This window comes from Paenarthrobacter sp. (genome assembly GCF_031180005.1).
Taxonomy (GTDB): domain Bacteria; phylum Actinomycetota; class Actinomycetes; order Actinomycetales; family Micrococcaceae; genus Arthrobacter.
The window spans coordinates 1-43,565 of sequence record NZ_JAPSHI010000029.1; the positions used below are offsets into that span (position 1 = coordinate 1).

49 protein-coding genes, 1 tRNA gene and 1 riboswitch are annotated in these 43,565 nt (G+C 60.8%); of the genes, 17 read left to right on the forward strand and 33 right to left on the reverse strand.

Annotation, left to right across the window (positions count from 1 at the left end):
* From RIF72_RS16955 to RIF72_RS17000, 11 genes are all read left to right on the forward strand, one after another.
* On the forward strand, nucleotides 1-566 hold a 566-nt coding region (locus RIF72_RS16955), incomplete at its 5' end, for a hypothetical protein (RefSeq protein ID WP_309076007.1).
* Nucleotides 566-1,429: a hypothetical protein gene (locus RIF72_RS16960; RefSeq protein WP_309076008.1), complete on the forward strand. Its 864-nt coding sequence runs from the start codon at nucleotides 566-568 to the stop codon at nucleotides 1,427-1,429. The genes RIF72_RS16955 and RIF72_RS16960, both read left to right, overlap by 1 nt.
* Before the next feature lie 303 nt (nucleotides 1,430-1,732).
* Nucleotides 1,733-3,028: a hypothetical protein gene (locus RIF72_RS16965; RefSeq protein WP_309076009.1), complete on the forward strand. Its 1,296-nt coding sequence runs from the start codon at nucleotides 1,733-1,735 to the stop codon at nucleotides 3,026-3,028.
* Nucleotides 3,029-3,037: 9 nt separating this feature from the next.
* Entirely contained in the window at nucleotides 3,038-3,997 is a 960-nt protein-coding gene (locus tag RIF72_RS16970) for a hypothetical protein (RefSeq protein WP_309076010.1), read from the forward strand.
* On the forward strand, nucleotides 3,997-4,575 hold the full coding sequence (locus RIF72_RS16975; protein ID WP_309076011.1) for a hypothetical protein: 579 nt from the start codon (nucleotides 3,997-3,999) through the stop codon (nucleotides 4,573-4,575). The genes RIF72_RS16970 and RIF72_RS16975 overlap by 1 nt, the downstream gene beginning before the upstream one ends.
* A 169-nt stretch (nucleotides 4,576-4,744) precedes the next feature.
* Entirely contained in the window at nucleotides 4,745-5,134 is a 390-nt protein-coding gene (locus RIF72_RS16980; protein WP_309076012.1) for a hypothetical protein, read from the forward strand.
* A complete protein-coding gene (locus tag RIF72_RS16985; protein ID WP_309076013.1) occupies nucleotides 5,127-5,423 on the forward strand; it encodes a hypothetical protein in 297 nt (98 codons plus the stop codon). The genes RIF72_RS16980 and RIF72_RS16985 overlap by 8 nt, the downstream gene beginning before the upstream one ends.
* An 8-nt stretch (nucleotides 5,424-5,431) precedes the next feature.
* Nucleotides 5,432-6,316 (forward strand): M23 family metallopeptidase, encoded by an 885-nt coding sequence (locus tag RIF72_RS16990; protein ID WP_309076014.1) that lies wholly within the window; start codon nucleotides 5,432-5,434, stop codon nucleotides 6,314-6,316.
* On the forward strand, nucleotides 6,316-6,564 hold the full coding sequence (locus tag RIF72_RS20155) for a holin (RefSeq protein ID WP_375164244.1): 249 nt from the start codon (nucleotides 6,316-6,318) through the stop codon (nucleotides 6,562-6,564). The genes RIF72_RS16990 and RIF72_RS20155 overlap by 1 nt, the downstream gene beginning before the upstream one ends.
* Nucleotides 6,565-6,635: 71 nt before the next feature.
* Nucleotides 6,636-6,908: a hypothetical protein gene (locus RIF72_RS16995; protein ID WP_309076015.1), complete on the forward strand. Its 273-nt coding sequence runs from the start codon at nucleotides 6,636-6,638 to the stop codon at nucleotides 6,906-6,908.
* A gap of 4 nt (nucleotides 6,909-6,912) precedes the next feature.
* Nucleotides 6,913-8,520: an SGNH/GDSL hydrolase family protein gene (locus RIF72_RS17000; protein WP_309076016.1), complete on the forward strand. Its 1,608-nt coding sequence runs from the start codon at nucleotides 6,913-6,915 to the stop codon at nucleotides 8,518-8,520.
* On the opposite strand, the gene RIF72_RS17005 is transcribed toward RIF72_RS17000, so the two are convergent.
* Both RIF72_RS17005 and RIF72_RS17010 read right to left on the reverse strand, forming a co-directional pair.
* Nucleotides 8,517-9,116, reverse strand: coding sequence for an SGNH/GDSL hydrolase family protein (locus RIF72_RS17005; protein WP_309076017.1), 600 nt, complete (start codon nucleotides 9,114-9,116; stop codon nucleotides 8,517-8,519). The genes RIF72_RS17000 and RIF72_RS17005 overlap by 4 nt on opposite strands.
* A gap of 359 nt (nucleotides 9,117-9,475) precedes the next feature.
* The gene (locus RIF72_RS17010; RefSeq protein ID WP_309076018.1) at nucleotides 9,476-9,676 is read right to left on the reverse strand and encodes a hypothetical protein; all 201 of its coding nucleotides are present in this window, start codon (nucleotides 9,674-9,676) and stop codon (nucleotides 9,476-9,478) included.
* A 709-nt stretch (nucleotides 9,677-10,385) separates the two neighbouring features.
* On the opposite strand from RIF72_RS17010, the gene RIF72_RS17015 reads away from it, so the two are divergent.
* On the forward strand, nucleotides 10,386-10,595 hold the full coding sequence (locus RIF72_RS17015) for a hypothetical protein (RefSeq protein WP_309076019.1): 210 nt from the start codon (nucleotides 10,386-10,388) through the stop codon (nucleotides 10,593-10,595).
* Here the strand turns inward: RIF72_RS17015 and RIF72_RS17020 are convergent.
* Both RIF72_RS17020 and RIF72_RS17025 read right to left on the reverse strand, forming a co-directional pair.
* Complete coding sequence (locus RIF72_RS17020; protein ID WP_309076020.1) at nucleotides 10,592-11,710, reverse strand: tyrosine-type recombinase/integrase; 1,119 nt, start codon at nucleotides 11,708-11,710, stop codon at nucleotides 10,592-10,594. The two genes, RIF72_RS17015 and RIF72_RS17020, sit on opposite strands and share 4 nt — an antisense overlap.
* 116 nt (nucleotides 11,711-11,826) lie before the next feature.
* Nucleotides 11,827-11,908, reverse strand: a tRNA-Leu gene (locus RIF72_RS17025).
* A gap of 198 nt (nucleotides 11,909-12,106) precedes the next feature.
* Here RIF72_RS17025 and RIF72_RS17030 point away from each other — a divergent pair.
* On the forward strand, nucleotides 12,107-12,712 hold the full coding sequence (locus tag RIF72_RS17030) for an ANTAR domain-containing response regulator (RefSeq protein WP_011774540.1): 606 nt from the start codon (nucleotides 12,107-12,109) through the stop codon (nucleotides 12,710-12,712).
* Nucleotides 12,713-12,839: 127 nt separating this feature from the next.
* On the opposite strand, the gene pyk is transcribed toward RIF72_RS17030, so the two are convergent.
* The 11 genes from pyk to hisI all read right to left on the reverse strand — a co-directional run bounded on the left by pyk (nucleotide 12,840) and on the right by hisI (nucleotide 28,026).
* Complete coding sequence (gene pyk, locus RIF72_RS17035) at nucleotides 12,840-14,333, reverse strand: pyruvate kinase (RefSeq protein ID WP_309076022.1); 1,494 nt, start codon at nucleotides 14,331-14,333, stop codon at nucleotides 12,840-12,842.
* A gap of 54 nt (nucleotides 14,334-14,387) precedes the next feature.
* Complete coding sequence (locus RIF72_RS17040; RefSeq protein ID WP_309076023.1) at nucleotides 14,388-15,845, reverse strand: glutamate synthase subunit beta; 1,458 nt, start codon at nucleotides 15,843-15,845, stop codon at nucleotides 14,388-14,390.
* Nucleotides 15,838-20,451 (reverse strand): glutamate synthase large subunit, encoded by a 4,614-nt coding sequence (gltB, locus tag RIF72_RS17045; protein ID WP_309076024.1) that lies wholly within the window; start codon nucleotides 20,449-20,451, stop codon nucleotides 15,838-15,840. Before gltB ends, RIF72_RS17040 begins: the two co-directional genes overlap by 8 nt.
* A gap of 259 nt (nucleotides 20,452-20,710) precedes the next feature.
* Nucleotides 20,711-21,865: a prolipoprotein diacylglyceryl transferase gene (lgt, locus tag RIF72_RS17050; protein WP_309076025.1), complete on the reverse strand. Its 1,155-nt coding sequence runs from the start codon at nucleotides 21,863-21,865 to the stop codon at nucleotides 20,711-20,713.
* Between the two features lie 21 nt (nucleotides 21,866-21,886).
* Nucleotides 21,887-22,699: a tryptophan synthase subunit alpha gene (gene trpA / locus RIF72_RS17055; protein ID WP_309076026.1), complete on the reverse strand. Its 813-nt coding sequence runs from the start codon at nucleotides 22,697-22,699 to the stop codon at nucleotides 21,887-21,889.
* Entirely contained in the window at nucleotides 22,699-24,075 is a 1,377-nt protein-coding gene (trpB, locus tag RIF72_RS17060) for a tryptophan synthase subunit beta (protein ID WP_309076027.1), read from the reverse strand. Before trpB ends, trpA begins: the two co-directional genes overlap by 1 nt.
* 114 nt (nucleotides 24,076-24,189) lie before the next feature.
* Nucleotides 24,190-25,008, reverse strand: coding sequence for an indole-3-glycerol phosphate synthase TrpC (trpC, locus tag RIF72_RS17065; RefSeq protein WP_309076028.1), 819 nt, complete (start codon nucleotides 25,006-25,008; stop codon nucleotides 24,190-24,192).
* Between the two features lie 2 nt (nucleotides 25,009-25,010).
* Nucleotides 25,011-25,283 carry an HGxxPAAW family protein gene (locus RIF72_RS17070; RefSeq protein ID WP_011774532.1) on the reverse strand — a complete coding sequence of 91 codons (273 nt, stop codon included), beginning with the start codon at nucleotides 25,281-25,283 and terminating at the stop codon, nucleotides 25,011-25,013.
* 82 nt (nucleotides 25,284-25,365) lie between these two features.
* Nucleotides 25,366-25,971: a Trp biosynthesis-associated membrane protein gene (locus RIF72_RS17075; RefSeq protein ID WP_309076029.1), complete on the reverse strand. Its 606-nt coding sequence runs from the start codon at nucleotides 25,969-25,971 to the stop codon at nucleotides 25,366-25,368.
* Nucleotides 25,968-27,551: an anthranilate synthase component I gene (locus RIF72_RS17080; RefSeq protein ID WP_309076030.1), complete on the reverse strand. Its 1,584-nt coding sequence runs from the start codon at nucleotides 27,549-27,551 to the stop codon at nucleotides 25,968-25,970. The genes RIF72_RS17075 and RIF72_RS17080 overlap by 4 nt, the downstream gene beginning before the upstream one ends.
* Nucleotides 27,552-27,609: 58 nt before the next feature.
* A complete protein-coding gene (gene hisI, locus RIF72_RS17085; RefSeq protein ID WP_309076031.1) occupies nucleotides 27,610-28,026 on the reverse strand; it encodes a phosphoribosyl-AMP cyclohydrolase in 417 nt (138 codons plus the stop codon).
* A gap of 89 nt (nucleotides 28,027-28,115) precedes the next feature.
* Here hisI and RIF72_RS17090 point away from each other — a divergent pair, with 89 nt between their 5' ends.
* Nucleotides 28,116-28,760 (forward strand): TIGR03085 family metal-binding protein, encoded by a 645-nt coding sequence (locus RIF72_RS17090; protein ID WP_014921431.1) that lies wholly within the window; start codon nucleotides 28,116-28,118, stop codon nucleotides 28,758-28,760.
* A 73-nt stretch (nucleotides 28,761-28,833) separates the two neighbouring features.
* On the opposite strand, the gene hisF is transcribed toward RIF72_RS17090, so the two are convergent.
* The 16 genes from hisF to RIF72_RS17170 all read right to left on the reverse strand — a co-directional run bounded on the left by hisF (nucleotide 28,834) and on the right by RIF72_RS17170 (nucleotide 41,173).
* On the reverse strand, nucleotides 28,834-29,610 hold the full coding sequence (hisF, locus tag RIF72_RS17095) for an imidazole glycerol phosphate synthase subunit HisF (RefSeq protein WP_091466787.1): 777 nt from the start codon (nucleotides 29,608-29,610) through the stop codon (nucleotides 28,834-28,836).
* 43 nt (nucleotides 29,611-29,653) lie between these two features.
* On the reverse strand, nucleotides 29,654-30,514 hold the full coding sequence (gene hisG / locus RIF72_RS17100) for an ATP phosphoribosyltransferase (protein WP_011774526.1): 861 nt from the start codon (nucleotides 30,512-30,514) through the stop codon (nucleotides 29,654-29,656).
* 84 nt (nucleotides 30,515-30,598) lie between these two features.
* Nucleotides 30,599-30,862, reverse strand: a complete 264-nt coding sequence (locus tag RIF72_RS17105; protein ID WP_018778638.1) for a phosphoribosyl-ATP diphosphatase — start codon at nucleotides 30,860-30,862, stop codon at nucleotides 30,599-30,601.
* A 107-nt stretch (nucleotides 30,863-30,969) separates the two neighbouring features.
* On the reverse strand, nucleotides 30,970-31,455 hold the full coding sequence (gene ribH, locus RIF72_RS17110) for a 6,7-dimethyl-8-ribityllumazine synthase (RefSeq protein WP_105690917.1): 486 nt from the start codon (nucleotides 31,453-31,455) through the stop codon (nucleotides 30,970-30,972).
* Between the two features lie 17 nt (nucleotides 31,456-31,472).
* Nucleotides 31,473-32,174 carry a GTP cyclohydrolase II gene (gene ribA, locus RIF72_RS17115; RefSeq protein WP_309076032.1) on the reverse strand — a complete coding sequence of 234 codons (702 nt, stop codon included), beginning with the start codon at nucleotides 32,172-32,174 and terminating at the stop codon, nucleotides 31,473-31,475.
* Nucleotides 32,171-32,866 carry a 3,4-dihydroxy-2-butanone-4-phosphate synthase gene (gene ribB / locus RIF72_RS17120; RefSeq protein ID WP_309076033.1) on the reverse strand — a complete coding sequence of 232 codons (696 nt, stop codon included), beginning with the start codon at nucleotides 32,864-32,866 and terminating at the stop codon, nucleotides 32,171-32,173. The genes ribA and ribB overlap by 4 nt, the downstream gene beginning before the upstream one ends.
* Nucleotides 32,863-33,492 (reverse strand): riboflavin synthase, encoded by a 630-nt coding sequence (locus tag RIF72_RS17125; protein WP_309076034.1) that lies wholly within the window; start codon nucleotides 33,490-33,492, stop codon nucleotides 32,863-32,865. The genes ribB and RIF72_RS17125 overlap by 4 nt, the downstream gene beginning before the upstream one ends.
* A complete protein-coding gene (gene ribD / locus RIF72_RS17130; RefSeq protein WP_309076035.1) occupies nucleotides 33,492-34,631 on the reverse strand; it encodes a bifunctional diaminohydroxyphosphoribosylaminopyrimidine deaminase/5-amino-6-(5-phosphoribosylamino)uracil reductase RibD in 1,140 nt (379 codons plus the stop codon). Before ribD ends, RIF72_RS17125 begins: the two co-directional genes overlap by 1 nt.
* The gene (gene pnuC / locus RIF72_RS17135; protein ID WP_309076036.1) at nucleotides 34,628-35,329 is read right to left on the reverse strand and encodes a nicotinamide riboside transporter PnuC; all 702 of its coding nucleotides are present in this window, start codon (nucleotides 35,327-35,329) and stop codon (nucleotides 34,628-34,630) included. Before pnuC ends, ribD begins: the two co-directional genes overlap by 4 nt.
* A 90-nt stretch (nucleotides 35,330-35,419) precedes the next feature.
* Nucleotides 35,420-35,575: riboswitch (FMN riboswitch) on the reverse strand.
* Between the two features lie 78 nt (nucleotides 35,576-35,653).
* Complete coding sequence (rpe, locus tag RIF72_RS17140) at nucleotides 35,654-36,328, reverse strand: ribulose-phosphate 3-epimerase (protein ID WP_309076037.1); 675 nt, start codon at nucleotides 36,326-36,328, stop codon at nucleotides 35,654-35,656.
* Between the two features lie 58 nt (nucleotides 36,329-36,386).
* On the reverse strand, nucleotides 36,387-37,955 hold the full coding sequence (locus RIF72_RS17145; protein ID WP_309076038.1) for a transcription antitermination factor NusB: 1,569 nt from the start codon (nucleotides 37,953-37,955) through the stop codon (nucleotides 36,387-36,389).
* Entirely contained in the window at nucleotides 37,952-38,872 is a 921-nt protein-coding gene (fmt, locus tag RIF72_RS17150) for a methionyl-tRNA formyltransferase (RefSeq protein WP_309076039.1), read from the reverse strand. Before fmt ends, RIF72_RS17145 begins: the two co-directional genes overlap by 4 nt.
* The gene (gene def / locus RIF72_RS17155; protein WP_309076040.1) at nucleotides 38,869-39,441 is read right to left on the reverse strand and encodes a peptide deformylase; all 573 of its coding nucleotides are present in this window, start codon (nucleotides 39,439-39,441) and stop codon (nucleotides 38,869-38,871) included. Before def ends, fmt begins: the two co-directional genes overlap by 4 nt.
* Before the next feature lie 50 nt (nucleotides 39,442-39,491).
* Entirely contained in the window at nucleotides 39,492-40,385 is an 894-nt protein-coding gene (locus tag RIF72_RS17160; protein WP_309076041.1) for a cytochrome, read from the reverse strand.
* A 12-nt stretch (nucleotides 40,386-40,397) separates the two neighbouring features.
* Complete coding sequence (locus tag RIF72_RS17165) at nucleotides 40,398-40,577, reverse strand: hypothetical protein (RefSeq protein ID WP_309076042.1); 180 nt, start codon at nucleotides 40,575-40,577, stop codon at nucleotides 40,398-40,400.
* 398 nt (nucleotides 40,578-40,975) lie between these two features.
* The gene (locus tag RIF72_RS17170; protein ID WP_309076043.1) at nucleotides 40,976-41,173 is read right to left on the reverse strand and encodes a hypothetical protein; all 198 of its coding nucleotides are present in this window, start codon (nucleotides 41,171-41,173) and stop codon (nucleotides 40,976-40,978) included.
* 108 nt (nucleotides 41,174-41,281) lie between these two features.
* Here RIF72_RS17170 and RIF72_RS17175 point away from each other — a divergent pair, with 108 nt between their 5' ends.
* From RIF72_RS17175 to RIF72_RS17185, 3 genes are all read left to right on the forward strand, one after another.
* Nucleotides 41,282-41,695 carry a hypothetical protein gene (locus RIF72_RS17175; RefSeq protein WP_309076044.1) on the forward strand — a complete coding sequence of 138 codons (414 nt, stop codon included), beginning with the start codon at nucleotides 41,282-41,284 and terminating at the stop codon, nucleotides 41,693-41,695.
* A gap of 13 nt (nucleotides 41,696-41,708) precedes the next feature.
* Nucleotides 41,709-42,041 carry a helix-turn-helix transcriptional regulator gene (locus RIF72_RS17180; protein WP_309076045.1) on the forward strand — a complete coding sequence of 111 codons (333 nt, stop codon included), beginning with the start codon at nucleotides 41,709-41,711 and terminating at the stop codon, nucleotides 42,039-42,041.
* A gap of 224 nt (nucleotides 42,042-42,265) precedes the next feature.
* Complete coding sequence (locus RIF72_RS17185) at nucleotides 42,266-42,706, forward strand: hypothetical protein (protein ID WP_309076046.1); 441 nt, start codon at nucleotides 42,266-42,268, stop codon at nucleotides 42,704-42,706.
* Between the two features lie 163 nt (nucleotides 42,707-42,869).
* Here the strand turns inward: RIF72_RS17185 and RIF72_RS20160 are convergent, their stop codons facing one another.
* Together RIF72_RS20160 and RIF72_RS17190 are read right to left on the reverse strand one after the other, a co-directional pair.
* Complete coding sequence (locus RIF72_RS20160) at nucleotides 42,870-43,049, reverse strand: hypothetical protein (RefSeq protein WP_375164245.1); 180 nt, start codon at nucleotides 43,047-43,049, stop codon at nucleotides 42,870-42,872.
* Nucleotides 43,003-43,431 carry a hypothetical protein gene (locus RIF72_RS17190; protein ID WP_309076047.1) on the reverse strand — a complete coding sequence of 143 codons (429 nt, stop codon included), beginning with the start codon at nucleotides 43,429-43,431 and terminating at the stop codon, nucleotides 43,003-43,005. The genes RIF72_RS20160 and RIF72_RS17190 overlap by 47 nt, the downstream gene beginning before the upstream one ends.
* Between the last annotated feature and the right edge of the window lie 134 nt (nucleotides 43,432-43,565).

Consider the following 43,565-nt stretch of genomic DNA (forward strand, 5'->3'; position numbering starts at 1 on the left):
GTTTGGAGGCTGTGCAGGCTAAGGCTAGGGAGTTGGATGGTACGCAGTCCACGGTGACGATCACGACGGTTGAGCGGATCCAAAGGAACTACGAATCTTCTAATGGCGCGGGCGCTGTTGGGGGTCAACAGCAAATTGCTGGTGGCGCTTCTGGTGGTCGTGTTGCTGACATTCTGGGTTTTTGGGGTGGCGGCAGGTTGCCGTATGCGCGCCCGTCTGACATGACGAAGGACAACCTGATTGGTTACGTGAACGGTGGTAGGCCGATTGCGTTGCAGGGTCAGGAGTGGGTGACGAATGGTAAGCGCAGCGACGAGTATGACACTGAGCTTCAAATGATCCACAACGGTACGTTGCCGAAGTTCAAGGAGTATTCGGCCCAGTCGCTTGGCTATGCGCCGGCTGCTGTTGGCGGTTCTTCTGGTCCCGTGCAGATGACGGGAACTCTGGTCATGGATTCAGGTCAGGTGTTGGGGACGTTCCGGGGTATCGCTACTGATGTGTCTCGTTCGGAGATTGGCGCTGCTGATTCGGCTTCTAGGTTCACAAGGACGGGTGGTCGGTGATGGCTGTTGCTGTTGTGGTTGAGCCGTTGTTGTCAGCGCCGTGTGACCGGGCTGGGATCACTATTACTGGTCTGGGGATTGGGGCCTCGGTTGTGTCGGTGTGGCGTACTGCGGATGGGGAGCGTGCGCCTGTCCGTGGTTACCGCCGCGTGGCAATGAATGATGCTGCGTATGTGGTGGATTTTGATGCGCCGTTGGGTCGTCCGGTGTCGTATGAGGTTGAGGTTGTTTCTGGTCCGGGTGGTGCGTCTCGTACTGTTTCGGATCCGGTGACGATTGATTCTGTGGCTGGTGTGTTGATGGATCCTTTGGTTCCTCAGACTGCTGTGCCTGTGGTTGGTGCGCGTGATAGTGACGGCGCCGTCTATTTGAAGTCGCCTGCGTTGTCTCAGTTGGAGTATCGGGCTGAGGTGTCGATTTTTAATGTGATGGGTTCGGATAAGCCGTTGGCGTTGTTTGGGCAGCGGATGGCTGAGTCTGGTTTGGATACTTCGTTGGCTACTCGTTCGGCTGAGGAAAACGCGCGGCTCAAGAAACTACTCCGCTCGACTGGGCAGTTGTTGTTCAAGCCGTTGCCGTCGTGGGGTGAGTTCGAGTTGAACGGGACGTTGTTCCTGGCTAATGCTTCGGCTAAGCAGTTGCCTATTGATGTGTCGTGGGGTGGTGAGTTGACGTGGTGGGATTTGCAGTCTGATGTGGTTGCTGCTCCGACGATCCGTGTTTTGACGGCTGAGTTCACGTATGGCGATGTGGCTTTGTTGTTTTCGACGTATCAGGCGAAACAGGACGCAGTGGTGGCTGCGGCTGCTGCTGCGGGTGAGTCGCCAACGTATTTGTTTGATTTGAAACGTCCGCTTGGGTGATTTCTGCCGCGAGCCGCAAGAGGCCCGGAAACTTTGCCCTGCATTCTGGGCAACTCAGAATGTGCGGCGCGTCGTTCACGAGGTCAAAGGGATCACTCATCTTCACGTGATCGCCCACAACGGGCCATGTAACGTACCAGCCTGTTGCCGCCTGCTCAGCCGCGTAACTCGCAGCAAGGTAAGCGTCTAGTTCGCGTTTCATGGTGCGTTTCTTGATCGCGTAGACGCGTAGTTTTCGGGCCGTGCGAGTGCTGATCATTCCCCAATTTTAACAGTTGGCTTGCCAATTTAATAGGAGTCCCCGTGCGTCTGATTGATGAGTTGTCGTTGGATGCGTTGGAGGGTTCTAGGCCTGCTGATTCGTTGACGGTTTGGGCTTGGCGTGGTGACAGTCTTGTGGTTGCTGAGCCGTTGGAAGTTATCGACTGGTCATTCTCTGACATCGCCGCCGAAAACCGAAAGGTCGCTCAGGAAGTCAGCCTTACGGTTGCGGATCCTGATGGCACGTTGGGTGCGTGGCGGTTGGATGACCCGTTGGCTGTGACCGGTGCTAGGTTGCAGATCATTTACCGTGTGGGTGGTGCGGGTGCAGTGAACTATGGCATGTACCGGCTCACGTCGAACGAGCCTGATGAGGTTACCGAGTTCCGTGTGATTGACGAGTACGGGTATGTGGAACCTGATGGGCCGTTGGAGCCTCATAAGCGTTGGAAGTCTGTGACCCGTAGTGTGGTGAAGCTTGAGGCTGTTGACCTGACTGTTGAGCCGGATCGTGACCGGTTTGAGGCTCCTGAGTCTCCGAAGATGGGCGCGACTGTCCTGTCTGAGGTGAAGCGGCTGTTGAACCCGTATTTCCCTGTGGTGGTTGATCCTGGCGTTCCTGACATTGGGGTTTCAAGGCAGCTTGTGTTTGATCGTGAGCGTCTTGAGGCTGTGCAGGATTTACTGGGCCGTGTGTCTGCCCGGTACAGGATGGGCGGCGATGGTGAGTGTCATTTGTACCCTCGCGCAACAAACCCTGTGTGGCGTGTTGGCCCGTCTGAGGGTCTTGTCAGGGTGCAGCGTAAGCAGTCGTTTGATGGGTTGTATAACCGTTGGGTTGTTGAGGGTAAGGAAGAGGGCAGCGGGAATCCTGTTCGTTCTTCGGTGAGTATTGATTCTGGGCCGTTGAAGTATGGTGGCCCGCATGGTCGTGTGCCGTTCTTCTATTCGTCCGAGATGATCACTAGTACGGCTGCGGCTGTGTTGTATGCGATTGAGTTGCGTGCACAGTTCATTGCGTCGTTGGCTTTGGAGTTGTCGGTTGAGTGTGTGCCGCGTCCTGAGTTGCAGGCTGGTGACCGTATCGAGGTTGGTTGCCCGTTCGATGGCAGGCTTGCGTGGATACCGGGCGAAATCACTTCCATCAAACGTGCCGGCACAACAGTCCCAGGCTCAACCAGTCTGACCGTGGCGTGTGCTTACGGTGACGTGATCGCCGCACTCGAACGCACCGACTGGGCCAAACACCTTACCGGCGAACTACCGCCACTCACTTGGGACCGGATGCCCTCAACCTGGGGCGCCGGTCCTTCCATGTCTTGGGATGATTTGCCGTAGGAGGCGCACGTGGCTTTGGATAGTACGCTCGCGTCGATCCCTGCTGATGGTTTTTCGTTGAAGCTGGGTACGGCTTGGTATGACGGTTCGCGTTGGTGGGCTGTGGTTGGTGGTAACCCTTTGGGCGCTCGTTGGGCTGACCCTACCCAGGCTGTGCAGGGCATGAATGTTTTGGTGGGGATTATTAATGAGGGCCGTGGTCAGTCTTCGGCGGTTGTTCTTTCTGGTGTTACTGAGCAGCCCCGCCCGTCTAGTGGGCAGATCACGGCTGTCGGTGTTGATGAACTCTTGTTTGCTGGGGATGATGGCGGGGTTTACGCGACTAAGCGTTACCTTGGCGCGGTGTCGGATTATGCGGTTCTGGATCCGGTGCAACTGATTTGGACGATGGGTAACCCGACTGTGTTGGGGATCATCGGTGAGGTTGCTGTGCCACCGCCTGCGCCGCCTCCCCCACCACCGCCTGTGATCAGCACTGGTACTGAGGTGTTGACGGCTACGGCTTCGGACACGTTTGGTGTTGGTGGTTGGGGTCGTTGGGCTGGTGGCGGCGAGAAGGTTTATTCGGGTTCGTATGGCGGTTACACGCTTACGGGCTCGTTTTTTTATGGTGCGCCGCGTCCGGCGTTGCAGGGGAAGACGGTGACGGCGATTCGTTTCCGTGTTCCGCAGCGGTTGGCTGTTGGTAACTACAACTCCGCGGCGACGATCCATTTGTATGCGCATACGTCGCAGGCCCGCCCCGGTGGTGACGTTGCCCGCGTCGCTGGCCCGTTCGACATCTCGGTTACCGCTGGTCAAGGCCCGTCATGGGTGAACATCTCTTCCGCCCATCCCGACTTTGTTGGTATTGCGAACACCCTTGCCGCTGGTGGCGGTATTAGTTTCGCGGGCGACCCATACACCGGCTGGACAAGCCGACTCACAGACCCACTCGCTGGGCAAATCGAACTTGATTGGAGCGCCTAGTGCAGACCTTGCCTAACGGTGTAGAAGTCCCCACAAACAGTGACCCGTACAACCTGACTGATGATTTGGCGAACGCGTTCAACGACGTTCCCGGCGCGGTGCGGGTGTCATCTGAGGCTCAGCGTAACGCGTTGCCGAAGTACACGGGTTTGCGTGTTCAACGCCTGGACCTTGAAGGGCACCCGTTCGACATTTGGGATGGCACTGTGTGGCTGCCTAAAGCCCCCGTGGCGTTGTCGTTTAGTGGTAATTACCGGCAGGCGGGTACGTGGTTCCTTGACGCTCTCAGGCCCGCGTCGGTGTCACGTATCGGCAGGCGCGTTTCACTGTCGGGTGCTCTTGCGAACAACGTACCCATCACATACCTCGCTAACACTGAGTATGTTTTGGCGACGTTCCCCGTTGAATACGCGCCGAAGACTTACAGCGAACCGTTCGTGATCCTCACCAACGCATACCAAGTCAACGTGTGGGTCACCCCGGCAGGGCAAATCAAAATCTACTTCCTCGTCAACGTCCCAACCCAGTCCGTTGGTGCGCTCGTGTTCCCGCTCTCAATGATGTCCTGGAACTCCTGACCTAAGCGTGTGGCCCCCAGCTCATCACAGCAAGGGGCCACACTTCCCACACGTCTCAAGCCTATGAAGGAGGCTCGCCCGGATGGGTGACACAAACTCTACGCCCATTGGGGGGCCACCCGTGAAAGCCAGTTCTTATAGACGTGTCGTGATTGGCAGGAATATCACGTTGACTTCTGGGGCGGTGTACGCCCTAAGCCGCGCCTTGTACTATGCGACGGTTGCGCCTGAGTCGTTGTCTGAGGCGCAGAACATCATCACCACTGACGGGCGCCTGTTGGGTGCTTGGGCTGCGGTGTGGGGCATGACCGCTGTTCTCTGTGTGGCTGACATGATCAACCGGCACACCCGCTACGGGCTGTCTGCTGTTGTTGGTTTGGCCCTGTCATGGGGCCTCGGTTACGCGATCATGTGGGGCGTCACAGGATTCACCCAATTCACCTTAATTTCCGCCGCGATTGGTTGGCTCACCCCAGCCGGCCTCGTGTTCGGGTTCCTCATCAAAGTCACCGCACTCCAAGACATGCTCAGGCAGAAACCGGCAGTGTCGAATGGGTGACATTAACTGGGCGGTCGCGTCCCCCTGGATCGTCGGCGTGATCGGTCTTGCTGGTATGTGGTTGACCGCGAAGATCCAGCACAAGGGCCGTCCCGAGAACGCTTTGATTGATCAGCTCCAAGAGGAAATGACTGCGATGCGTGGTGACATTTCGGCTCTTAAGACTGAGCAGAACAAGGCTCGTCGCCGCGAGATGATCCGCGATAACTACATCAACCGCCTACGTGATCACATCAACGCCGGTAATCCGCCGCCGCCCCCCGAATGGCCCGAAGGCCTCTACGACTAGGAGTCATCATGAGATGGCCTGTTGATGCGCCTGTTTCTCAGGCGTTTGGTTCTAACCCGACGAACAATATACGTCCGGGAAGTGTTGATTATTGGATCATTCAGCAGTTCGGTAATTATCAGCCGAACGGGCATACGGGTGTTGATTTCCCTGTGCGGGTTGGTACGCCTGTTGGTGCGGCTGCTTCTGGCACTGTGCTGCATGAGGGTTGGATGGGCGGCACGTATGCGGATAACCCGTGGTGGATCGCCCCCGCGTTCGCTGGTATTTGCGTGGTCATTGATCACGGATCGTTCATCGGCATCTACGGGCACATGTCCAGCACCTCAGTGAACGTAGGCGACTACGTTACCGAGGGCGAAGTAATCGGCCTGTCAGGTAACACGGGCGGATCAACCGGCCCGCACCTTCACTTCGAGGTTCTGCCTGATGGGTGGGACTTCAACAACGGCATGTTTGGCCGCGTCAATCCTGCCCAGTTCATTTCAGCCGGCGCCTCGATGGGGCCATCCGGAAACACCACCCCCGCACCTAAACCTGACCCCGTGGAAGAAGACGACATGTTCAACGACGATGACCGCAAGCTGCTCAAGGCTGTGAAAGAAGCTCTCATTGATGGGGGCAAGTCCATGCTGTACGGAGCTTCCATCCAGAAGCTCATTGACGACATCCCCCGCAGGACTGCGTTCTTCCCGGTGATCCGTGATGGTGAGAAGGTCGCCTGGATTCAGGACACCGCTAATGGTGTGACGATGCTTGAGGATTTGCAGGACAAGGTTCTGCCGGCGATGGCTGAGGCGTTGAAGCTTGACCCGGATGCTGTGCGTGCGGCGTTTGAGGAAGCTGTGAAGGGTTCGAAACTGACTGTGACTATCGGCGGTGAGGATAACTGATGCTGTCCGCTGAGTTTTGGTTGGCTGCTGGTGAGCGTGCGGTTAAGACGTTCGCTCAGGTTCTTCTGGGGTTCATGACGACTGGGGCTATTGGGATCACGCATTTGCCGTGGCCTGAGATGTTGTCTGTTGCTGCTACGGCCGCGTTGGCTTCGGTGCTGACTTCGGTGGTGTCTGGTTACAGGGATGGTAACCCGTCAGCTACGAACGTTGAGACGACTGACACGCCGGGTCGGCACGTAGCCTAATCCCACCCCCTTTCGTGGCAGGACCATACCAGCAACGGTATGGTTCTGCCCTTTTGTTTTAGGAGGCCCGTGTGGCTGAAACCACCCCGTTGGGGTTCGTCAAACCGTCCGGGTCTGACCTGTTCAAACAAGGCGACAACGCCATCAGCACCAACGCGCAAAAGGACGAAGACCTGCACGCGGCTACGTTGGGGCGTCTTGGTGTGGCTGAGGCGAAGATAAACGCCGGAGCTGGAGGCGTGGGTCTCTCAGAAGATCCCCTTTCGCCGGGGCTGTATTACTTCGCCGGCCCCACGTTCGCCGCTGACCCTGTTAATCCTGGCCTCTACCTGATCGGAACCTAAACAAATGGTGAACCGCCTTGTTTCTGTTGGTGATGACTTCACCATCCCGCCCGCCGTCAAAGTCGCTGACGCTAACCTCCCCGCACGCCTCGCAGATGCGGCACTTAATGCCACTATTGCCGGGGCCATTGAGGCCGAATCGACTGGCCCTGGCGGCACGATTGCGACGGCCATCCAGGATGCGATTGACGCGACCCCGGCCAAAGCGATCATCTCTCCGCTCTCGTCAGTCGAGACGCCGTCTGAAATCCTCGCCCGGTTCTTGGACTACAAGGGAAGCGGGTTCATCCGTGCCGCCATTGCGGGTGACTCTGTTGTAAACGATGGCGGAGACCCACCCCGAAAGATTTTGCAAAGGCTCGGAGAGCTCACCCCGACTGGCGTGGGAATGACTGACAAGCAGTGGTCAACATCTACCAACGCTTACGGCTCCAACATCGTTGTGAAGGCAGCGACCGCAACGCCATCAACGGGCGGAACGGTCCTGACTGATAACTTCAACCGGACGGCGGCTGAGCTTGTAGGCTCCACTACCTCTGCTGGGCAGGTCTGGGGTGGCACGGCTGGCTCTTGGTCCGCCAACGGAACCGTGGCCACTCCTGCTGGGGTAGGAGCGCTTTCGTTCAATGCCGGGAGCAAGGATGTCACCCTCACCGCTGCTGTCAGCCTCGTCACCACAAACACCGGGGCGCAGACACTTTTGCAGGTCTGCGCGTCCAGCACGGCCGCGTCGCTGGGTGACAACATGGTGTTTGCTCAGCTTGCTGTCAGCACGACAGGTGCGCCAAACTTTGGCGTTTACAAGCGAATCGGTGGCGTCAACACTCAGATCGGCTCCACAAGCTATGCCACAGGCCTGACAACCAACACGGCCACAGCTCAAAACGCCACGGTCAAGCTGCAGATCGCCATCCAGCAAGTCACCGCGACGATCACAGTCAACGGAACCGATACCGTCATCTCTGGCACCATTGCCGAAGGTGACGTGCCCCTGATCGGCATGATGTCAGGAGTCAAGGCTGGCGCCCCTGACGGGCGCATCAAACTGGACGACTTCATCATCGATACTCCGTTCACGCCTGGCACCACTAATGGGGTTGAATTCTGGAATGCGGCAGTGCCCGGCACAAGCATCGATTACCAGACGGCACGCGTGGCAACCATGTACCCGGCCGGAACCACGTTCGACTTCCTATTCATGTGCGGCGGCCACAACAACGGGACGCAGACAGCTGAGGACTTCATCGCGGACGTCGATGAGTTCGTGACAGCGTTCAAGGCGCTCCATCCGAACACGCCTATCATCATCAGCTCGGAGAATCCGCAGTTCGCTCCGTCGCTGACCATTGTGGCTCACGCTCGGCGGCAGGCAGCCCTCCGCGCTTATGCCATGGAGAACGGGCATGAATACTTGCCCGCCTTCGAAGCATTCTCCAACGAGGCCAACGGTGGCGTGGGGTACGTGCAGTCGGACGGCATCCACCCCACAGTGTCGGTGCCGACGATCAGTCTGAACTGGTCTGGCGCAACGCTGTGGGCCGCTGTTTGGTTGAACATCATCAATGCCCGCCGGCGTGTGGGAACGGTGGCGCCGATTACCGGCCTGCCCTAGCCGAGAGCGGAGATGACAGCGTCCACCCAGAGTTGCTGACCTGCAGCGTTTGGGTGGACGCCTGTCCCGTCTGCCATCAGCACCGTGTTGATGTCTTGTACGGAGTCGAACGCGGCACGCACGTCAATGAGCGGGACACCATTTCCGGCAGCCCAGACCTTGAGCGCAGCTTGATTATTGTTGGTCTGAAGAGTTCGCGGCTCACCAGCTGCGTTCTGCAGAATGGCGAGAGTCGGAACTTTGCCGCCCCACTGGGTGTTGACGGCATTCATGGTCGCAAACATGTTGGGACCTATCGCGGTAGGTGCCCCGTTGTGGCCAAAGCTGAGGATCACAAAGTCCGGCTTGGTGGGCTGCATAACCTTGATGCGCGTTGAAGGGTAGTCAGCCTTCGCGCCAGGCTGAGACGCGTTCCAGATCTCAATAGACCGGCCCGCAGCGCCCGGGTAGTAAGTCTGGTTCGGTGACCAATTCTCGGCATTCTGATCCCACAGATGGACGGTGACAGAAGCGAAGGACGCAAGGTGCTTGGCCCAAAGGTCAACCCATTCACCCTTCGCGTTGCCAGTCGAGTCACCGAGGACGCTGATTGTCACGGCAGGGTTTGTAGCAAGCGCGGCCTTGATCGTTGCAATATCGAATCCCACTGGGACCGGGGCCGCCGTTGGAGTTGCACTCGCTGCGGCGCTGACAGATGACCCAAGGGGCCTGTCCTTGTTGGCGTCGTAGTAGTCCTGAACTTGCTGCGAAACGGGTGGAGGCGTAGCTGCGCAACCAACTGAAAGAGCAAGAGCACCGGCCGTGATGGCAGCAGTGAGTAGGCGAGTAAATCGCAAGGGTCCCCCAAAGGCAAGTCAAACGGATTTGAGGTAATCATATGGCCTCGTGCGCGGACCTTATGCATCCACTCAAATCATTGCAAGTCAACCAACGCGAGCCAACCGCTCCTGCCTTGCTAGTTGTCCAGGGCTACCTCAGAATCACCCCAGCGGTGCGTCTGCCCGCAGAGAGGGCACCGTGAGCTGTTCCCCTCAAGCTGCGAACTGATAAAACTCTCCGGCACAGCCGTAATACCCGTCGGGAAGAACTTGTCAGTCACAGGGCAGCGGACAATGACATCAACAAGCTGATCCTCGAATTCCGTGCTATCTTCCATTGCTTTTCTCCATCGCAAGTAGTGGTTCCGAATGCTTCAGTCTAGGGGTCAGATAAAGACCGGTTACCTTCCCCTAGTATTTGTGACACAAGTAAGCCCCCACCCTTCGCGGGGTGGGGGCCTTTTGTTGTCTTAGTCCACAACCAGTTCGGGCATCTCACCCAACGCCTTGGCTGCGTGTTCGGCGCCGCGGAATCTACCGCAACATGCCCCAACATACCTAACTATCAAGTAGAATGGAAGAATAAAAGGAACCCCCGCGAAGCTGTAACTTCCGGGGGTAAGGTAACCACTAACACGGAGTGACTACATGACTAAGCGTACCTGCTCGACACCCAATTGCGCCAAGCCTCACTACGGGCGAGGCTGGTGCAAGTTCCACTATCAGCGCGCCTACAACAGCGGAACCCTCAGTTCGCAGCCTAGGACGCTAGCAAGGCCCACCGATTCACTAGATGCTCGTCTTCGAAATATAGGATGGACCATCACTGAATCCGGCTGCTGGGAATGGAACGGGTCGCTCGACAACTACGGCTATGGGCAAATGTCAGTCAACCGCGGGCGCCCATGGAAGGCGTACCGAATCGCTTACGAAGCCTGGGTCAAAGTTCCAGGGGATAACGTTGACATCTGCCATACGTGCGATAACCCGCCTTGCATCAACCCATCTCATCTATTCGAGGGCTCGCGCGCGGTCAACGTAGCTGACATGGTGAGCAAGAAGCGGCACCGCAACGGAGAACTCAAGGAAAACCACAAGCTCACAGACGATCAGGTTGAAGACCTAAAAGCCATGAAGGCATCGGGGACATTCACCAACAAAGAGGTGGCTAACGCCTTCGGGGTTTCTGCTTCGCTGGTCAGCTTGATAGTCAACGGACATCGCCGCAAAGAGGCAACCTTCAAGAGGGCGGCTTAGCCTTCCAGCATCTTACCCATAACGTCTGCGCCCTTCGCCATGCCTTCGTGCATGAGGTGGGCGTAGACGCGCTCTGTGGTCGCTGTTGAGGCGTGACCCAAGCGGCGGGCCACCTCGTACAAACTGAGCCCGCCTTGCAGCCCCCACGACGCTGACGTGTGCCGCAGATCGTGGATGCGTGGCGTCTTAGTGAACCGCGGATCCTCCTTGCGTGCTGACTCAACCGCAGCAGTCCAGGCATCCCACAAATACCGTTGCGCGATGCGCCCGCCAGTCTTCGTGCGGAACAGCAGAGTATCCCCGCGCTGCCCTTCCACTGCCGGCATGAGCGCCTGAACGCAGGTAGGCGGGAGTGACACCGTTCGTTTAGATGAACGGGTCTTAGGGGCGCCCACATAGTAGCCGTTTGACGCGTCCCGCTTCCATGACTTACTGATACGGACAGTCGCCGGCATCCCTGCCGCGTTCAAGTCTGCGACCGTCACCGCCGTGGCCTCACCAAACCTCGCACCGGACATCACAAGGAACAACGCTAGGGGTTTGTATAGCGGGTTCAGGTGTTTGTAAATGAGTTGCCATTCATCCCACGTAAGGAACTGCTCGTGGTCTTCCGCGTGCTCTGTCGTCGGCAGGGTCACGCCACGGCACGGATTGTCCGGTCGGTAGCCGAGGCGCATAGCAGTTTCCATTGCCGCGGAGATGAGGCCGTGCACGTTGCGGATCGTCTTGGGAGCTAGCTTCTTCTCCTGCATGGAACGAACCCATGACGTGAGGTGCCGAAGGTCGAGGTCTTTGACAGATATCCCGCCAAGGTGCGGCATGATGTGTTCCGCGAGCATGTGCCGGTAGTTGCGGATCGTCTGCGGGGTGGGCTTCACCAGCAGGTCAACATGCTCAGCAACAACAGCGCCGACAGTGCGTGCGCCTTTGAGGTAGGCGAAGACGATAGCGTCCGCGATGTCCTCATTGTTGCTGTTCATCTCAAGCGCGGCCCTGAACATTTCAGCTTCGGCCATCGCATCAAATGAGCGACCGCACTGCTTGCCGTTCTCCCGCCAGGAGACTTGATGGTATTCGGAGCCGTCAACGCGTTTGCGGGTGCGGATAGATGCCAAGGAACGTCCCCTTAAATTTTTGTGGATCAGTTCCAGTTTAATGCTTTACGTCAACAAAGGCGAGGTTTGCGTCAACATGGGCATGAAAAAACCCCTATTTCTAGGGGTTAATCATGTGCCCGAGGTGGGACTCGAACCCACACACCTTTCGATACTGCATTTTGAGTGCAGCGCGTCTGCCAATTCCGCCACTCGGGCGCGGATTACCGGGAAGTTAAATCTCGCTGACTGCTCTCATTTCTGTGAGCAACGCGATCCTTTCCCAGCACGCGAAACTACTCTACATGCAGATAGGCTGATTCAAAGAACCGGGCGCGCTGATGCAACAAAAACCAGCCATCAAAGAGTCCACACTAAGATGGACATGAACCCGCCGAACCTTTTCAAGGAGATCCCGTGACCGAACAGACGGAGTCCACGTCCACAGCCCAGCCGGCCCGACGAGTTGTCGTAGCCGAGGATGAGACCCTCATCCGCCTGGACATTATCGAGATTTTGAAGGGCGAGGGGTACGACGTCGTCGGCGAGGCAGACAACGGCGAGAAGGCCGTGCAGCTGGCCGAGGAACTCAAGCCTGACCTTGTCCTCATGGATGTGAAGATGCCTGTCATGGACGGCATTTCGGCGGCTGAGAAGATCGTCAAGGCACGCATTGCCCCTGTTGTGCTGTTGACCGCTTTCAGCCAGAAGGAACTGGTGGAACGCGCACGGGACGCCGGTGCCATGGCGTACGTCGTCAAGCCTTTCTCCCCCGCAGACCTGATCCCGGCCATCGAGATCGCCCTTTCCCGTCATGAGGAGATCAAGGCGCTCGAGAACGAGGTTTCCGATCTTCAGGAGCAGTTCGCCACGCGCAAGCTTGTGGAGCGCGCCAAGAGCCTCCTGACCACCAAGATGGGCCTCACGGAGCCGGAAGCTTTCCGCTGGATCCAGAAGACCTCCATGGACCGCCGCCTCAGCATGCGTGAGGTTGCAGAAACCATCATCAACCAGGTCAACTAACGCAAAGCAACACACGACGGCGGCCGCTCACCTCACGCGAGGTGGGCGGCCGCCGTCGTACTCCCCAAAAAACAAAGTGGGCCCCGCCAAACGGCGGGACCCACTTCGCAAAACAAAAACTAAAGAACTAGCTCTTGGCCTTGGACTTCTTTTCCGGCCACGGGCCAACAGGTTCCTTACGTGAACCGTCGTCGGTCTTGGAGGTGTCGGCGAGGTCGCCTACCTTGTGGACCTTCAGCGAGTTCGTGGAACCGGCCTGTCCTGGAGGGGAACCGGCAGCGATGACAACCAGGTCGCCTTCATCCACGAGATCCATTTCCAGCAGGCTCTTGTCAACCTGTGCAGTCATCTCGTCGGTGTGGCCCACGGAGGGAACCAGCACCGGCTGGATGCCCCAGGTGAGGGCCAGTTGGTTCCAGACGTGCTCCACCGGAGTGAACGCAAAGACCGGCTTGACCGGGCGCAGGCGCGAGAGGCGTCGTGCCGAGTCGCCGGACTGGGTGAACGTACAGATGTACTTTGCGTCCAGCTGGTCGGCGATCTCGACGGCGGCACGGGTGATGGCGCCACCGCGGGTCTTGGGTTTGGTTCCCAGCGGGGGGACGCGCTCAAGGCCGTGGACTTCGGTGGACTCGATGATCCGGGCCATGACCTTGACGGTTTCGATGGGGTACTGGCCCACGGAGGTTTCGCCGGAGAGCATGACTGCATCGGCGCCGTCGAGAACTGCGTTGGCGCAGTCGGATGCCTCGGCGCGCGTCGGGCGCGGGTTGTCGATCATGGATTCGAGGACCTGGGTTGCCACGATGACCGGCTTGGCCCAACGACGTGCCAGTTCAATGGCGCGCTTCTGGACGATCGGCACCTCTTCGAGCGGCAGTTCAACACCGAGGTCGCCACGGGCAACCATGATGGCGTCGAAGGCGTCGATGATTTCGTGGAGCTGCTCCACGGCCTGCGGCTTTTCGATCTTGGCGATCACCGGAACACGGCGGCCTTCTTCATCCATGATCTCGTGGACCCGCTTGATGTCAGATGCATCACGCACGAACGAGAGGGCAATGAGGTCAGCGCCGCGCTTGAGGGCCCAACGGAGGTCGTCCTCGTCCTTTTCGCTCAGGGCGGGGACGTTGACGGCAACACCGGGCAAGTTGATGCCCTTGTTGTTGGAGACCTTGCCGCCGACAGTCACAGTGGCAACAACTTTGACGTCGTCAACTTCGATGGCGCGCAGCGCCACCTTGCCGTCGTCAATGAGCAGGGCGTCGCCCACGTTGACGTCTTCGGTGAGGCTCTTCAGCGTGGTGGAGCAGATGTCCTTGGTGCCGGGGACGTCTTCGGTGGTGATGGTGAACGTGTCACCGACGGCCAGCTCGTGCGGGCCGTCAACAAATCGACCCAAGCGGATCTTGGGTCCCTGAAGGTCCGCCATGATGGCCACGGGCTTGCCGAGCTGGGAGGCAGCCTTGCGGACGTTTTCGTAGGTGGTGTCATGCACGGAGTAGTCGCCGTGGCTCATGTTCATGCGAGCAACGTCAACGCCGGCCTCCAGCACCGCGAGGGTGTTCTCGAAGCTGGAGATTGCCGGGCCGAAAGTTGCCACAATTTTTGCGCGTCTCATATACCTACCCTAAGTAGTTCATGCTGATTGAGTAAAAGGTTGTTCCTGCCGGCGCTATAAGACCGCTATCGCCCGGTCGGTGGGGGCGACCGGTGCCGGGAGAATGGTGCTTCCCATCAGGAACTTGTCCACTGCGGCCGCACATGCACGGCCTTCCGCAATGGCCCACACAATCAGTGACTGGCCACGTCCGGCATCGCCGGCAACAAACACGCCCTCGGTGTTCGTCATGTAGTAGCCGTCGCGGGCAACGTTGCCCCGACCGTCGAACTCTGCGCTGACCTGCTCCGTGATTCCTGCCGGCTCGGCGCCGGTAAAGCCAAGGCTCAGGAAGACAAGGTCAGCTGGGATGATCCGTTCTGTACCGGCCTTGGGCAGGCGTTTGCCGTCCACGAACTCGGTTTCAGCAACTTTGACGCCCGTGAGTTTGCCGTTTTCTCCAACGAACTCAACGGTGGATGCAAGGTAGGTACGCTCGCCGCCTTCTTCGTGGGCGCTGGCGACCTCGAAGAGGGTGGGGAACATCGGCCACGGCTGGTGACCTGCACGTTCCGACGGCGGCTGCTTGCCGATCGCGAGCGTGGTCACCGAAGCGGCCTGGTGGCGGTGGGCGGTGCCGATGCAGTCAGCACCGGTATCGCCACCACCAAGGATGACAACGTGCTTGCCGCGCGCATCGATGTGGTTCTCAGGGTTCTCCCCCGCCACCTTGCGGTTGGACGGAACAAGGTAATCCATGGCGAAGTGGACACCCTCGAGGTCACGGCCCGGGATGGGCAGGTCGCGCGGGACGGTGGCACCGGTGGCGACAACAACGGCGTCGTAGCGGCGTCGCAGCTGCTCCCAGGTGACGTCGGAACCGACAGCGACGCCGGTCCGGAAGCGCGTGCCTTCGGCCTTCATCTGCTCCAGGCGACGATCAACCTGTTCCTTCTCCATCTTGAAGTCGGGGATACCGTAGCGGAGCAGGCCGCCTATCTTGTCGTCGCGCTCGTACACAGCAACAGTGTGGCCAACTCGCGTCAACTGCTGTGCCACAGCCAAGCCGGCAGGGCCGGAACCCACCACAGCCACCGTCTTGCCAGTGAGGCGAGTGGGCGGAAGGGGCTGGACCCAGTCGTTGTCGAAGGCCTGGTCGATGATCGAAACCTCAACCTGCTTGATGGTCACAGCGGGCTGGTTGATACCCAGCACGCAGGACGCTTCACAGGGTGCAGGGCACAGACGGCCCGTGAACTCCGGGAAGTTGTTTGTGGCGTGAAGGCGCTCTATCGCTTCTTCACCCTTGTCCCGCCACACGAGGTCGTTCCACTCGGGAATGAGGTTCCCCAGCGGGCAGCCCTGGTGGCAGAACGGAACACCACAGTCCATGCAGCGTCCGGCCTGGCTCTTCAGGACACCCTTTTCCTGGGCTTCGTACACTTCTTTCCAGTCCATGATGCGGACGGGAACGGGACGGCGTGGCTGCGTCTCGCGCTGCCGGACTTTCAGAAATCCGCGTGGATCAGCCACCGGTTACCTCCAGGATTCGAGACCATACTTCTTCGCCATCGGGGTCAAGGCCCTCTTCGATGGCGTCGAGACGGGTTTGCAGGACTGCGGCGTAGTCGCGCGGCAGTACTTTGGTGATGCGGGCGGCTGTGTCGTCGAAGTTCTCGAGCAGACGGCCGGCCAGGACGGATTCGGTTTCCTCGACGTGCTTGGTGAGCAAGCCGTGGACAATGTCGCGGTCCTCGGCGTCGAGCTCCAGGAGCTGGAGTTCACCGGTATCGAGGGCCAGCTTGTTGACGCGCTCAGGCTGCAGGTCCAGTACGTAGGCGGTACCACCGGACATGCCGGCACCGAAGTTGCGGCCGGTACGGCCGATGATCAGCGTCTGGCCACCGGTCATGTACTCGCAACCGTGATCGCCAATACCTTCGACGACGGCGGTCGCACCGGAGTTACGTACAAGGAAGCGTTCGCCAACCTGGCCACGAAGGAACATTTCACCGCTGGTGGCGCCATAACCGATCACGTTGCCGGCAATGACGTTGCGCTCCGCCTGGAACACGTTGGTGCGGTCCGGGCGAACGATGATGCGTCCACCGGAGAGGCCCTTGCCGACGTAGTCGTTGGAGTCACCGAACATGCGCAGCGTGATACCGGCAGGCAGGAAAGCCCCGAGGGACTGGCCAGCAGTACCGTTCAGCGTTACATCGATCGTGTCGGTCGCCAGCACATCGGTGCTGAACGTCTTGGTCACCACATGGCCGAGCATCGTACCCACGGAACGGTCCGTGTTGATGACGTCCAGGGTGATCTTGACGGGCATGCGGTCGCTGAGTGCTTCCTGCGCCATGGTGATCAGCCTCTGGTCAAAGTGCTTGTCCAGCTCGTGGTTCTGGCCGGTCATGTTGCGCAGCGGCACGTCGTCGTCGAACTCGAGCCCATGCAGGATGGGATCGAGGTCCAGCCCTTCGGCCTTCCAGTGGTTGATCGCTTCGCGGGTGTCCAGGACTTCGGCGTGGCCGATTGCCTCTTCCAGGCTGCGGAATCCGAGCTCGGCCAGGATTTCGCGGACTTCTTCTGCGAGGAACTCGAAGAAGTTGACCACGAACTCGGGCTTGCCGTTGAACCGGGAACGGAGCTCGGGGTTCTGCGTGGCAACACCCACAGGACAGGTGTCCAAATGGCAGACGCGCATCATGATGCAGCCGGAGACAACCAACGGTGCAGTCGCAAAGCCGTATTCCTCGCCACCCAGCAGGGCAGCAATGACAACGTCGCGTCCGGTCTTGAGTTGGCCGTCAACCTGAACCACCACGCGGTCGCGCAGACCGTTGAGCATGAGGGTCTGCTGGGTCTCGGCAAGGCCAAGTTCCCAGGGCACACCCGCGTGCTTGAGCGAGTTCAGCGGCGAGGCGCCGGTACCGCCGTCGTGACCTGAAACAAGCACGACGTCGGCCTTCGCCTTGGTGACACCGGACGCCACCGTGCCGATCCCGACTTCCGAAACCAGCTTCACGTGCACACGGGCCGAAGGGTTGGCGCGCTTGGCATCGTAGATGAGCTGCGCGAGGTCTTCGATCGAGTAGATGTCGTGGTGCGGGGGCGGAGAAATGAGACCGACGCCGGGGGTGGAGTGACGCGTCCGGGCTACCCAGGGGTAGACCTTCTGGGCCATCAGCTGGCCACCTTCGCCGGGCTTGGCACCCTGCGCCATCTTGATCTGGATGTCATCGGCGTTGGTCAGATACAGGCTGGTGACACCGAAACGGCCGGAAGCGATCTGCTTGATGGCAGAGCGGCGCTCCGGGTCCAGCAGGCGATCAACGTCCTCGCCACCTTCACCGGTGTTGGACTTGGCGCCCAAACGGTTCATGGCAATTGCCAGGGTCTCGTGGGCTTCCTTGGAGATGGAGCCGTAGCTCATTGCACCCGTGGAGAAACGCTTCACGATGCTGGAGACGGGCTCCACTTCCTCGAGCGGAACAGCCGGACGGACTCCGTCCTTGAACTTGAGGAGCCCGCGAAGGGTCATCAGGTTCTCGGACTGATCGTCAATGCCCTTGGTGTAGGACTTGAAGATGTCGTAACGGCGTTCGCGGGTGGCGTGCTGCAGGCGGAACACCGTCTCCGGGTTGAACAGGTGCGGTTCGCCGTCACGGCGCCACTGGTACTCGCCGCCGCCGAGCAACGGCTGGTGCGGGTGCTCGATGCCGCCTTCCGGGTACGCCATCTGGTGGCGTGCAGAAACTTCCGCGGCGATGACGTCCAGGCCGACGCCGCCCAGCTGGGAGTGCGTGCCGGAGAAGAATTCGTCCACGAGCTCCTGGGACAGACCCAGTGCTTCGAAAGTCTGGGCGCCCGTGTAGGAAGCCACAGTGGAGATGCCCATCTTGGACATGATCTTCAGGACACCCTTGCCGAGGCCCTTGATGAGGTTGTAGACACCGTCTTCCGGCGTTACGCCCACAACGTCGCCGTTGGAGATCAGCTGTTCCACCGACTCCATGGCCAGGTACGGGTTGACGGCAGATGCACCGTAACCGATGAGGACTGCCACGTGGTGCGTCTCGCGGACGTCGCCGGCCTCCACCACGAGCGCGGTCTTGGTGCGGTTGGCGCTGCGCAGCAGGTGGTGGTGGACTGCGCTAACCAGCAGGAGCGAAGGAATCGGTGCCCACTGCGCGTTCGAGTCACGGTCGGACAGCACAACGTACTGCACACCACGGTTGATTGCACCGGAGACCTGCTCGCAGATCTCTGTCAGGCGTGCACGGAGTGCCGCCTCTCCACCCTCTGGGCGGTAAAGGCCACGGACCTTCATGGCGATGCGGTCGCCGTCGGGGCTTTCAATGTTCGCGATCTTGGCGAGCTGATCGTTGTTGATCACGGGGAACGGCAGGGAGATCTGCGGCTGGCGGACCTGCTTGCCATCCAACAAGTTGCCGTTGGGACCGATGGCGCACTTCAGTGAGGTGACCAGCTCTTCGCGGATGGCATCCAGCGGCGGGTTGGTGACCTGCGCGAAGGACTGCACGAAGTAGTCGAACAACAAACGCGGACGCTTGGAGAGCACAGCAACAGGAGTGTCCGAACCCATGGCGCCCAAGGGCTCAGCGCCGGTACGGGACATGGGCCCGAGCAGGATCTTCAGCTCTTCGGTGGTGTAGCCGAAGGTCCGCTGGCGAATGTTCACGGACGCAGCCGTGTGAACAACGTGCTCACGCTCGGGGAGCTCGTTGATGTCGATCAGGTTGTCCTTGAGCCACTCAGCCCACGGGTTTGCTGCGGCGACCTCGGCCTTGACCTCGGTGTCGTCGATGATGCGTCCGGCCTCAGTGTCCACCAGGAACATCTTGCCGGGAGCAACACGTCCCTTCTTGACCACGTTGGAAGGCTCCACCTCGATCACGCCAACTTCGGAGGCGAAGATGATGAGGCCGTCTTCGGTGATCCAGTACCGTCCCGGGCGCAGGCCGTTGCGGTCCAGCGTTGCGCCGACGAGGTTGCCGTCGGTGAAGGAGACAGCGGCCGGGCCATCCCACGGCTCCATGAGCAGTGAGTGGTACTCGTAAAACGCACGGCGGGCGGGATCCATGGTGGCGTGGTTCTCCCACGCTTCCGGGATCATCATCATGATGGAGTGCGTGATGGGGCGGCCGGACAGCCAGAGGAGCTCGGCTACCTCGTCGAAGGAAGCGGAGTCCGAGGCACCAGGGGTGCAGATCGGGTACAGCTCTTCGGGGACCGAGCCCAGCAGCGGGCTGGCCAGCTGGGACTGGCGGGCACGCATCCAGTTGCGGTTGCCCTTCACCGTGTTGATCTCACCGTTGTGGGCGATGGTGCGGAAAGGCTGCGCCAACGGCCATGACGGGAACGTATTGGTGGAGAAGCGCGAGTGGACGATAGCGAGCTTCGTCTTGAAGCGCTTGTCCGAGAGGTCCGGGTAGAACGGCTCCAGCTGGGCGGTGGTCAGCATGCCCTTGTACACGATGGTGCGCGAGGACAGCGACGGGAAGTACACGCCGAACTTGTTCTGGGCACGCTTGCGGATACGCCAGGCGCGGGAGTCCAACTCATTGTGCTCAAGCTGCTCACCGTTGGCGGAGGCAAAGAATGGCTGCGAGAAGTACGGCATACATGCCCGAGCCATGGCGCCCACGAGGTCGGCGACCACGGGAACCTCACGCCAGCCGAGAACCGTCAGGCCCTCATCAGCGGCAAGCGCCTCAATGCCGGCCTTCGCGGTCTCTGCTTCACGGGACTCAGCGGGAAGGAAGGCGGTGCCCACCACGTACTGGCCCGGGGCAGGCAGTTCGAATTCGGTGACGGCCCGGAAGAACTCGTCCGGAACCTGCATGAGCAGGCCCGCACCGTCGCCGGTACCTTCGTCGGCGCCCACGGCGCCGCGGTGTTCGAGATTGCGGAGGGCAGTCAGTGCCGCTTCCACGATGTCGTATCCCGGTTCCCCGCGGAGCGTGGCAATAATGGCCAGGCCGCAGGCGTCCTTCTCCTTGTCAGGGTTGTAAAGACCCTGAGCCTCCGGGAGCGCGGCAAAGCGCTTGAATGGAGACATGGCACCCTGAGGTTCGATATTTTCGGACCAACCGGGGTTATGAAGATGGGTCATGGGAGACGTCCTTCCTCGGAATCGTGCGTATGGAAGGGACAACGTTGGCCCCACCTTGCCTGCCCTGTGACGGGCACAACAAAGCGCTAGTAATTGGAATTGTAGGCCAGCCGATCCAGCGCAACGAACAGTTACGCAGACCTCTGGCCCCGGCTTGACCAGTGAACATCGGTATGCTGCGATCCGGTTTCCGGGGTGCCACGACGCTGTGGACTGGGCCCTACGAGCGGTGACTCTGTTGCCCCTTTACCGAACGCGACTACTTGGTGTCGTCTGCCTTCGGCGTGGATCCGGGGGCCTTCCTTGCGGCAGTAGCAGCAGATGTGGAACCGGTGCCGGACGCGCGGTCCTTATCCCTGTCCCCTACTGATTCCTGCGGCTCGTCAACGTGGCCCGGATCGCTTTGGTTATCTGGGAGATTACCACGCGAACCACCATCTGAGACAGATGCGTCCACATCATGACTGGTGACGCTCGTCACCGCCGCGGGGTCTTTTTCCGCCTTCTTTTCTGGCTCCCGGCCCGGCAAATAAGGGGTGTCGGGCACCGGACGACCCCGCCTGCCGAGGATCAAGAAGATCGCCAGCGCGGCAATAAAGACGAAGATGCTGGTCCACACATTGAGCCTGGTGGTGATGCCAAAAAGACTGATCTGTTCGGCATCATCAATGCGCAGCGCTTCAATCCACACACGGCCAAGGGTGTAGTACACCGCGTACAGCCAGAACAGGCGTCCGTGACGGAACCTGAACTTGCGGTCCAGGAGCAGCAGAATGGCCACGCCAACGAGGTTCCACAGCATTTCGTAAAGGAACGTAGGGTGGAAGAGCGTCCCCGCAGCCATGTCCGGCGGGAAGTTGGCGTTGGCGGGATCGATTTCGAGTCCCCAGGGCAAGGTGGTGGGCGCACCGAAGAGTTCCTGGTTGAACCAGTTCCCCAAGCGGCCAATGGCCTGCGCCAGCAACAGTCCGGGAGCAGCGGCATCGAGGAAAGCGGTCAACTTGACGCCAGCCCGGCGGCAGCCGATCCAGGCACCTACCGCACCTAAGATGACGGCACCCCAAATGCCCAGGCCGCCGCGTTGGATCTGAGGTATCAGGGAAAGGTCCCCCGTGCCGTCAAAGCCCGGGCCGAAGTACGCATCCGGTGAGGAGAATACGTGGTAAAGACGGCCGCCGATGATGCCGAACGGAATAGCCCAGATTGCAATGTCCCATAGGCTGCCCTCCGGGGTTCCACGGCTCTTCCAACGCGCGGAGGTCAGCCACAAGCCAACGATGATGCCCGCCAGGATGCAGAGGGCGTAAGCGTGGATGCGCAACGTCCCCCACGGCAGCGGAATGTCGAAACCGGACCACGACGGGCTCGGGATACTCAAGGGGACCATTGCCGCAGCGTGGAGGACTGTCTGCATTCGCTTCGCTGTTTCCTTTTCCTAGGCTTCTGCAGCTGCGCGGCCCAGGCCGGCGCTGAGGTTCTTGGTGAGTTGTCCGACGGCGTCCACGCCGCCATCGCGGAGGGCCGCCACCAAAGCAGTTCCGACGATGACGCCGTCCGCGTAGGCGGCGATTTCGCGGACGTGGTCCGGGTTGGAGACGCCCAATCCGACGCAAACGCGCTCGGCACCTGCCTCGTGGGCACGGGCCACCACATCTTCAGCGCTGCTGCTGACGGAGGTGCGTGTTCCAGTAACACCCATGATGGAGACGGCGTAGACGAAACCACGGCTTGCCTTGACCGTCATGTCCAGACGCTCCGGGGTGGACGAGGGCGCCACGAGGAACACCCGGTCCAAACCGTACTTGTCCGAAGCTTCGAACCATTCCTGAGCCTCGTCGGGTACCAGGTCCGGTGTGATGAGTCCTGCTCCCCCGGCTTCGGCCAGCCTTCGGGCAAACTCGTCGACGCCCATGCGCATGACAGGGTTCCAGTACGTCATGACCAAAACTGCCGCATCAGTAGCGGCCGTAATGCCGGCAACCACGTCAAAGACATTGGCAACGCGGAAGCCGTTGGAGATCGCTTCTGTGGTAGCGGCCTGGATGACCGGTCCGTCCATCACGGGATCGGAGTACGGAATCCCGATTTCGATGAGGTCGGCACCGTTGCGGGCCAAGGCTATGCCTGCCTCAATGCTCTCCTGGACCGTGGGGTAGCCCGCGGGAAGGTAGCCCACCAGGGCAGCGCGTCCTTCTGCTTTGGCACGATCAATGGCGACGGCGGATTTGCTGGCGAATTCTTCAGTCATCAGTTCTGGTCCTCGTTGACGTCCACGGCTGCTTCGGACGTGCGCTCGGCCGGTCCTTTGGGCTTGCGTGTGGAGAGCGTAGTGCCCTTGACATGCCCTTCGTCGTCCAACATGTTGAACCAGGCAGCGGCAGTTTCCACGTCCTTGTCTCCACGTCCGGACAGGTTGACAATCACCGTCACGTCCGACGGCGTGTCCTTGCCTTCGGTGAGCCGCTTGCCGATCTTGATGGCACCGGCCAGGGCGTGGGAGGACTCAATGGCGGGGATGATGCCTTCAGTCCGGCACAGCAGGCTGAACGCATCCATGGCCTCGGTGTCGGTCACGGCCTCGTAGGTCACACGCCCGATGTCGGCCAGGTACGAGTGTTCCGGACCAACACTGGGGTAGTCCAAGCCGGCCGAAATGGAGTGGGATTCGATGGTCTGGCCGTCTTCGTCCTGCATGAGGTAGGAACGGGCGCCGTGGAGTACACCTGGACGGCCCAGGGAGATGGCTGCAGCGTGGCGGCCGGTCTCTACACCTTCGCCGCCGGCTTCAAAGCCGTAGATCTTCACGGAGGCGTCATCAAGGAAGGCGTGGAACAAACCGATGGCGTTCGAGCCGCCACCGATACATGCAGCGATGGCGTCCGGGAGCTTGCCCGTCTGCTCCAGGATCTGGCTGCGTGCTTCTTCGCCAATGACCTCGTGGAAGTAGCGGACCATCGCAGGGAACGGATGTGCACCGGCTGCGGTACCCAGTAGGTAATGGGTGTGCTCCACGTTGGAGACCCAATCCCGGAGGGCATCATTGATGGCGTCCTTGAGCGTCTGGGAACCATTGGTCACCGGAACAACCGTTGCGCCGAGCAGCTGCATGCGTGCCACGTTCAAGGCCTGCCGACGGCAATCCTCAGCGCCCATGTACACCACGCATTCGAGGCCCAGGAGGGCTGCGGCCGTGGCACTGGCCACGCCGTGCTGACCGGCACCAGTCTCAGCGATAACGCGGGTCTTGCCCATGCGCTTCGCCAAGAGTGCCTGGCCCAGGACGTTGTTGATCTTATGGGAGCCCGTGTGGTTGAGGTCCTCGCGCTTGAGGAAAATACGTGCTCCCCCGGCGTGCTCAGAGAAGCGCTTGGCTTCGGTCAGCAGGGAAGGCCTGCCGGAGTAGTTCTTGTTGAGGTCCTTCAGCTGCGCGATGAAATCGGGATCAGCCTTGGCTTTCTCAAAGGTGTCCTGGACTTCGTCCAGGGCGGCGATGAGCGACTCGGGCATCCAGCGTCCGCCATAGCTGCCAAAGTAGGGCCCCGCTGCGTTCCGCAGCGAAGGGCCACCTTGGAGGAATGCGTCCGCCGCATTCTCTTCTGAGCCGGCTGTTGGCGCGTCGACCATCAGTCTCACCGTCCTGTTCCAGTTAGTTCATTGGGTAGTTCCACGTGCCACAAGGCAGCCGCGGGCTTCTGCCCGGGCTGCCTTGCAACTATTCGCCGTGTGTCAGTTAGTGCCTCAGTTCCTGACGGCGATGGCGGCAGCTCCAGCTGCCTTGAATTCAGTGATGCGTTCGCGCGGCGTGGAGTCGCTGACCAGCGCCTCCCCCACCAGGATGGCGTTGGCACCTGCCGAGGCATAATGCGAGACGTCCTCGGGACCCCTGACGCCGGATTCCGCCACGATGACGGACTCAGCCGGAATCAAACCGGCCAAGGATCCGAAAACGGAGCGATCGACGTCGAGCGTTTTGAGGTTGCGGACGTTGACGCCGATGATTTTGGCCTGCGCCGCAACTGCGCGCTCGATCTCTTCCTCGGTGTGCGTTTCCACCAGCACGTTCATTCCCAGCTCGTGGCTCAGCGCACTGAAGTCGGCGAGCTCGGAGTCGGACAATGCCGCGACGATGAGCAGGATAAGGTCGGCTCCGTGGGCACGGGCCTCCCAGATCTGGTACTCGTCAACAGTAAAGTCCTTGCGCAACAACGGCGTTTCGACGGCGGCGCGCACCGCATCAAGGTCCGCCAGCGAGCCGCCGAACCGGCGCTGTTCGGTGAGGACGCTGATGACGGAAGCCCCGCCGTCGGAATACTGCACGGCGAGCGACGCGGGATCGGCGATGGAGGCCAAGTCACCCTTGGAGGGGCTGCGGCGCTTGATTTCAGCGATGACTTTGAGGTCGTTGCGGATGGATGACGGGCCGCCAAGGGCCGCCCAGGCATCACGAGCGGGAGCAGCGTTTGCGGCGCGCTCCTTCAGCTCCGCGAGGGACACGAGGCCGCGGCGGGCCTCCATGTCCTCCTTGACTCCAACAATGATGTCATCAAGAACGGTCACGATTAGTGGCCGTTGTTCTGCAGCTTGCTGCCGCCAACTCCGTAGCCTGCCTTACGCATGACGAAGCCCACGATCAGGCCGATAACCATGACAACCAGTCCGCCGACGAAGATCGGGGTGCTGGCGATGACGAACGCGATGGAGGAAATCAGGGCACCGACCAGCATCACCAGTACGCACGTCCAGGCAGCCGGGCTGTTTCCGTGGCCGATGGCGTCAGCGTGGCTGGCCATGGTGGATTCCGCTTGGTTGTTGGACACTGTGGTTTTGCTCATGTGAAATCTCCTCAGGATGAATACTGCTTACATTCTGCCATTTATTGACGACGGCCGGGACATCGCCGGACGTCAGGAACGCCTATGTCGGGTCTTCACCACGCGAGAGGCTGTCCCAACTGTCGATCTCGTCCACCGGTTCGTTACCGCTCTTCTTACCGCGCGCCCCGGTGTCATACTTGGTCCGCGAGGTCCAGTAGCGTCCGGCCAGCGGCAAGGCAATGGCGCACACTGCCAAAAGGGAACCGGCAACGATGGCAAGGACCGGGAAGGCCGTGATCACTGCGTCGGCTTGCCCGCCCGATACTCCGGTGGCTGCAGCGATTGATCCCTGTGCGGCACCGAGAGGATCCATTATCACGGTGACAGCCGCGAGGATGATCCCCACAGCAGACAAAGCGATGAGGACAGCGATGATCCAACGGGCAATTTTTCCGGCAATGGAAGCAGCCAGGCCGCCGGCCAAGGCTACGACGGCCAACGCCGTGACTGCTGTGGCCGCCTTGCTTCCTTGGACATGGAGGTCGCTGTTCGAAGCACCGGCGGGGTCCAGGCGCACCTCGATCCAGGTCTGCGTGGTGGCTCCGAAAACGGCCAATGCAAGGATGGTGGTGGCAAGGACTACCGTGGACTTCCGCGCCCACCGCGGCGACTGTCTCACGGAAGGCGCTGATGCTGCTGTACTCATGAGGCGGGCGTCCCGTCGTCGGATTCTTCCGCATTCCCTACGGCGTCCGTCGCGATGTTCTGCAGCGACCCCGCGGTGTGAACTGCCCGTAAAGGTGCCGCAGCCTTGTTCACCGTCTCCAACGCTTCGGAAGGCTTGTGGGAATCAGCCACAATCCCGCCGCCGGCCTGCACGTAAGCGCGGCCTTCACGGAGAAGGGCTGAGCGAATTGCAATGGCCATATCCATATCGCCGGCAAAGTCCAAGTAGCCAACCACACCACCGTAGATGCCGCGCCGGTGGGGTTCGAGTTCGTCCAGCAGCCTTAGCGCGCGGGGCTTGGGGGCTCCTGACAAAGTGCCCGCCGGGAACGTCGCCTTGAGGACGTCGTAGGCCTTGGCGTGGGGAGCGAGCTCGCCAACCACAGTGGACACGAGGTGCATGATGTGGCTGAACCGCTCAACTTCCATGAACTGAGTAACGTCAACCGTTCCGGCCACACACACCTTGGAGAGGTCGTTGCGCGAAAGATCAACCAGCATCAGGTGCTCGGCGCGCTCTTTCTGATCGGCCAGCAGTTCTGTAGCCAGGGCCTTATCGGTTTCAACAGTCTTACCGCGGGGGCGTGAACCGGCGATCGGGTGGGTGATGACTTCCTCACCGGTCACCGTCACGAGCGCTTCGGGTGATGAACCAACGATCGAGTACTCCCGGCCGTCCGCGTCCTGCAGGCTGAAGAGGTACATATATGGGCTGGGGTTGGTATTGCGCAGGACGCGGTAGACATCCAGGGGGTCGGCGGCGCACTCCATTTCGAAGCGCCGGGAGATCACTACCTGGAAAACTTCACCATCAACGATGGCTTCCTTGCCGCGATCAATGGCCTCCAGGTACTTGGCTTCATCCCAGCGTTCCTGCACGCTGGAGGCGAAATCCAAGGCTGCAGTTTCCAGCACGGAGACCGGCTGGGCAACAGGAGTGCTGATCTGGTCCAGCAACCCCTTCACCCGGGATACGGCGTCGTGCCAGGCGTCATCCACCCGCTCGGAACTGTCATCAAAGTTGATGGCATTGGCGATGAGCAGGACAGTGCCGTCCACATTGTCGTGCACGGCCATGTCGGTGACCAGGTTCAGCGCCATCTCCGGCAGCTGGAGGTCGTCCTCGGGCGGGGACGTCAGGCGCTCCCAGTGACGCACGGCTTCCCAGCCAAGGAATCCAACCAAGCCGGAGGTGAACGGCGGCAGGCCGTCGAAGCGGTCAGTCTGCAGAGCAGCAATGGTGTCGCGAACGGCTTCCACCGGGTTGCCTGAAACCGGCACGCCGACGGGCGGCTCGCCGATCCAGTGGGCTTCCCCGTCTTTGGTGGTCAGCGTTGCTCGCGACTTGGAACCAATGAAGGAATAGCGGGACCAGGCGCCGCCAACCGCTGCGGATTCCAGGAGGAAGGAACCCGGCTGCCCCTTGGCAAGTTTCCGGTACAGGCCGATGGGGGTCTCGGCGTCAGCCAAAACCTTGAGTCGGACAGGGATGACACGGCTGTGGACGGCGAGTTCGCGGAACTCTTCCAGGCCCGGGCTGATGATTCCAAGGTCCTGCATGGCTATGTTCTCCGCCTTGTTGTCTTAGGTGGTGCGTCAGTGGAAAGTGGTGGGTGCCTTATTCGCGGTGGCCCGTAACGACGGTGAAGTCGCGACCATCAAAACAGGTCCGGGTTCCGGTGTGGCAGGCGGCGCCTATCTGGTCCACGCGGATCAGGAGGGCATCGCCGTCGCAGTCAAGGGCAACAGACTTCACGAACTGTACGTGTCCGGAGGTGTCGCCCTTGCGCCAGTACTCCTGGCGGGAGCGGGAGTAGAACGTGACCCTGCCGGACGTCATGGTGCGGTTGAGTGCCTCGTCATCCATCCAGCCAAGCATGAGGACCTCACGGGTATCGTGCTGCTGCACGATGGCCGCGACAAGGCCGGAAGAATCCCTTTTGAGGGCGCTGGCGATCTCCTGCGGCAAGGGGCTCGCGGGGTCGCTGGAAAGCTCCGCGGCAGGAGTTGGGCTGGGGGCGGACTGCTCTGACATCAGATCAAGTCTAGTGCCTTCGGGAGGAGCCGGATTCTGCGGCGGTTCCACTGCGCAAGAGTGCTCCGATCGTGCTAGTTTCACAAGTGATGCATTTCGTCGATCCTTCCCGAGAAGTACTGGCCGAAACCCTGCTGGCGGCCGGGCCTGACTCCCCCACGCTCTGCGAAGGGTGGTTGACCCGGGATCTTGCCGCGCACTTATACCTGCGCGAACGGAAGATCGCGGTGGGGCTGGGCCTCCTGATCCCCAGCCTGGGCAAGGCATCCGAAAAAGCCACTTCCAAACTCGCTGCCAAGCTGAAGAGCTCGGACGCCTACGCGGACCTCGTCAAGACGTTCCGCGCAGGCCCGCCGGCGCTTTCCCCCTTGAAGATCAAGGCGCTGGATGAGACGTCAAACCTCATTGAGTACTTCGTGCACACCGAGGACATTCGTCGTGCCGGTGACCGTTGGGCGCCCCGGGCCTTGGACGAAGCCTATTCAGACGCTCTTTGGGACGAACTGATCAAGCGTGCCGCGTTCCTGTACCGCGGCGTTGACCTGGGCATCGTGCTTGTGCGTCCAACCGGCCCCCGGCACGTGGCCAAGCGTGCCCCCGTGTCCGTGGCGATTGTTGGCGAGCCCGGCGAACTGCTCATGCATGCGCATGGCCGAACCAGCCAGGCCCTCGTCACCTTCGAAGGCCAGCCGGACGCCGTCGCGCTCCTGCAATCCGCCGATATCGGTCTGTAACCACCAACAGCCTTAAACCAGCAACGGAGAGTCACCTTCAAGGTGACTCTCCATTGCTGTTGACGCCAGAAATCTAGCGGACTTCGAACCCGGCATCTCGAATCGCCGTCTTGACCTGGGCAATCATGTCGTCCGGGCCGAAGTGGAACACGGATGCCGCCAGTACTGCGTCGGCGCCTGCCTCCACGGCGGGCGGGAAGTGCGCAGGCACTCCCGCCCCACCCGAAGCGATGATCGGAATGTTCACCGCGGCACGAACCAGGCGAATCAATTCGAGATCAAATCCGTCCTTGGTGCCGTCCGCGTCGATCGAGTTGAGCAGGATTTCTCCCACACCCCGATCGGCTGCTTCCTTGGCCCAGGCAATGGCGTCGATTCCGGTACCGGTGCGGCCACCGTGGGTGGTCACTTCGAAACCGGACGACGTCGGCTGGTCGCCTTCGCGGGTACGGCGCGCATCCACGGAGAGCACCAGCACCTGAGAGCCGAAGTGGCGGGTGATTTCGTCAATGACGTCGGGCCGGGCAACGGCAGCGGTATTGATGGACGCCTTGTCCGCACCAAAGCGCAGGAGCTTGTCCACCTCCGCGACACCACGGACGCCTCCGCCCACGGTCAGGGGAATGAAGACTTCCTCCGCGGTGCGGCGGACGACGTCGAACGTGGTTTCACGGTTGCCGGACGACGCAGTGACGTCAAGGAACGTGAGTTCGTCGGCCCCGCCATTGTCGTATCGGTGTGCGAGTTCCACCGGGTCCCCGGCGTCGCGAAGTCCTTCAAAGTTGACGCCCTTGACGACGCGGCCGGCGTCGACATCCAGGCAGGGTATGACGCGTACGGCTACAGCCATGTGCTGCTCCTCAGTTCTTTGTGCTCAGCTGTTGTTACGCGGCTCAAATACGGCAGGCGTGGATGCTGCTGACCAGGATGGCGCGCGCGCCAAGGTCGTACAGCTCGTCCATAATGCGGTTGGTTTCCTTCTTGGGAACCATGGACCGCACGGCAACCCACTCGGAATCGCGAAGTGGCGAGACCGTGGGCGACTCCAAGCCCGGAGTCAGGGCTGCTGCGTCTTCCACGAGGTCTTTGCGGATGTCGTAGTCCATCAGCACGTACTGGCGTGCCACAAGAACGCCCTGCAGGCGACGGATGAGGATCTCGATTTCCTTGGCCGTTCCGTTGGCGGCGCCACCGGAGCCGGAGCGGCGGATCAGCACGGCCTCGGACTTCAGGATGGGATCGCCAAAGATCTCCATGCCGGCAGCCTTGAGGGTGTTGCCTGTTTCAACGACGTCGGCAATGGCATCCGCCACGCCGAGGCGAACGGAAGACTCCACGGCTCCGTCCAAGCGGACCACCTTGGCGTTGACGCCTCGCTCTGCGAGGTAGTCGCGCAGAAGTCCGTCATAGCTGGTGGCCAGGCGCTTACCCTCAAGCTGCTCGACGCCGCTGAAGTCACCTACGGGACCAGCAAACCGGAACGTGGACGGGGCGAAGCCCAGGGGAAGCAGTTCTTCGGCTTCCACCTTGGCGTCAAGCAAGAGGTCCCGGCCGGTAATGCCGACGTCCAGCGTTCCCTGGCCTACATAGACTGCGATGTCGCGGGGACGCAGGAAGAAGAATTCAATGTCATTGTCAGGATCAACCATGACCAGTTCGCGGGTGTCGCGGCGCTGGCGGTAACCGGCCTCGGACAACATTGCCGAGGCGGCTTCGGACAGGGATCCCTTGTTGGGGACTGCTACACGGAGCATTGGGAGACTTTCTTTTTGGAATGGAAGTTTTCAGGCACCTTGGCCACGCAGGGGGCTCCGCAAAAGACAGGCGGAGTGGCGTGGCTAGAGATGCTTGTAAACGTCCTCCAGGCTGAGGCCCTTGGCGAGCATGAGGACCTGCAGGTGGTAGAGCAGCTGGGAGATTTCCTCAGCAGCGGCTTCGTCCGATTCGTACTCCGCGGCCATCCAGACTTCGGCAGCCTCTTCGACCACCTTTTTCCCGATGCCATGTATTCCGGAGTCCAGTTCGGCAACCGTGCGCGAGCCTGCCGGGCGGGTCGCTGCTTTCTCACTCAGTTCTGCGAACAGCGTCTCGAAATTCTTCACGCCCTCCAGACTACTTGCTCGGGGGCGACGACCGCTTGTTGGGGCGTTGCATGACGAAGGGGATGTGAGTGAAGACACACCCACATCCCCTTCGCCAACGAGTGCTTCTAGCTGAAGTGCTTCAGGGTCACAGCGGTGGCAAGGGCAGCAGTCACTGCTTCATGGCCCTTGTCCTCCTTGGAACCGGGAAGGCCTGCACGGTCGATGCCCTGCTGCTCGGTGTCACATGTGAGGACGCCGAAGCCGACCGGCACGCCGGTGCGGACACTGACGTCGGTGAGTCCCGACGTCGCGGCCTGGCAGACGTAATCGAAGTGCGGCGTTCCGCCCCGAATAACTACGCCAAGTGCTACGACGGCGTCAAAGTGCGGCGCGAGCCTGGCCGCAGCAACCGGGAGCTCGAAGCTGCCCGGAACCCGCAGCAACGTGGGTTCGGCGATGCCGGCTTCCTTGGCAGCCCGCAGGGCGCCGTCAACCAGTCCATCCATGATCTGTGTGTGCCAGCTTGCCGCCACAATGGCGAGCTTCAACTGGGAGGTTTCCTCGGGGTTGAGGGTGGTGAGGTCAATAGTGGGTGCGCCGTGGCCGCTCATGTTTGCTATGAATCCGTTCAGTCTTGGTTGTCAAAAGGGTGGGCTGCCGGTGTTTTGCCATTGCTGACGGGCTCTACTTCGAGCGCCAGCCGGTGGTCCATCCGGTCCTTCTTGGTCTGCAGATAGCGAAGGTTTTGTTCGCGGGAAGGAACCTCGGTGGGAACCATCTCCACGACCGTTACACCAGCTTGGGCAAGGCGGTTCTGTTTGTCGGGGTTGTTGCTCAGCAACCTGACCTCATGGAGGCCCATCTCGGCCAGGATCTGTCCCGCGGCAGTGTAGGAACGTGCGTCCACCGGCAGGCCCAGCTGTTCGTTGGCCTCTACCGTGTCGAAACCGGCTTCCTGCAGAGCGTATGCCTTGATCTTGTTGGCCAGCCCGATGCCGCGCCCCTCTTGGCCACGCAGGTAGAGCAGCGTACCGCCCTGTGCGTGGATGAGCTCCAAGGCAAAAGCCAGCTGTTCTCCGCAGTCGCAGCGATAGGAACCGAACACGTCACCGGTGAGGCACTCGGAATGGAGGCGTACCAAGGGTGCACGGCCACCCGCGGGCGGGTTAGGGGAACTCACGGCAAGGTGCTCGTGACCGGTCTCAAGGTCCGTCCACGCCTGTGCCACAAAGTCGCCAAAAGCCGTGGGTAACTGCACAATCGGCCCACCGCTGACGGGGTGCGGCCCGGGGCCGGTGTGGTCACTGCTGCGTGTGGTCGATGCGGTCATCGCTTCTCCTCGTCCTCCTGTGAAACATGTGCCGTCTGGGACTCTACCGCCTCAACATATGACACCAGGTCCTCAATGGAGATGAGGGGGCACCCATGTTCAGCGGCAAAGTCGCGCAGGCTGTCCAGCCGCATCATTTCACCGTCGTCATGTACCAATTCTGCGATCACACCCACCGGAGCCAGCCCGGCAAGACGACACAGGTCCACGGCAGCTTCCGTGTGACCTGGACGTTCACGCACTCCCCCGTTAACTGCCCGCAACGGGAAAATATGCCCGGGGCGGGTGATCGATGCCGGAGTGCTGGACGGATCTGCAAGAATCCGGGCCGTCAATGCGCGGTCAGTGGCTGAAATTCCGGTGCTGACTCCGATCGCGGCGTCGCAGGAAACGGTATAGGCGGTTCCTTTGGCGTCCTCGTTGATCTCCACCATCGGCGGCAGGATCAAAGCGTCCGCACGCTCTCCGTCCAAGGGAACACAGATGACGCCGGATGAATACCGTATGGTCCAGCCCATGAGGGCGGGTGTGGCGTGCTCGGCGGCGAAGATGATGTCGCCTTCGTTCTCCCGGTCTTCGTTGTCCACTACGATCACGGCCTGGCCCGCGGCCATCGCCGCGATGGCTGACTCAACGGGATCGAGCCCGGTACGTCGCGTGCCGGCGGGAGTTGTCTTGGCGGGCGCGCTCATCGTGCGCCTCCCTGGACAGGCGCGAAAGACAGCAGGCGTTCGGTGTACTTGGCCAGCACGTCAACCTCAAGATTCACGCGGCCTCCCACCGTTTTGGTTCCCAGGCCTGTTTCTTCCAAGGTGGTGGGGATCAGTCCCACTTCAAACCACGGTGCCGCTTCGGCAGCTGGGCTGACCGCGGTCACGGTCAGCGAGACACCGTCGACGGCGATCGAACCCTTTTCGGCGATGTACCGTGCCAGCGGGGCCGGCACTCCGAACCGCAGCCGGTCCCAGTTTCCCAGCGGCTCGCGTTCCAGCAGTTCACCCACACCGTCCACATGGCCTTGGACAACATGTCCATCCAGACGTCCGCCGGCCGGAACGCAACGCTCAAGGTTCACGGCATCTCCTGCCGCCAACTCGCCGATGGTCGTCCGGACCAGGGTCTCCCCCATGACATCCACACTGAAGTCCTGACCGTCGATCCGAGTGGCCGTCAGGCACACACCGTTGACGGCAATGGAACCACCCAAAGGCAATCCCTCGGCGGTGGTGGGCGCTTTCAGCCGCAGTGTTGCGCTGGCATCGCCATCATGCTCAATGCCCAGCACAGTGCCTTGCTCAGCAACGATTCCCGTAAACATCAGTGTCCTCCTGTGACATATTCCGCAGCTTCACTGTGCGAAGCCAAATTCTTCTGCGGAACCGAATTCTTGATTGTGCTGGCGGCCCCTCGTGGGGACCGCAGGTGGAGTCGAAGGTCATTGCCGAGGATGCGCACAGCGCCGCCACCGGCTTCGTCCCAAGACCATTGCTGGGCGTCTGCCAGCGTGGTGATTCCAAGGTCGTTCAGGGCCGGGGTTCCGGATCCCAGCAGCGTCGGGGCTAAGTAGACGATCAGTTCGTCCACCAGGTCTGCTGCGAGGAACGTACTCAAAATGGACGAACCACCTTCCACCATGAGGTGGCGAACCCCCTGTTCGAACAGCATGCCCAGGGCTTCTGCCGGATCCCGCGTGGGCAGGTGGACGAAACGCCCATCAGTTCCGCGGACTGCGGCGTCTTCGGGGACGTCCCGCAGGCCCATGACGGCTCGTAGCGGCTGATGGGGTGACAGTTCGCCGTCCGGGGTTCGGGCAGTCAGCCGCGGGTTGTCGATCAGCACGGTTCCGGTTCCCACCAGGATCGCGTCGATGAGTCCGCGCAGTCCGTGGTTGTCGGCCAGCGACTCCGGGCAGGAGATCCACTGGCTGGTGCCATCCACCGCGGCGATGCGGCTGTCCAGGGTCTGGGCGATATGCAAGGTGACGAACGGACGCTTGGCTGCAACGGCGTCGAACCAGTCACGGTTCAGGTCCAGCGCCTTTTCGCCTTCGAGCCCGGAGCTGACCTCAACACCGGCGGCCGTGAGCGTACGCGCACCGCCCGCGGCGGGGTCATGGGGATCATCGACGGCGTAGATCACCTTCGCGATTCCCGCGGCAATGATGGCTTGGGCGCAAGGTCCGGTGCGACCCACATGGTTACAGGGCTCCAGGGTGACCACCATGGTGGCTCCCACAATGTCGATGTCTTTGCTGCGGGCTTCGGAAATCGCGTCGGCTTCAGCATGGGCCGTTCCGGCCCCTCGATGGTAACCCGTTGCCAGCTGTTCGCCCTCAGGACTGAGGATCACCGCCCCAACCAAGGGATTGGCTCCCCGGGGACCTTCCAGGGCCGCCGTCAAGGCGGTCTCCATGGCCGCACTTTCGGCAGCAGTGTAGGACGTGTTGGCGACGCTCACTGGACAGCTCCCACAGGTACGTCAACTGCCGGTTTGGCATTACGGAGGGCACATTCACGCTTTTCTGCCCGCCACCACACAAAGAACCCGGCGAGGGTGAAGAAGCCGTAGAACAGGTACATGACCGCGCTGGCGTAATAGCCGGCGCTGAACAGCAGCGGCACGCCCACGATGTCCACGGCCACCCAGATCAGCCAGAATTCCGTCCAACCGCGCGCCATGCCATAGGTTGCCAGCAAGGATCCCATGAAGGTCCAAGCATCGGCCCAAACGGGCGGGTAGGAGCCAAGGGCGTCGAACAAGGGTGTCAATGCTGCCGTGCCTGCCACCATCGCACCAATCAGGGCGATGCGGACCTTATTGCTGGCCCAACCGGGGACGATGGCTCGCCCCTGGGCGCTTGATTGCCGGCCCTGCTGCCACCGGTACCAGCCATAGATGGCGACGGCGATGAACATGATTTGGCGTGCTGCTTGTCCCCACAATGTGGCCGGCGCTGCTGCGCCGAAGACGTTGCCCAGGAAGACTGTGAGCAGGAGGACGTTACCGATGATGCCGATTGGCCAAGCCCAGACTTTGCGGCGCATACCGCCGAGGGCGCTGAGGAGCCCAAAGATGTTTCCAAGCACTTCGCGTAAGACAAGAGCAGATCCTCCAACGGGGATCTGTGCTTCGAAGAGCCATCGCAGTAAGTCCATGCCGTTCCTTCCCAGTAAGCCGCGATGACTCCGGGGGTGTACGACAGCGCAATTCCGGGCGTTCACAAAAGGAACGCCCAAGGCATGACTGTACGTGCTTCTCCCATCCAGACTTTAACTGTCGGTACCGGAATTTCACCAGTTCAACCGTCCGCCACCGAATACCCAATTTCTTGGAATCCGATGGCTCGCGGGTCGCGGACTATAACCGCCGGTTCGGACTTACACCGACCCCGGAGCACGTATGTGTGTTGTTATTCTGCCACAACTACGAGGGTGTCCGGGCTATTCCCGGGCCATCTTCGTAACATGCGGTGACGGTCGTCAGGCTTTCGTAGCGGAAGCAGCCTGGCCGGCCGCTCGGAGCCGGTCGATCGCTTCCGCTGGGTCCTGATGGCCATAAACTGCCGAGCCTGCAACGAACACGTTGGCCCCTGCCTCAGCAGCCCGCACAATGGTTTCCTCCGTGATGCCGCCATCCACCTGGATGGCAACGCCGATGCCCGAACCTTCAATCGCCGCCCGGGCACGACGGATCTTGGGCAACGTGATGTCCAGGAATGGCTGTCCCCCGAATCCGGGCTCCACCGTCATGATCAGCAACATGTCCAGCTCGCTCAGCATGTCCAGGTAGGGCTCCACGGGCGTGGCCGGGCGCAGGGCCATGCCTGCCTTGGACCCGCGGGCGCGTAACTCGCGGGCCAGCTTGACCGGCGCCATGGCAGCTTCGGCATGGAACGTCACTGAAGCAACCCCTGCATCCGCGTAGGCAGGTGCCCAGCGGTCGGCGTCGGAAATCATCAAATGCGCATCCAGCGGAACCGGGCTGACCGCTTGAATCCGCTGCACCACGGGCAGTCCAAGCGTCAGGTTGGGCACGAAGTGGTTGTCCATGACGTCCACGTGGACGGCATCCGCATTGCTGATCCGCTGGAGTTCCGCCTCAAGGTTGACGAAATCCGCTGAAAGAATGCTCGGGTTGATACAGCACTGAGACAAGGCAGCCCCCTCTAATGGGTGATAGTCGAAAGCCGGGTGATGGTCTAAAAGTTGGTGACTACGGCTTCTTGCGGATGATCGCCATGAACATGGCATCCGTCTGGTGCACATGCGGCCACAACTGGGCAGTCAGCTCGTGACCAGCGCCGAGGCTACCGGTGAGACTGACATCATCCAACGCCTGTCCGGCGTCGAGGAGTTCAAGGTCCCCGCGCTTGGCCAACACGTCAGTAACAACAGCTGTGGTTTCGGCCGGATGCGGCGAACACGTCACGTAGGCTACGACGCCACCAGGCCTGACGGCGTCAAGCGCCGACTTCAGCAAATCACGCTGCAGCGGACCCAAATCTCCGATGTCTTTGGGCGAACGGCGCCACCGCGATTCGGGCCGCCGTCGCAGCGCCCCAAGACCACTGCAAGGTACGTCGACAAGGACACGGTCAAAAGTCCCGGGCTGCTCCGTACCCACTTCACGGCCGTCGCCGGTCCGCACTGTCCAAGCCTCAGTGGGAACAGCCGAGAGCGCTTGCTGAACAAGTTTGGCCCGGTGCGGGGCAGGCTCGTTGGCCAGGAGAGTTGCCCCGTCCCGGTAGGCCAAGGCAGCCAAAAGAGCCGCCTTACCCCCGGGGCCGGCACACAAGTCCAGCCACTTCTCACCCTGTGCAGGTGGCTCCCCCAGCTCGACTCCGGCCAAAGCACGCGCCACAAGCTGTGATCCGACGTCCTGGACACGCGTTGTTCCGCGCCGGACCGATTCGAAACGGCCGAGGTCACCGCCGGCGGAGAGAGCTGAATCTTCTACCAGCTCGCCGGCGGTAGCTCCGTTGTCGAAAGCTTCGTCGAGGTTCCCCAGCCCTGGCAAGGCCACCAAGTTGACCACCGGCGCGGCGTTATCTGCCTCCAAGAGGGCGTCGATTTCGTTTTTGGGCCGACCATGGTTCACCAACGATTGGCGTAGTGCCCGGACAATCCATTCAGGGTGCGCATGGCGCAAGGCAGCGATTTTGGTTTCGTCGGATTCGTCATTTAGCAGGATCTCCAGCCACTCGGCCATGCTGTGCGCAGTGACCTTGCGAAGTACCGCATTAATAAGGGCCGACGGGCCGGCACCGATAACCGCGCGTGCCAGGCCGACGGTCTGGTCCAGCGCGGCGTGGGCGGGAACGCGCATGGAGAGCAGCTGGTGCGCGCCGATCCGCAGGGCATCAAGGATTGCAGGATCGAGTTGCTCCAAGGGGCGGTCCACGCAACGGGCAAGAATGGCATCGTAGGTACCTTGCCCGCGCAAAGCCCCGTAGCTCAATTCAGTGGCAAAGCCGGCATCCCGACGATCCAGGCGGTGTTCCCGGATACGCGCCGGAAGAACAAGGTTTGCGTAGGCATCTTCGGAAGCAACCGCGCGAAGCACTTCAAAAGCCACCAGTCGAGCTGGATCTGCGCGGCGCGTACGCTGCGACGGAGCGTTATTCGTGAAGCCCCTCTGCGGACCCCTGTTTCGCTCCCGGCCCTGTGCATTACGCTTGCTCTCGCCGCGGGCTCCACGGTTGCCCTGCGAGTCACGGTTTCCCGCCCCGCCGCCGTCCCGGCTCCCGCTGTTGTTGGGGCCTCGGCGGCCGGACTCACTCATTCGAATACCACTCTTTCAGGTGTCGCCAAGCCGCGGGCCCAATCGGCCGACGACATCATTTTCTTGCCAGCCGGTTGGATCCGGCCAAGCTCCACTGCATGGGAGCCCGTACCCACCAGAACCGACTTGCCCTCCACCCGGATGCTTCCCGCGGGAAGGTCGTTGATCTCGGGACGGAGAGCTACAGGTTCCAGTTTGACCCTCTGACCTTCCAAGGTTGTCCATGCTCCGGGTTCAGGAGTAACTCCGCGCGCACGACGGTTCACAGCAAGGGCCGGCTGCTGCCAGTCCAAGCGTCCGTCGTCGAGCGTCAGTTTGGGGGCAAGAGAGATCTCCCCGTTTTGAGGCTGCGGAGCAGCCTGACCCGCGTCGATGGCGGAAAGGGTCTGGCTCAGCAGAACCGCGCCGCTGATGGACAGGCGCTCGAGGAGATCGCCCGCGGTATCTTCAGGACGAACTGTTTCGGTCAGCGTCCCGAATACAGGCCCGGTATCGAGCCCCTCCTCAAGCTGGAAAGTAACGGCCCCTGTGACGTCGTCGCCCGCGATGATGGAACGCTGCACGGGCGCAGCACCGCGCCATGCCGGAAGTAGGGAGAAGTGCAGATTGACCCAGCCGTGCCTCGGGACACCCAAGGCAGCTTTGGGAACGATGCCACCGTAGGCAACGATGGCGGCGACGTCGGGAGCGAACTTCGCGATTCTGGCCGTCGTGTCGGCGTCGACCTTTGCAGCGCGAATAACCTCGATACCGAGTTCCATCGCCCGGGCAGCCACGGGCGATGGAGTCAGGACACGTTTGCGGCCCACGGGCGCATCCGGCCGGGTGAGAACCGCCACGATGTTGAAGCCAGCCTTGACCAGCGCGTCCAACGACGGCACTGCCACAGCCGGCGTTCCGGCGAAGAGTACCCTCACGCGGGCGCCCCGAAGCTTCCGCCGCCAAAACTGGACCCAACGGAATTGGCGCGCTTGGACGTTGTCTGCTCAGTGATCGCATGGTAGTTGGCGTTCCGGATGGCGCGGAGGGCGGCCTTACGGTCATCGCCTTCCAGCCTGTCGGTGTACAGGACACCATCAAGGTGATCGGTCTCGTGCTGGAAACAACGGGCGAGCATTCCCTCAGCCTCTACCGAGACCGGATTGCCGTTCAGGTCCACTCCGGTTGCCCGGGTGGCCCGATAGCGACGCACAGGGAAGCCCAGACCGGGAATGGAGAGGCAACCCTCTACCTCGTCCGATTGGAAGTCCTCACTGTTTTCCAGGACCGGGTTGATGATGTGGCCTTCCACTCCCCCGATGCGATACGTGAACACACGCTGGCTGACGCCCACCTGCGGCGCGGCGAGGCCGGCACCCTCGACGTCTTCCATGGTTTCGGTCATGTCAGCTACCAGCTTGGCGAGCTCCGGACCAAAATCGGTGACGGGGTCAGCTACGGTGCGCAGCACCGGGTCCCCGATGATTCGGATACTCAAAATTGCCATCTGCTGTTAGTCCTCACGATCGTCAAACCAGGCTCCGGTTGTTGCGGAGCCTAAGCCAGTTTAGTTGAGGACAAGGCCGGCGACGGTGCCGCTCCGGCAGAGGCAAAGACCGGCGGAGCAACAGGCAACAGTGGCTGCCCTGCAGCGACAACGTCAGCTGACATCTCCCACACCCGCCGCAGGGCGCAGAACTTCCACCAATGATGCTTGAGGATCTCCGGGTTGGCCCGCTGCGGCCTGACTTCGGTCTCACCGATAGCCACGGCAAGCAGCATGGGGTTGTCTCCGTATTTCCACGGCTCCCATTCACCCGCAACAGGATCCACCAGGCTTTCCTCGGCCTTCATCCCGGCCGCGAGTTGCATGACCACTTTGTCATCCAGGGCCTTGACTGTCCCGTCCCTGGTGGTGCCCTTGGTTTTGTAGTCGATCAGGCAGATGCGCCCGTTGATCCGGGCAACCAGGTCCAACGTCCCCGCATAACCCACTGTCTTATTCCACACAGTGATCTCCGGTGCCAGGGGCTCTACCCGGTAGAGCTCCCACCATTCGTCAAAGCGCGCGGCGAAGGCCTGTTCACCATGCGCAGCGAGATCGTCACGGCATTCCTGCATCCGGTGCGGACGACCCATTGCCCGCAACGCTACCTGTTCGCAGTAAGTGTGGACACGGTCACCTCGTGCCGCGGCCGCATCCCGGTAGACCTCCGCGGCTTTGGAAGCTTTGTTGATTGCCTGACGGATTTTCGCCGGGCTTCCGAGAATTGAAGGAAGTTCAGGATCCGCGGCCAGGCTGCTCGCCCCCATGTAACTGAACCATCCGTCCAAGGCGTGCGCCTGTTGTCCGATCACCGTAGTAATGGACGGCACGGAAAATTGCTCAGTTGTGGAGCGGGCGTACATCCGGCCGTAGTCAGTAGCGTGGGCAAGCAGTGGAGCAGTCATACAAAGACTGTGTCATAGAGGGCCGACAAAATTCATCCGCGGGAAGATCAACGCCAGTTGCTCAGGGGGCAGCCTGGCGAGCTTGCCTGCGAGGATCGGGCCGGTCAGCGCGAGGTCCGGAAAGGGTGTGGCAGGTTCCCTAGTGGCCGTGGTCTCAGCCGGAGGCAATTCCGGCTCTTCTTGTTCGCGCATGCTAATGTGTGTCGCGTCGATGCAGTTCGTGACGCAAAAACCCGCAATCCGCCCGGCTAGCCTGCTGCAACGAAAAACCCCGTCCGGACTGAATTAATCAGTCCAAACGGGGTTCCCGGCGGTGAGGGTGTTCTTCCCGGCTTCCAGTTCCGCAATGATCTGTCGCTGGACCCTGTCGTGCTGGCTCTCTTTGAACGGGCTACGGCGCCGAAGATTCCCAACAACTACTTCGCTGCATGGATGGCCACAGGTGTCCCGTTCTGCGCGACAAGCGCCCCCAGGACCTGCTGCACACACAGCAAACCTCAGTGCTCATCAGGTCGCTTGAGCGTTCGCTCATGCAGGTGTCAGCCTGACAGCAACCGAGCCCGCCCCAGAGAACAACGAGGAACCACCATCTAGTACTTCGGTGCCAGGCTCACAGACGGTGTGGTCGACGCGGGCACGTGATACCGGGACAGCACCTGGGCCATGACGTCGTTGAACACACCGGCCTGGGTGATGCCGTAAATATTGCCTTTCGGGCGACGGGCCAGCATTGATGACATCACATGGGCGCGGGACCAATAAGCCTTTCCATCCGGCCGGTAGCTCATATGTGAGACACATCACAAGACCATAACCCTCTCCCCGACCTGCGCCACAGGACGAACTTGCTCAGCCCCTACTTCTGACTCATAAATCAGAATCCACAGGAGCGAAAGATGGCAATGACCTTAGCCAGCGTCCGGGCAGTTGATGACATAGGCGGGATCAGCTCCGCCGAAATCCACATTGGCCTGATGATTTTGATTGTCCTGGCGACTGTTCTGTCAGCCTTCCTCGCCGTCTGCATTCTCCTGCTGACAGTACCGCTGGCAGCACTGGTGTTCCGTAAGAAGATCGCGGCCCTGGGTACAGCGGCAAATACCAGAGCACCTCAAAGCGCACCGCAGCCCGGTCCACGACATATGGCATCAAACCCCGCCTCACGATTCCCAAGAGAACAGGTAGCCGCAGTGGAAACGCCGATGCAGGCGCCGCATTGGGGCTCAGACAGGCGCCAGGTTCATGCCGGGCATCTGCCGAATGCAGACCACGCCGCACCAAGCGTCAACTTGACTTCTAGATCTACATAGTTAGATTTGCTTCATGGAGAACTTGGGAAGGATCACGCCGGCAACTGCACTCGTCCTCGAAACGCTTTTGTCGGCGGAGAGCGTGTGGGGGCTGCAGATCGTCAAAGATACCGGCAAGAAGCCCGGTACGGTCTATCCCATCCTGGAGCGCCTCGAAGCAGCTGGCTGGGTCCAAGGGGAATGGGAGACATCGGAAGAACGCAAAGGACCAAGACGGCGTTACTACCGTCTCCTTGCCGATGCCCGTCCACTGGCGCAGGAATTTGTGAGAGCCCAAAAATCACGAACTGCCCCTGCTGCCCGCCCGTCGCCTGCCTTCAGTGCGGGCGAATGGAGCGCTGTATGAAGCCACAAGATGCAGTGCTTGCTGCATGTCTCGCTGTGACGCCGGCACGGCTTCGGCCGATCCGGGAAGAACAGTGGAGGGCAGATCTCCTCGACGGGCCAAGGATGGGGATATCCACTTCCGAACTGCTGTTTGCGGCTGCGTATTCGTCAGTTGCGTCCAGGATTTACGACTTGAAACATCGTGGCGCCATCATCCTGTCACGTATTACTAAGGGGGAAAATATGAAACCGGTACTAGGTGCATTGGGCGCAGCCGCAGTGTTGGCTGCCGTCGTTGCAGGCGGAATCCAGGCGAATGCCACAACCGGGCAAGACGTCGATTCGGCGTTCAAAGGGTCCGTGGCGGATCGACCCATCGCCGGCTATGAGGGGTGGTGGAACTCAGCGACCTTGGACGGCACTCCCACCGGCCCAGAGGAGACCGTGGCATTCAACACCAACACTGGAAAGATCGTCGACTATTCGAACTGGCGGAAGGCCGCGGCGGGTCAGCAGTTGTTAGTCGCTGATGCCCACTACGCCGTGGTCCCAGACCCGGCCTGGCCTGCTAGCTCGATTGTGATCATTGACATGGCCACGGGGAAAGCCATTGAGGATTTCCCTGTAGACGAGCGTGGTCGGGTCATTCGTACACGCGAAGACGGCTCGAAAACCGTCGGATGACTTCGCCCGCAAGACGAGTTTCTGCCATGAAGATGCATGTCGAGTGTTTTACATGGGGCTTATGCCACCGTTCATCCGCGCTATAGCATTCCGACAACGAGACGCAGGACCTTGACCTAATGTCAAGGTCCTGCGTTTTCGATATTCTAGCGCGAGGTTCTGATTAGTTGATGCGTACGCCCGTTACGGTGACATTCATGCCGAAGCCGTAGCAGTAGTCCCTCGGTACAACCGGACCACGGGGAATGCTTTGGAAGTATCCGCCGCTAGCCGGGGTGTAGTAGACATAACCGTTATTATTCCCCGGACAGACCTTGAAGATGTTGGGCATGTAGAAGTCCATGTATCCCGCGTTTGCAAAGCAATTCCTTGTAGTCGAAATCCCTGACGATGCTGTAGAAATCCACGTTGTTGCAGATCGGGTTGGTGATGCGGAGCTGCGGGGTCGAAGCAATGTCCTGTTTAATCGCTTTGACCTCTGACGCGGTGGTTGCGGGATAGTATTTCTTGATTTCCCCCAGGCTCTTTCCATGCACGACCATGTCCTTGACGCGGTACAAGCTCCGGACTTCATCGTCACCAAGTTTGCGGCTGTTTTCAAGGGTGATAACTTCGCCGGAGTCAATCGTCTCCCCGGCCGTTCCTTCACCTACGTGGACAATGCTGCCTGATGAGGTGCTCTCGCCGTCGGCGGCGACCGCAGCACCTGCGCCCATGCCCATCATGGCAGTCAGACCTGACTTGGCTCATTTGCTTAGTGCGTGAGTTTTGGGCTCCGGATGGCGTCGAGAATGGCCTGCTGCTCGGTGGCGATGTCGGGTGCGAATGTCTGGGTGGTGCCGTTGATGGTGATGATCGC

Coding starts and splice junctions, on each gene's coding strand:
- RIF72_RS16960 (WP_309076008.1), top strand. CDS start 566: ATGGCTGTTGCTGTTGTGGTTGAGCCGTTGTTGTCAGCGCCGTGTGAC.
- RIF72_RS16985 (WP_309076013.1), top strand. CDS start 5,127: ATGGGTGACATTAACTGGGCGGTCGCGTCCCCCTGGATCGTCGGCGTG.
- RIF72_RS16990 (WP_309076014.1), top strand. CDS start 5,432: ATGAGATGGCCTGTTGATGCGCCTGTTTCTCAGGCGTTTGGTTCTAAC.
- RIF72_RS20155 (WP_375164244.1), top strand. CDS start 6,316: ATGCTGTCCGCTGAGTTTTGGTTGGCTGCTGGTGAGCGTGCGGTTAAG.
- RIF72_RS17000 (WP_309076016.1), top strand. CDS start 6,913: ATGGTGAACCGCCTTGTTTCTGTTGGTGATGACTTCACCATCCCGCCC.
- RIF72_RS17010 (WP_309076018.1), bottom strand. CDS start 9,676: ATGGAAGATAGCACGGAATTCGAGGATCAGCTTGTTGATGTCATTGTC.
- RIF72_RS17015 (WP_309076019.1), top strand. CDS start 10,386: ATGGTGAGCAAGAAGCGGCACCGCAACGGAGAACTCAAGGAAAACCAC.
- pyk (WP_309076022.1), bottom strand. CDS start 14,333: ATGAGACGCGCAAAAATTGTGGCAACTTTCGGCCCGGCAATCTCCAGC.
- gltB (WP_309076024.1), bottom strand. CDS start 20,451: ATGACCCATCTTCATAACCCCGGTTGGTCCGAAAATATCGAACCTCAG.
- lgt (WP_309076025.1), bottom strand. CDS start 21,865: ATGCAGACAGTCCTCCACGCTGCGGCAATGGTCCCCTTGAGTATCCCG.
- trpA (WP_309076026.1), bottom strand. CDS start 22,699: ATGACTGAAGAATTCGCCAGCAAATCCGCCGTCGCCATTGATCGTGCC.
- trpB (WP_309076027.1), bottom strand. CDS start 24,075: ATGGTCGACGCGCCAACAGCCGGCTCAGAAGAGAATGCGGCGGACGCA.
- RIF72_RS17070 (WP_011774532.1), bottom strand. CDS start 25,283: ATGAGCAAAACCACAGTGTCCAACAACCAAGCGGAATCCACCATGGCC.
- RIF72_RS17075 (WP_309076029.1), bottom strand. CDS start 25,971: ATGAGTACAGCAGCATCAGCGCCTTCCGTGAGACAGTCGCCGCGGTGG.
- RIF72_RS17080 (WP_309076030.1), bottom strand. CDS start 27,551: ATGCAGGACCTTGGAATCATCAGCCCGGGCCTGGAAGAGTTCCGCGAA.
- hisI (WP_309076031.1), bottom strand. CDS start 28,026: ATGTCAGAGCAGTCCGCCCCCAGCCCAACTCCTGCCGCGGAGCTTTCC.
- RIF72_RS17090 (WP_014921431.1), top strand. CDS start 28,116: ATGCATTTCGTCGATCCTTCCCGAGAAGTACTGGCCGAAACCCTGCTG.
- hisF (WP_091466787.1), bottom strand. CDS start 29,610: ATGGCTGTAGCCGTACGCGTCATACCCTGCCTGGATGTCGACGCCGGC.
- hisG (WP_011774526.1), bottom strand. CDS start 30,514: ATGCTCCGTGTAGCAGTCCCCAACAAGGGATCCCTGTCCGAAGCCGCC.
- ribH (WP_105690917.1), bottom strand. CDS start 31,455: ATGAGCGGCCACGGCGCACCCACTATTGACCTCACCACCCTCAACCCC.
- ribA (WP_309076032.1), bottom strand. CDS start 32,174: ATGACCGCATCGACCACACGCAGCAGTGACCACACCGGCCCCGGGCCG.
- ribB (WP_309076033.1), bottom strand. CDS start 32,866: ATGAGCGCGCCCGCCAAGACAACTCCCGCCGGCACGCGACGTACCGGG.
- RIF72_RS17125 (WP_309076034.1), bottom strand. CDS start 33,492: ATGTTTACGGGAATCGTTGCTGAGCAAGGCACTGTGCTGGGCATTGAG.
- pnuC (WP_309076036.1), bottom strand. CDS start 35,329: ATGGACTTACTGCGATGGCTCTTCGAAGCACAGATCCCCGTTGGAGGA.
- RIF72_RS17145 (WP_309076038.1), bottom strand. CDS start 37,955: ATGAGTGAGTCCGGCCGCCGAGGCCCCAACAACAGCGGGAGCCGGGAC.
- def (WP_309076040.1), bottom strand. CDS start 39,441: ATGGCAATTTTGAGTATCCGAATCATCGGGGACCCGGTGCTGCGCACC.
- RIF72_RS17160 (WP_309076041.1), bottom strand. CDS start 40,385: ATGACTGCTCCACTGCTTGCCCACGCTACTGACTACGGCCGGATGTAC.
- RIF72_RS17165 (WP_309076042.1), bottom strand. CDS start 40,577: ATGCGCGAACAAGAAGAGCCGGAATTGCCTCCGGCTGAGACCACGGCC.
- RIF72_RS17170 (WP_309076043.1), bottom strand. CDS start 41,173: ATGAGCTACCGGCCGGATGGAAAGGCTTATTGGTCCCGCGCCCATGTG.
- RIF72_RS17175 (WP_309076044.1), top strand. CDS start 41,282: ATGGCAATGACCTTAGCCAGCGTCCGGGCAGTTGATGACATAGGCGGG.
- RIF72_RS17180 (WP_309076045.1), top strand. CDS start 41,709: ATGGAGAACTTGGGAAGGATCACGCCGGCAACTGCACTCGTCCTCGAA.
- RIF72_RS17185 (WP_309076046.1), top strand. CDS start 42,266: ATGAAACCGGTACTAGGTGCATTGGGCGCAGCCGCAGTGTTGGCTGCC.
- RIF72_RS20160 (WP_375164245.1), bottom strand. CDS start 43,049: ATGGACTTCTACATGCCCAACATCTTCAAGGTCTGTCCGGGGAATAAT.
- RIF72_RS17190 (WP_309076047.1), bottom strand. CDS start 43,431: ATGATGGGCATGGGCGCAGGTGCTGCGGTCGCCGCCGACGGCGAGAGC.